Source organism: Exiguobacterium sp. EA-TM-5 (assembly GCF_053878415.1).
On the sequence record NZ_CM132670.1, the window covers coordinates 1538526 to 1596196 of the forward strand.

Sequence of the window (57671 nt, forward strand, 5' to 3'; positions counted from 1 at the left end):
CAGCCGCTCGTGTCAGCGCAGAAGTTTGAACAGATCTCGGATTATTGGCAAGATGTACGTCATCTCTACCAAGCATTTGAACTCGATATGATTGCACCGAATCCAACGGTCTACGACCACGAGATGCCAGGTGGACAATACTCGAACTTACAGCAACAAGCAAAAGCTGTCGGTCTTGCGGATCGTTGGTCTGAAGTCAAGGAGATGTATGCGCGTGTCAACATGCTGTTTGGCGATATCGTCAAAGTTACACCATCATCGAAAGTCGTCGGAGATATGGCGCTCTTCATGGTCCAACATCATTTGACGGAAGAAGATGTCTTGCATCGAGCAAGCGGACTTGATTTCCCAGATTCAGTCGTCGAACTGATGAAAGGAGAACTTGGAACACCACCGGATGGTTTCCCGCAAGACGTTCAACGGGCAATTCTCAAAGGAGCTGCTCCGCTGACGGAACGTCCTGGTAAGATGATGGAGCCACTCAACTTTGATGCGATCAAACACGAGTTATTTGAAAAACTCGAACGACCGGTTACAGAGTTTGACGCACTCGCTTACGCGCTCTATCCAAAAGTCTTCATGGACTATAGTTCATACGTCGCGCGATATGGTGACATTTCCGTTCTTGATACGAATACATTCTTCCATGGAATGCGTCTAGGTGAAACGATCGAGGTCGAAATCGAACGAGGCAAGACACTTTACCTCAAGTTGATTCAGATTGGTCAGCCAGACGATCATGGCATGCGGACAATCTATTACGAGATGAACGGTGTCCCACGTGAAGTCGAAGTAAAAGACATCAGCATCAAAGAAAGTTCATCGAGTCGCCCGAAAGCGGACCGGAGTAACGCAAAACAAATCGGTGCATCCATGCCGGGTAGCGTTCTGAAGGTACTCGTTGAGACGGGTACACGCGTCCGTAAAGGAGAACAACTTCTCGTTACGGAAGCGATGAAGATGGAAACGACGATCCAAGCACCAGAAGATGGTGAGATTAAAGCAGTCCACGTCAAGGAAGGCGAAGCAATCGCTAGCCAAGACTTGTTGATTGAATTCGTATAAGGTCACAATGAAAAACAGGCGCACGCTCGGCGGGCTGCCTGTTTTTCATTCAATATGTAGTAGGAGAGGATACGATTGAACATTATTTGTTGGGTTCGAAGTGATTTTCGATTACAGGATAACCACATGTTGGCACGTGCCATTGAATTACTAGAAGAAAATCCGAAGGCGACTGTAGAATTCGTCTTTTGGCTCAATCCAGATTACATCGGGGAATATGAAGCACGCCAACAATATTTCTTTCAAGCGCTCGAAGTTTTTTCGAATGCTTGTAAAGAAAAAGAGCTACCGATTCGCTTTATCGAAGGCGATGAACAGGCTTTCTTAGATGCGACCGATGACGCAGATATTCTCTTGTTTAATGCTGAATACGTAGAACCGTTCAAGACTCGAGATGAAGGCATCATCAAGAAGCGAGGAAATCGTCAAACAGAGCGTTTACTAGATCGTCATCTGCTTCACCCACATGACATTAAAAAGCAGGATGGAACGTTTTATAAAGTCTTCACACCGTATAAGAATGCGTTCGTAAAAAAAGACGTTCCTGCGGCATACGAAGTCAAATGGCAAAAATTACGAGATCATTATCAAAAACGTCAGCACGATAATAGCTTCATCGAAGGCTATTTCAAGAAGGCACAGTCAGACGCAGTCTTTCATCCGGGCGAAAAACAGGCGCAACAACGTTTGAAAACGTTCGTCGAACAATCACTTGAAGCGTATGACGAGAATCGTGATCTTCCGGCTGTTGACGGCACGAGTTTGCTTTCTCGTTATTTACGAACTGGAGAAATCGGTATTCGAACCGTCTATGCAACTGTTCAAGATGCGAAGGAATCAAAAGGAAAGCAGACATTCATCACCGAACTCATTTGGCGAGAATTCTACTACATGATTTTGATGCACTTCCCAGAATCAAAACGACAAGCCATTAACACACAATACCGGGAAATCGAGTGGGAGAAGGATGAAGAGGGCTTCAAAGCGTGGTGTGAAGGCAAGACGGGTTATCCAATCGTCGACGCAGCGATGCGACAACTGAATCAAACAGGCTGGATGCATAATCGTCTCCGAATGATTGTTGCTTCTTTCCTAACGAAGGATTTATTGATTGACTGGCAGAAGGGTGAACAGTACTTCCAACAAAAACTCGTCGATTATGAAGCGGCATCGAATATCGGAGGATGGCAATGGGCAGCATCTGTCGGAACGGATGCCGTCCCGTACTTCCGTGTCTTCAATCCAACGACACAATCAAAGAAATTTGATAAAGACGGAGAATTCATTCGAAAGTACGTCACGGAGATCAAGGATTTATCAAAGAAGTATATTCATGAACCTACGCAACAACAACGAGAAGACTATAGATACCCAGAACCGGTCGTTGCGCACGATGAAGCACGAAAGCGTGCGATTGCTCGGTTTAAATAAAGAAAGGATGTTCCTCGGCGGAGGAACATCCTTTCTTTATGATCTTATTGAAGACGACTATGTGCCTTACGCGTTCGGAATGCATGATACGTCAGGTAAGATAAGATACCGAAGTAACATGTAATCAAGAAAGCATGGAGTAACGGGACATACGTCGCGTGTCCACCAAGGACGATCCAAGCGCCTGTAGCAACTTGGCATGTGATGAAGAATGTCGCGAACGCCATTCCAATCGTTGTCGTCCGGTGTTTTAAACGAATCGCGACGACATGGACAAATAAAGTGAATAGGAACAATAATCCTGCCATGATCCGGTGAATCATCTGTACCCACGCCTCAAACGTCATGGACGGTTGAGAACAGACCGGCCAACCAACGCAAGCATATGTAGCGCCGACGTGACGTACGTAAGCACCGGTATAAACGACGATTAGCGTGTAGATGAGTAGACCGTATAAAAGCTTCCGCAAGAATGCTGGGACCGATTCCCTGAATTCCTGACCAGGACGCTCCATGATCAACAACGTCAAAATCAACAGCGAAGCAAAAGAAATCAAGGAGATACCGAAATGTAACGCCATGACGAGGTCCGATTGTTGCCAAACGACAGCACCAGCTCCGACGATCGATTGAATCAACATGAAGATGAAGGCGAGAAACGCGAAGATCTTCGTATCGAGCCGATCCTTGAAAGCAACGAGCGTCCAGAGACATAAGGCGATGATTAAGAGTCCAACGACTCCAGTTACAGCACGGTGACTATATTCAATCATCGTTTCAACACTTGGGTTCGTCGGAATGAGTTCCCCATGACAGAGTGGCCAATCCGTTCCGCAACCATCGCCTGAATCCGTTTTTGTGACTGTCCCACCCATCAGCAAGACGATCATCATGGTAAACGTGACGAAGGCTGAAAACATCGAAAGTTTTCGATTCAAGATTTGGACACCACCTTTCTAAAAAAATACGAAATACATGGATTTCCATAGGACTAGTATCGCATAAAAAGCCCTGAAAGGGTTGCAATCTTTTAGAACAACGCTATTCTAGTATTAGGTAAATATGGTGAACTGTGATGAAAATCACATAGATTTCACATTTTGTTCATTATGTCGAAAGTATTTTCATACGTCACGGTCCTGATTATGTGGTATCTTTTATAGAGAAAAGGGCGTTTCGTGGCATGTCTGTGTTATTTCTGTGAAGAAATTACGTGAAGCCTAGGTGCTAAACAGAAGCAGACGGTGAAAAGGAGGGAACAGCATGGCGAAAGTTACTGGAGAGGCACTGGATATGGCAATCGAGCAAACAGATCAGCCAACATTCAAGGACTATATTACCCTAGCAAAAATGGGGATTGTCCGTGCCAATCTAATTACGGTCTTCGCAGGGTATGTCGTAGCGGCATCGTACATAACGGATGATGTCCTGTTGTATTTATGGCAAACCAAGTGGATGTTACTGTGGACGCTTCTCGGGAGTGGATTGGTCATTGCCGGAAGTTGCTACCTCAATAACTACATTGACCGGGACATCGATTACAAGATGGAGCGGACGATGGGAAGACCAAGCGTTACTGGGAAGATGGATGGACAACGGATACTCGCACTAGGACTCGGTATTCTTGCGACCGGTACGGTATTGTTGTTGATCGTCAACCATGTGGCGGCAGTGTTCGGATTGATTGGATCATTCGTTTACGTCGTGATTTATACGATGTGGTTAAAACGGACACATACGATCAATACAGTCGTAGGTGGTATTTCAGGAGCTGTGCCACCAATCATTGGATTTGCGGCAGTCACTCCGACGCTTCACATTGATGCGTGGATTTTATTCCTCATCATGTTCGTGTGGCAACCACCACATTTCCTTGCACTCGCGATGCGACGGACAGAGGAGTATCGGGCAGCAGGTATCCCGATGTTACCTGTCGTAAACGGATTCGCGATCACGAAACGACAAATTGTATGGTGGATTGCAGTACTCATTCCATCATCACTCCTCTTAGCACACTATGGCATCATTTACATGATCGTTATGGCACTGCTCGGTGGATATTGGCTCTATATGGGACTGAAAGGTCTGAAGATCCAAGATGAACAAGCCGAAATCAAATGGGCGTCGAAGATGTTCTTCTTCTCACTCTTTTATTTCACGGCTTGGATCGTGACGGTCGTACTCGTTTCTCTCTAAAACGATTTGACATAATTCACGTACACCATTACGAAAGACAAAATTGGGGACAAAGAAAGTGGGGATGGTTGTGAAAAAATCAGTAAAAATGCTCTTCCGGCTTCTTCCAATCGGCTTGATGGCACTTATGTTATCAGGTTGTGGAATTCCGGAATTGTCTGCGCTACAGCCTCGCGGAGAAGGCGCTGAAATGCAACTTGAAATCATCAAGCTTAGCTTGTGGGTCATGTTGTTCGTCCTTGCGATCGTAGCCGTCATTTATATTTACGTACTTATGAAATTCCGTCGTAAATCAGGTGATAACACGGTTCCAAAGCAAGTCGAAGGGAACCATACGCTTGAAATCATCTGGACAGTCATTCCGATCCTTCTCTTGATCGTTCTTGCAATTCCGACGATCAAAACAACGGTTGAACTTGCAGATGCAAAAGAAGCAAAGAAAAACGAACAAATCAACGTTACAGCAAACCTTTACTGGTGGGAATTCGAATATCCAGACAAGGGTGTTTCGACAGGACAAGAACTTGTCATCCCAGTCGGTAAACGTGTTGCGGTTAACTTGACGTCTAAAGACGTCATCCACTCATTCTGGGTACCAGCTCTTTCTGGTAAGACAGATACAAACCCAGGTCTTGACAACGAAATGTGGTTACAAGCAAAAGAAGCAGGCACGTACTACGGTAAATGTGCCGAGTTGTGTGGTCCTTCTCACGCATTGATGGACTTTAAAGTCGTTGCGATGGAGCAGGATGACTACGACAAGTGGTTGAAAGACATGAAATCTGCAAAAGAAGCAGAAACAAAACAGCTCGATAAAAAGAATGAAAAGAACTGGACGACTGGTGAGCAAGTCTACGCCCAGAACTGTCTCAGCTGTCATGGCGGCGGGAAAGTCGCACCTAGCTTGACGAACTTCGGTGATCGTCAGCGTATTGCGGGTTACCTCAAGCATGATAAAGAAAACCTCGAAAAATGGATTCGCGATCCTCAAAAAGAGAAACAAGGTACAAAAATGCCTGGATTCTCTGAAGATAAGATTAGCGATGAAGAATTGAGCGAATTGGCAGATTATCTATTGGACAAAAAGCTCCAATAATTTTTTAAGGGGGAATCATAGTGGGGACACATACTATGGGTATGCCGCAGAAGAAAAGCGGCATCATGGACTGGCTAACGACAGTCGACCATAAGAAAATCGGGATTCTCTACATCATCTCTGGATTGTTCTTCCTTCTAGTTGGTGGCGTAGAAGCCCTAATGATTCGTTTTCAATTGATTAAACCGATGAACGATTTCGTCAGCGGTGAACTCTTTAACCAATTGATTACGATGCACGGTACGACAATGATCTTCTTGGCAGCGATGCCAATGTTGATTGGGTATATGAACGCCGCAGTACCACTTCAAATCGGAGCACGCGACGTTGCGTTCCCGTTCTTGAATGCACTCGGTTTCTGGTTGTTCTTCTTCGGTGGAGTCTTACTGAACCTTTCTTGGTTCTTTGGCGCTGCACCAAACGCTGGATGGACAGCATACGCGCCACTCTCGACAGTACCAGAGTCACTCGGTGTTGACTTCTACTCACTCGGGTTACAGATTTCTGGTTTTGGTACACTTATGGGGGGGATTAACTTCCTCGTTACGATTTTGAACATGCGTGCACCAGGTATGAAACTAATGCGGATGCCACTCTTCACATGGACAGCATTCGTTGCTTCTGCCTTGATCGTTTTCGCATTCCCACCACTTACGGTTGGATTATTCCTCTTGACGTTCGAGCGACTCTTCGGTGCTCACTTCTTTGACCCGGCAGCGGGCGGGAACATCGTCATTTGGGAACATCTCTTCTGGATCTTTGGTCACCCGGAAGTTTATATCTTGATCTTGCCAGCATTCGGTATTTTCTCTGAAATCATTCCTACGTTTGCTCGTAAACGTCTTTTCGGTTACACGACGATGGTCTTTGCGACAATGTTGATTGGTTTCCTCGGATTCATGGTTTGGGTCCACCACATGTTCACAGTTGGACTTGGTCCAGTTGCAAACGCAATCTTCGCAGTAGCGACGATGGCAATCGCTGTACCGACAGGGGTCAAAATCTTCAACTGGCTCTTTACACTATGGGGCGGTAAGTTGACGTTCCCAGTTGCAATGCTTTACTCGGTCGCATTCATTCCATCATTCCTTGTTGGTGGTATGACAGGGGTCATGCTTTCAGTAGCACCTGCCGATTATCAGTACCATGACAGTTACTTCGTAGTAGCTCACTTCCACTACGTTATCGTTGGTGGGGTTGTCTTCGGTCTCTTCGCAGGTCTGTACTACTGGTTCCCACTCATGTTTGGGAAACAGCTTAACGAGTTCTGGGGTAAAATTCAATTCTGGTTGTTCTTCATTGGCTTCCATTTGACGTTCTTCCCACAACACATTCTCGGTCTTACAGGTATGCCACGTCGTGTCTTCACGTACTTGCCAAACCAAGGTTGGGAAACAATGAACTTACTTTCTTCTATCGGTGCAGCCTTCATGGGTGTATCGACGATCATTCTCGTCATCTCGATCGTTGCTGCATTGATGTCAAAAGAATATGTAAAACGCGACGTTTGGGGTGATGGACGTACGCTTGAGTGGACACTTCCGGTTCCAACTCCTGAGTACAACTTCGCACAAATTCCACTCGTCAAAGGTTTAGATACGTATTGGCTCGAAAAAATGGCGGGGAACAAAACAGTTTCTGTTTCTGAAGAAGTCGGCGATATCCATATGCCGAACAACTCGATCTTGCCATTCGTCATGTCAGTCGGTCTGTTCCTTGCAGGTCTTGGATTCATTCTTCGCCTAGATTACGGAACTGTCGGTCTTGTCATTGCCTTGATCGGTCTTGCGATGACATTCATCGCGATGTTCTTCCGTTCTTGGATCGACGATGAAGGATATTACATCCCGAAATCAGTCGTCGAAGAAGATCTACGCCTTGAAGCAGAAAAGGAGGCGAAGTAAGATGGGTCATCATTCATTACCGAACAACCCGATCACGGGTATTCCGGATCATGTTGAAAAAGCAACACTTGAGGGTAAGAATAAATATGTAGCCTTCTGGTTCTTCCTTGGAGGAGAGACGACATTGTTCGCCTCTCTCTTCGGGACATACATCGGACTTCATAACTCTGGTGCAAAAGAAGGATTACGCAGTTATGACATCTTTGAGATGGGTCTCGTCTTCATCATGACGATGCTTCTTCTTACAAGTTCACTCACAAGTGTTCTTGCGATGATGGCAATGAAACGTAATGATGTTAAGAAAATGAAAATGTGGTTGATCATCACGCTCGTTCTTGGATTAGCATTCTTGGCGGGTGAGATTTACGAGTTCAATCACTACTACCACATCGGTCACACATTCACTTCGAGTGCTTTTGGTTCTGCCTTCTATACACTCGTTGGATTCCACGGTGGACACGTCTTGTTCGGTCTTCTCTGGATTTCGACATTGCTCATCCGGAACTGGAACCGTGGCATTACAGTCGTGAATGCGCCGAAGTACTATGTTTCAAGTCTTTACTGGCACTTCATTGACGTCGTCTGGGTCTTTATCTTCTCAGTCGTCTACCTCATGGGGATGGTGAAATAAGATGGAAAAACACGAACCGCAACTTACGCGCAATCAAATCGAGCTTGAGATGAAAGCAGAGCGTGGTCGTGAGACACAACTGCAACTCATCAGTTTCGCACTCATGATTTTCTTGACACTCATCGCCTTTGGTGCTGTTATGGCTGATCTCATGCCACACTGGGCAGCTGGTGGGTTCTTGATCATCATGGCAATCGTTCAAGTTTATCTTCAGCTTTACATGTTCATGCATATGAACAACAAAGGCAACACATGGATCAAAGTCATGATGGGTCTTGGCATCTTCGTCGCTTTGACGATCGTTGCAACACTTCGTCTTTTGATCTGGTAAGAATTGTGACCATTCTGCTAACGTTTAGCAGGATGGTCTTTTATTTTGGAATCGTTTTATGAGAAACCTTTACAATGAAATAGGGGAACGGTAATCTTAGTTTGTAAGAGAAAGGAACGGGGTGAAGAAATATGTTAGGCAATTTAAGGGGAGCACTTTCGCAATTCGAATGGACTGTCTTATGGAGTCCGTATTATGCGTTGATACTCGTTGGATTGTATGTCCTATATGCTGTCGTGACAGAAAAGTTGCGTCGTCCGGATGAGCCGGAAACAACGCTTGGGCAAAAGTTTTCGATGCTCGCGGCATTGATCGTTTTTTACATCGGTTTTGGAAGTCCGTTAGACCTGCTAGCGCATATCACCTTCTCTGCACATATGTTGCAGATGGTATTCGTCTATATGGTCGCACCGCCGCTCTTGTTGATTGCGATACCAGAGTGGCTTTATAAGCGCTTGTTCGATACACCGTACCTTGGGAAGATCCTAAAATTCTTCATCAAGCCGTTGATTGCACTTGTCGTCTTTAATGCCTTATTTACGTTCTATCACATGCCATTTATTTTTGACTATGTCTTGACGAACTATACCGTTCACCGTCTGTTCCACGGAACACTGATTTTCTTGAGCATGACGATGTGGTATCCAATCATTGCACCTGTCAATGAGGCGGATAGCCTTTCTGATTTGAAGAAGATGGTATATATCGTTGCGAACGGTGTCCTGCTGACACCTGCCTGTGCTTTTATGATCTTCAGTCAAAGTTTCCAGTATCAAGCTTATCAAGATCCGGCAACATTTGCGAAAGTACTCGCTTACTGTATGCCAAACAATGATTTAAGTGGCTTGAATCTGGAACGACTGCTTGGAACGACTGATGATTTACTAGAGGATCAACGTTTCGGTGGTGTCCTCATGAAGCTCGGTCAAGAACTCGTATACGGTCTATTCTTCGGATTGACCTTCTTTACATGGGTACGTCGTTCGAAAAGTACTGCCGTGGATGAAGGCATGTCCTTCACGCCAAAAGCGGATTAAATTGGAGGAAGTTGGAACATGAGTTATTTGCCGTTGATTTGTGTATCGCTGATTGTCATCAGCGCGATTTTCGTAGCGATTGGCTGGTTCTTGATTGCCCAGACGCGTCGTAACATGAAAGCTCACCAAACCGTGATGACGATTGCTGCTGCACTTGCCTTATTGTTTTTCATCATGTATGCCTTGCGGACGATTTTGCTTGGTAATACAGCCTTTGGTGGTCCTGAATCCGTCAAGCCTTACTATACAGGATTCTTGATCTTCCACATCCTACTTGCGACGTCAGGTGGGGTGCTCGGACTGATGGCACTTTATCACGCGTATAAGAAGAACTTTGCGCGTCACCGCAAAATCGGACCAGTTGCCTCGATCATTTGGTTTTTGACAGCCATCACTGGGGTCATCGTGTACTGCTTATTATATGTCGTCTACGATCCGGGTGAGACGACGAACGTATTCCGGGCGATCTGGAGTCATTAAGGGGGAGCCAACTTGAAAAAGAATAGTTACTTGACGGTCGCTGCCGTCGTCCTTGTCTTAGTTGCGGCAGCCGGGGGGTATTATTATTTCTTCATGAAAGAAAAGTTACCTGTCATTGCTGAACCTACACAATTTGAATTAACGAATGCCGTAGACGGAAAATCATTCAATTCGGAAGATGGAAAGGTCAAAGTATTGACGTTCTTCTACTCGAACTGTCCTGATATTTGTCCGTTGACGCTAAATGATTACCGAAAGCTTGAGAAAAAGCTACGGAGTGAAGAGTTATACGGAAGCGACGTAGAACTTGTGGCTGTGACGGTTGACCCAAAAGTCGACACACCAAAAGTCTTGAAATCGTATGCTTCGAACTTTGAAGCAGATGCTAAAGGGTGGAAGGTATTGACGGGAGACCCGGTCGTCATCGACCGGTTGACACGTCAGTTGAACTTCTATTATTCGAAGGCGGAGAGTGGCTTAGTTACTCACGGAACACAAATGTTCATTTTAGACCGTGAGAATAAAGTACGGGCGATCTCTTCAATGGCGAAGACGCCAGATGAACCGGTCGACTTAGAAGAGGTCATGTCTTCGGTCACACAATTAGCGAAGGAGTGAAGGAAGATGACTTATGAAGAGTACTTGCAAGGAGATATTACCGTCTCTGTTCAAGCCATCGAGGAATTACTTGCTTGTGCGATCGAAGATTATGGCGTAAACCATTCCCGAATCAAGCGGATGGACCGAGAAGAGATTGCTTTCAGTGTAAAGGTAGATGCACCGGCAACGTCACTTCACGCACTCTATCTTCATGTGCGCGAGCAGCTTGGGATTCAGCTCGGAGACGATGTCGTATCCTATGTACAATTCGTTGCGCGTTAAGATGTAAAGAACTACGTTACGTGACAACAATCCGATAGATGAATCAGCCAATGACTTCGCAAGTGATCCGAGTTCATTGGCTTTTTTGTACAAAATGAAGAATAAAAAAATAGAGGTTCCTAATTGGAACCTCTACGTGTAGAACTTATTTTTCGAGTGTTTCGAGCAATGCTGCTAAACGACGTTCGCAATCCTTGACGATTTCCGGAGGGAACGTCTCATCATACTCGACACCGTGCGGATAGTAGTGTTTACCGAGAAGTGGTGTCATCATTCGAACGACAGCGTGACGATCTTCAATCTCACCTTGAATCGCATAGACTGGAACACGCAGGTAGAATACTTCACCCGTTGATTGTTTTTCGTACTTCATGTCATACATCGCACGTTCGTAATCCCATTGTCCTTCACGAACGAAACGGTGATGATCCATGATTGTTTCGAGAAGACCGAACTTCAGTTCCTTGCCTTCGATACCATATTGTTCAAACTTCATGTTTGAATCCCCCTATACCCCAGTTTGCTAGTAGATACTAGTCTTTCCAAACTATCATACCATAATGAATGAAATGGTGACGCAAAAGATGTGAAGTCATTTTGAAGAATTCATGAACTTCCATATTTTCGTTCGATATATTCAAGAATCGTATCTGGTGCATGGATGCCAAGATGATTGAGTCCTTCACCACCGAAGAAGACGTTGAACTCAAGAACGTACCAGTGTCCGTCACGAATGATGAGATCGAAACCAGCATGATCGATATCGAGCCGTTTCGCCAGCTCGAGCACGAAATCAATCGCATCTTGTGGCACATCATCAAAGTCAAGGACGCCACCTTGAGCGACGTTATTCAAGAACTGAGCACCACCGACGCGCCAGTACGCAGCGAGAACTTGATCGCCAACGACGACGATACGCAAATCTTTCTCATTCGGGATATACTCCTGAATATAAAATGTCTCATGCGTATCCGTGTATTTTTTCCAGTCCGCTTCATTTTTGATGAGGTGAACACCTTGTCCCATTGAACTACGAACCGTCTTAGCGACGAACGGAAAAGAAAATTCACGTAAGACACGATCGACGGTGAATTCATTTTTTCCGTAGATGCCTGTTCGCGGGATGTGATCTGGAATGACGGTTTGAAAAATCCGTGTCATTTCAATTTTATCATGTCCTAAATGGAATGTAGCAGCCGATGGAAAAATCGGCTTTTTCATGCCATAGATGATCGAGTGGATTTGCCAATATTCCGGGAACAAGACAACATCCGCTTGTTCGATTTTTTTTAAGGAATCAAAGTGATAATCTGATTTGGCATGTTCCGTCTTGATTCCAATCGTCCGGAACATATTAAAAGAGAGCAGTTGCATAGAGTTCATTCCTTCCTTCTGAACAAATTATACACAATTCAACAGGCTAGGAGGGAGAGAAATGTTATGATAAGATGGTAAAGTTAAGGAGGAGATTCGTTGTGATATATACCGATAAGACGATTGACCTCATCAACGCAGCGGAAGACCTCATTCGATCTCTCGCTCAAAGTGAAACGGGGCAAGCATATAGATGTGCAAAACAAGCACAGCAAGAGTCAGTAGAGGCACAGTCCGTCATCCGTGACTTTCATCAAGTCAAGGAGGACTACGAACTCGTGCAACGATTTGGACGTTATCATCCTGACTATCAGACGATCACGAAAAAGGTCCACGAAGTCAAACGGCGACTGGATTTACAAGAAGAAGTTGCACAGTTCAAAAAAGCGGAAAAACAACTCGAGACGTTACTTGGACAAATCAGTCTGAAACTTGCTGGAGAAGTATCACCGCAAATCAAAGTACCAACGGGAAATCCGTTCTTTGACCAAGGATGCGCCGGAGGTTGTTCGACCGGTGGCAGCTGTAGCTGTAGCGGATAACGAAGTGAAGGGGGTAGGCTGGCGTGATCAAGGAACGAGTGGGACTCATCGTCTATGTCAATGCGATGAAAGCATCCCGTCAATTACGCCGTTACGGGAACGTCTACTTTACGTCTAAGCGTGAACGATACGTTCATCTGTATGTCGATTTAGATCAGCATGAACAGGTGATGGAAGTCATTTCGACTCTCCCGTTCGTCGAATCGATCAAACGTTCAGAACGACCGTTCATCACGGAGACGTTCGCGAACAAAAAAGGCAAAATGCCTGAAGAAGCATAATCCATGGAGCGATGAGGACATCCTCGTCGCTTCTTTGTTGAAAGGAATGAAGGAAATGCGAGTCATTTCAGGGGAACGTAAAGGAACACGACTAAAAGCAGTACCGGGGGATCAGACACGACCAACGACGGATAAGGTCAAGGAATCATTATTCAATGTCATCGGTCCGTATTTCAACGGAGGACGAGCGCTTGATCTATTTGCGGGGAGTGGTGGTCTTGGTATCGAGTCTCTTTCAAGAGGATGCGAGGAAGCAGTTTTCGTCGACCAACATCATAAGGCCGTCCAAACGATCCAAGATAACTTACGAACGACGCATTATACGGATCAAGCACGTGTTTTGAAAAAGGATGTAGCCGTCGCTTTAGCTGAACTAGCATCTGAGGAACCATTTAAATTGATTTATTTAGATCCTCCTTATGCTAAAGAACGATTGACAGAACATGTCACGTACATAGAACAGCACGATATGCTGACGGACAATGGTGTCATCGTGTGTGAACATGACTCTGCTGTTGAATTACCGGACCAGATCGGACGGCTTGAAGTCGTGCGTCGACTTCGTTATTCCGCTGTCATCTCGATCACGTTGTACGAATTCATGGAAGCGGAGGAAGACCAGGTATGAAACGAATCGCCATTTGCCCAGGTAGCTTTGATCCAATCACGAACGGACATTTAGACATCATCGAGCGTGCTGTTCCGATTTTTGATGAGATCATCGTTGCCGTATTGAACAATTCTTCGAAGCAACCATTGTTTTCGGTCCAAGAACGGATGGAATTGATCGCCGATGTGACGTCTCATTTACCGCAAATCAAGGTTGACTCCTTTAATGGTCTACTTGTCGATTATGCGGCGGAAGTCGGCGCGACTGCTATCGTCCGCGGACTGCGAGCTGTCTCGGACTTTGAATATGAAATGCAAGTCGCATCCATCAACAAGAAGATGAACGATCAAATCGAAACACTGTTCATGATGACGAATAATCAGTACTCTTTTTTAAGTTCTTCAATCGTCAAGGAAGCTGCTAAATATGGTGCCTCGGTTGCTGACCTCGTACCGCCTTCTGTCGAAGAAGCGTTACGTCAGAAATATACGAAGGGAGAATTGTGATGAAAGCATGGAAACCCGCCCTAGCAGCGATCATCGCTGCCTTGATCGTATTTTTCGTACCACTTCCTTATTTCATTTCGTATCCAGGTGATGCAACGTCGACTGAAGACTTAATCGATGTGTCTGGAGGCGATAAGGAACCAGGAGACTTAATGATGCTGACGATCGCACAGCGTCGAGCAACGCCTTATTTCCTTGTAGAAAGCCTGTTCCTGCCGTTTTCAGAAACATCGAGTGTAAGTGATTATCTGTATGACGGCGAGTCAGACGCACAGTATGAAACGCGTCAGAAGCTATACATGGAAGAAGCACAACATAACGCGACGATTGAAGCGTATGAATTGGCGGATCAAAAGGTCGATGTCGATTTCAATGGGGTCTACGTATCCGGTGTCATTCCAGGTGGTCCAGCTGAAGGGAAGTTAAAGGCAGGCGACCGCATTACCGACGTTGACGGGAAACCGATAGCCTCGTTTGACGGATTCATGAAGACGATTCAAGCAAAAAAAGCGAAAACGCCAGTTGCGATTCAGTTCACGCGTAAATCGGAAGTGAAGAAGACGACAATTCGCGTAGACCAGTTATCAAAAGAGGTCAAACGAGTCGGGCTCGGTATTTACGAACCGCTCCCAATTTCAAACGTGACGACGGATCCTGAGATTGAGTTTCGCGTCGAAGACGTCGGTGGACCTTCTGCTGGGATGATGTTCACGCTTGAAATCTATGATCAATTGACACCAGGGGACTTGGCGAAAGGACATAAAATCGCCGGCACTGGAACGATTGAAGAAGGTGGAAAGGTTGGACCAATTGGTGGAGCATGGCAAAAGGTTGTCGCTGCTGACGAGGCAGAAGCAGAAATCATGTTCGTACCGGCAGGGGAAAACTATAAAGAAGCAAAACCGTCCATAAAAAAACTCGGAACGAACATGAAGCTCGTTCCGATTAAGACAGTTGAAGACGCGATTGATTATTTAGAAGACCTTCCAGCGAAATAAGGAAAACGACGGTGTTCGAGCAACGCGTCGTAACGAGCCAAGGGCAGTGCGTATGCAGCTGTCACTTGGCTTTCTTTCGTTAGCCAAGGATGACTCGTGAACGTACTGAATATAGGAGTCCGCGTTTTAATGGTTTTGAGTGCCTGTCGTCCGTGTTCTGAAAAGGCGAGAGGGCGAACAAAATCGACATGGTCGTAATCGATCCGTGCGATCTCCTCTGCTGTCGTTGTCGTTAAAAGATAGATCAGGGCACGTTGCAGGCTTGTTCGCGTATAACGGCGTGTTTTAACGTAATTCAGGAAAGTATCGAACGTTACTGCATGTTTCGCTCCTTCCACGAGTCGTGGAGCTAACGAAGTATCGATCCCAGCAATCCGTACCAACTCTGAAAGTGGCGTCGTTAATAGACGTTGTCGAATCCACGGGTAATAGTGTGAGAAATTGGCGAAAGAGGCGTTCGTCAAGACATCCTCCGTCTGTGCGGGAAGCGCGAGCAACTGACCATGTGTTTGATGATGGGCACGTATTGCGGTGGCGCTCATGATATCTCCAGTTGATAGGTCATGGTAGCCGCTTCCGATTCGCTGCGTCGTGTGAAGCGCGAGCGTTTTTGCGGCGCGAGCGTAATAATAACCAAGCGTATTATTCGGTTGCGTCAAATCAAGCGTTTGAGAGACGCTCTTGAATGCTTGGCTAGCGGCGAGGGCAGAAGAGAGACCAGATGCTAATCCGTCGCGTAATGCTTGCTTGTATGCAGGTGTCTCTTCGATCTGTTCCGATGCGGCGTGTAGAAACGGTTCGATCTCGCCACACTCACTTCCAAACGAAAGTGACTGGCAACCGATCGTCTCGGCAATCGTCACACCGCCACGCGCAAAGCGATCTGCACGCTGGACGGCGAAATAAAAGGGAAGTTCAAGGACAAGGTCAACGGCACCGCTAGCAACTGCTGCTTGAGCGCGTGTCCATTTATCCGTAAATGCGGGTTCACCCCGCTGCATGAACGTCCCGCTCATGATGGCGACGATGACATCAGCACCTGTTTCCCGTCGTGCTGTCGTCGCTTGATAGTAGTGTCCATTGTGAAACGGATTGTACTCTGAAATGATAGCTGTCATCCTCATGAAAACTTTCTCCTTTGCAAACCGAATTAAGTGCGGTAATATGGATGAAGACGTCCAAAAGTGTTCGTTCTCTAGCGATTTCAGTGTAAAGAAAAAACATTGACAAAACAAGATGTCCTCTCTATAATTCATATTGTTGCAATTGAGGTGATTCGGATGAAATGGTCCCTGATGCAATTGAATAAATTGCGTAATCTGGGTCAACTTCAGGTTAACGAGACGATCGAGCTCAATGAGCTAGTCGCCCTCCATCCGGATATCCGGGCGGTGCAACCTGTGCACGTTCGTGCAAATGCATCGTTTACATCGAATCAATTAATATTCAATCTTCGGATTACCGGCGAAATGACGCTTCCGGATGCCCGGACGCTAAGTGACGTTGCTTATCCATTCGAGATTGAATCCATCGAGCCATTCCTGCTTGAAGTTGATGCTGTTTCGAATGAAGCAGATGACATCAACGTACCAATCGGGAATACGGTCGATCTTCGACCGCTCGTGCAAGAATTGATTTTACTTCATGTGCCAGTGCAAGTGCATGGGGATGATGAAGAGAATCAGTTGGTTGAGGGGGAAGGCTGGACGATTCTTTCTGAAGAAGATCCAGAGGAAACCGAACCAAAAATTGATCCGCGACTCGCGGGTCTCGCTCAGTTCTTTAAAAAAGATCAGGATTCCTGATTTCTGAAGTAAAGGCGAGTGTATTTTTTCAAGGAGGTGGACAACGATGGCAGTACCATTCCGCAGAACGTCGAAAACACGCAAACGTCTTCGCCGTACTCATTTCAAACTCCGTGTACCAGGTATGGTCGAGTGCCCAAACTGTGGTGAAATGAAACTTTCACACCGTGTTTGTAAAGCATGTGGCTCGTACAAAGGTAAAGAAATCGTCAGCAAGTAAGCTGATTGATCGGTATAAAAGCGACCTTCGAATCGAGAAATCGGTTTTAAGGTCGCTTTTTTCATGAAAGGGGAAAAGATTGAGATGAATATTGGAATCATTGGCGCGGGAGCCATCGGTTTATTGCTTGCCTCTTATTTATCGGAAGAACATTCAGTCACGCTCTATACACGACAAGAACAAGAAGAAGAACGACCGGTCATTCTAGACGGACAAGCGAGCCGCCTCGTACGGGTTCGGAAGATTGATCGACTCGAGTCAGAAGACTTGGTATTTGTTGCGACAAAGTCGTATGATATAAAAAGTGTGATTCCAATACTAGAACGACTAACGTGTCCTGTCATGTTCCTGCAAAACGGGATGGACCATCTACAGTGGAAAGAGCGATTGCCACATGTCTTATTCGGTGTCGTCGAGCATGGTGCCATGCGCACTGCACCGTTTGAGGTCAAGCATACTGGGAAAGGACGCATCCGTTACGGTAACGAAGCGATTTCGAACTTATCCTCAAAACAGCTATGTTTTGAATTCGAATCAGAGATGGAAGCTGTCTTATTGACGAAACTGTTCATTAACGTCGTCATCAATCCAGTGACTGCCTTTTACGGCGTCGAGAATGGATGCTTACTTGATATGCCTTATCGACAAGAAGCCCGTCAATTGTTTGACGAGATGCGGACGATCTTCCCACACCACGACATTACTTATTCCGAAATCGAGCGAATCATGAAGAATACGAGCAAAAATCGTTCTTCCATGTTACGGGATCTTGAGCACGGGCGACAAACAGAAGTAGAACCGATACTCGGATATGCGTTACGTCAAGCGACGACTGTGACACCGCGCTTATCTTTTTATTATGAACAGATCAAACAGAGGGAGGGTCCGCAGTGACGGTCTTCATCATTTTTCCTTTATTCAGCCTGATTGCGTTGTATCTCATCTTTCTACTTCTGTTTCGAAAGCATGGGAAGGCAGTTCGATTTGCACTCGATTTCGGAACGTTTATCGTTCTTTATGCGATTCATGTTGCATTAATCGCCTTGACCGGAACGAACTATCTGGGATGGATCATCATCGCTGTGCTGTTGGTTTTTGCATTAAATGCGCTCTGGCAACGGATTCGACAACTCGATGTCGATTTGAGACAAATGATTCGACATAGTTGGCGGATCATTATCTTGCTGGCATTACCTGTTCATTTCGTATTGTTTGTGCTTGGTATACGTCAACTGTTCATCAGCTGACCAGTTAGGTAAGAAAGAAGGGATTTTGTTTGAAGGTACAACCATTTGAAGCCTTATATGATGATAACTCGTTGATGCATCGTGCTTCACGAGAAGAATTCTTAACATATGTCGACCACATTGGGGAGAACGGTTTACAGTCGAGAAGTCGCTTGTTAGAAGAGCGTCACTATCCTCACCTCGCGAAGCTAACGGACGAACTCGAACGTCAAAATCCGAACATGACGGAGCGGTTGCGGGAACGCGTCGCACAACTACGTACAGGTGAAGCCCAAGCTGTCGTTACAGGACAACAAACCGGCATCTTTGGCGGACCATTATATGCGATCTATAAATTGTTGACCTGTCTTAAGGTCGCGCAGCAGGCGGAATCGACGCTCGAACGTCCTGTCGTTCCGATTTTTTGGCTCGCGACCGAAGATCATGATTTTGATGAAATTAACCATGTCTATGTTCCGACAGCAGATTTTCAAACGCGAAAGATTGCGATCGCACCAGCAGAATCGATTGCCCGCTCAGTCAGTCGACTCTCTTTTGATCAGTCAGCACTTCTTGGAATGATCGAAGAGACGTTCCGAGCAATGCCAGAGACGGTGCATACGAAACAATTAGTCTTGCGTCTAAAGCAACTCGTTGAGGAATGTACGTCATACGGTATGTTCTTTTCACAATTAATCGGTGAACTGATCGATTTTGATGTCGTCTTCTTTGATGCTGATACACAAGTGGTCCGTGAACTTGAAATTCCGTTCTTTGAACGATTGATTCAAGACAATGCGGAGTTTAGACGTGCTCTTTCGGATGGAATTGCGCAAACGACAGAATTACCTGATACATTTTTGAACGAAGAAGCAGCACACCTCTTCATTGATGATCACGGTCGTCAGTTGCTTTATCCGACGGCAGACGGGTTTGAAACAAAACAAGGGAAGCAGTATACAGAGCTTGAGTTGATTGCGTTACTGTATGCCAGTCCAGAGCGGTTCTCAAACAGTGTCGTCACGCGTCCATTGATGCAGGATTACTTATTCCCGACGCTTGCTTATATCGGCGGTCCAGGGGAATTAGCCTACTGGACGCGATTACGACCGCTCTTCCATCATCTGAATTGGACGATGCCACTTTTGATTCCCCGCATGGGCGGATTACTTGTGCGCCGTAGCGATGAAAAACGTCTCGCCAAACTAGACGTATCGATTGAAAAAATCATTCAGTCAGGCGTTCCGATTCCGGTCTATTCAGAAGAGAAAATGACAGAACGTTTGCATACGGCGGCGATGCTAAAAGATAGTTTTGTCTCCGAGTTCCTTTCACTCGAACACTATCTCCTGCGGACTTCGAGCAAGAGTGAGAAGATCAAGAAACAACTCGAGCAATCGATTGCCGGTCTGTTAGCAGAGGATCGACGTCAGTTCGACCGACAGACGCGGCAATATAAAGAGACTGCCTATCATCTGCTTCCTGATGGAGCGCCACAAGAACGGGTTCATTCTGTCCTACCGTGGTTGAATCATCATGGTCTTAATTTTGTTCGGGACTTAAGGAAAGCCTATGAAGCGAACACGAGTGACCAACTGAAGATTTTCCTCTAAACCTGCTGAAACAAGCAGGTTTTTTCGTTTTTTTAGCGAAAATTACACAAAAGTTAAATAAATCTAGAAAACTGTCTCATTTTCGTAACGTTTTCACGAGAGAATATGATACATTGAAAAAGAGTAACGTCCTTCAAGGACAGTGAAAGGTGAGGCAGGACATGTTTGAGCATGAAACAGTTTTGAAATGGGAGTCAATCGAAGGACTCGCGATTAAACCCGACGGTATTTACGTCGATTGTACATTGGGCGGAGCAGGACACAGCGAAGAGATTGTCAAGCAATTGACGACCGGTCATCTGTATGCATTTGATCAAGATGATGTCGCACTCGCTCATGCAGCAGAACGTCTCGCGGCGTATGAAGGTCGCTTTACTTTAATAAAAAGTAATTTTGCTTATTTAAAAGATCAACTAGCAGCACATGGCGTCGAGAAAGTGGACGGCATCTTATTCGATCTCGGTGTCTCTTCACCACAATTAGACGAAGGGGAACGAGGATTTAGTTATAATCACGACGCACGTCTCGACATGCGCATGGATCAATCTTCTCCACTTTCTGCCTACGAAGTCGTCAATGAGTGGCCGTATAATGATCTCGTACGTATCTTCTTTACATACGGGGAAGAGAAATTCTCAAAACAAATTGCGCGTAAAATCGAAAAAGCACGGGAAGAGCGCCCGATTGAGACGACATTCGAACTCGTCGAATTGATTAAGGATGCGATTCCTGCACCAGCACGTCGCAAAGGCGGACATCCTGCGAAACGGACATTCCAAGCAATCCGGATTGCCGTCAATGACGAACTGAATGTGTTTGACCGTGCGGTACACCAAGCAATTGATGTATTACGAGTCGGTGGACGTCTATGTGTCATCACGTTCCATTCACTTGAAGATCGCATGTGTAAGCAAGCAATTAAAGAAAAATCATCACTACCCGAGCTACCGCCGGGCTTACCGATGATTCCCGTCGAAATGGAGCCGGAACTTCGACTCGTTACACGCAAGCCAATTACGGCTGGCGTCGAGGAACTCGATGACAACCGTCGTGCCCGATCGGCAAAATTACGAATTGCTGAAAAAATGAAAGAATCTTGAGAGGAGCATTCCAATGGCAGAACCACTTCGTAAATCGGTCCAAACGGTTCAACCCGTTCGTCAACAACCTGTTCAGGAACCACGGAAGACGGAAGATATTGCGCGTCGCGTCGCCGTCCGTCCGAAGTATCGCTTGTATCCTTTTGAAAAATTCTTATACAGTGCGATGATTGGTGGTCTTGTGTTATTTGGGAGTTTGACGATCAGTACACACAATGAGGCATATAATGTTAGCCGTGACTTAGCAAAAGAAAATCAAGTCACACAGACCCTCAACAAGGAAAACGAACGTTTACAACTAGAGGTCACGAACTTAAGCTCTCCAGAACGGATTTATAAGATTGCGAAAGAACAGGGTCTTGATATGCGTAAAGGGAACATCAAGGTGATTCCTAAATGAATCCACTGAAAAAATCCCGTTGGAGAGTAGCCTGTATCATGATGATATTTGCTACTCTCTTTTTTGTGTTCATTGGCCGATTTTTGTACTTAGCAACGACCAAACAGTTTCATGGTGAAGATATGATTGCGTATGCGGAGAAGAAACGATGGGAATCACAAGAAACACTTGGTGCTGAACGAGGCGAGATATTCGACCGTCTCGGATCTCCGATTGCCATCAACGTTCCATCCTATCATCTAATTGGGATTTATCGACTTGGTGGCGTCAAAGATCCAGATGAGACGATCGTCGACTTCAAGAAGACGGCTGAAGGTCTTGCGCCGATTCTTGGAATGACAACGAAGGAACTAGAGACCTATTTGATTGAAAACAAAGAGCGATCTCAAATTGAATTCGGGAAAAAAGGGAATGATCTGACGCTTGATCAAAAAGAAAAAATCGATAAGCTCAAGCTCCCTGGAATTCGAATGATCGAAGAGCCAAAACGTTACTATCCGAATGGCATTTTCTTGTCGGATACGCTTGGGTTCGTTCAAAAGATTACGGAGGAAAATGGTCGTGTCGCATTACAAGGACAAATGGGAATCGAGAAACAATATGATGACGCTTTAAGCGAATCTTACGGAGCGCGTGTCTTTGAGAAAGACCGTAGTGGAAATCCCTTGATTCAAGGGTCGTCTCGTGTTTCGAACGAGCCCAAGGATGGATCGAATCTCTATTTGACGATTGATCATCGTATTCAACAGTCGCTTGAAAAAGAGATGCAAAAAATGTACAACACGTATAAGCCCAAAAATGCGACAGGCATCGTCATGGATGCGAAGACCGGTGAAATCCTCGCCATGGCGGATCGACCATCATTCAACCCAAATCTACGTGACATGAAGGACTTTACGAACTTCGCCGTGTCATCACGATTCGAACCTGGTTCGACGATGAAAATCTTTACGCTTGCAGCAGCAATCGATGCCGGAGTCTTCCGCCCGAATGAGATGTATAAATCGGGTAGTTATAACTATAAAGGAACCGTTATCAAAGATTACAATGATGTCGGTTGGGGCACGATCCCGATGATCGAGGGCGTCTATCACTCCTCAAACGTCATGTTCTCAAAGTTGACTGCAGAAAAACTTGGAATCGAACGGTATAAAGATTACTTTAAGAAGTTTCATTTTGACCAACGAACGGGTATAGACATCTCGGGAGAAGTAAATAGTCAATCTGATTTGTCAAAACCATTGAATGCACTCATTACCTCATGGGGGCAATCAACAGCGGTTACGCCGATGCAACTGCTTCAAGGGGCAACAGCAATCGCTGGTGACGGTGAGATGGTCAAACCGCACATTATTCAAAAAGCGGATCATACGGATAAAGCACCATATCGAGCAAAAACAGAGGTCGTAGGTAAACCGATTTCTGCTGAAGCTGCAAAGGCGACCCGCGAAGCACTTGACGGTGTCGTCAACAGTAAAATCGGAACCGGTCAAATGTATAAGCTGAAAGATTACCGTGTCATCGGTAAGACGGGTACAGCTCAAATTTCTGAGAATGGGAAATACATTCAAGGACAATTTATTCACTCATTCATCGGTATGGCTCCGAAAGATGATCCGGAATTGATCATGTATATTGCAGTCGATCGTCCGTCGAAAAATGAATCGTCAGTTTCTGGACCACTCATCATGAGTCCTGTGTTCAAAGGTGTCATGAATACGGCACTACAGTATCGAAGCATTCAACCAGAAACGCAGAAAGATTCGGTTGACGTTAAGGCAAAGATAACACCTAGCTATATCCAGAAGAGTGTGCGGCAAGCAACGGATTTGGCAAAAGAGCAAGAAGCGGTTCCAATCATCCTCGGTGAGGGTGCAGAAGTCGTTTCACAAATACCTTCTCGCGGTCAAGAGTTCGTCAGTGGAGAGCGTGTCTTACTGAAGACATCAAATACGTTCAAGATGCCGGATATTACTGGTTGGTCGCAGCGAGACGTCAAAAAGCTCGTCAGCTTATATGACTTGAAGCTCGACGTCATCGGTAAAGGTTTTGTAACCAAACAATCGGCTCGAACTGGTACACTAGTGAAGGAAAATGGAAAGTTGACGGTCGAACTAGCTGAACCTAAAGATTAACGGTAGAGCAAGTTTCCTGATTTCTACAGGAAGACGAGGACGAACAGGAGTCATTCGTTGACTTTTGCATTCGTCCTCTTTTGCTGTCATCGAATGGAGGAATATATCATGTTAACAATTACGCAAATCGCTGAGTGGTTGCATCTCGATGTAAAAGACGACCGTGTCGTCCGTCATTTTGCGACGGATTCACGTGCGCTACTCGAAGATGGTCTCTACATTCCGATTCAAGGAGCGCGCGTCGATGGTCATCGATTCCTTGAGGGGGCTAAAGGACAAGGAGCCATCGTTACATTATGGAAGAAAGGGTTTACTCGTCCTGCTATCGATATCGTTTTCTTAGAAGTGGATGAGCCGCTCGTAGCATTACAACAAATCGCTAAACAATACTTAATACAGATTGCACCAAAGATTGTCGCCATCACTGGATCGAACGGAAAGACGTCGACGAAGGATATGGTCGAAAGTGTACTCAAGACGACGTTCAAGACACATAAGACACAAGGAAACTTCAATTCGGATATTGGCATGCCCTTAACCATTTTGATGATGCCTGCTGATACGGAAGTCGCCGTGCTCGAGATGGGAATGAACGGTTTTGGAGATATCGAATTCTTATCGAATCTTGCTGAGCCAGATATCGCACTCGTCACGAACATCGGTGAATCGCATGCGGAGCAAGTCGGCGGACGTAGTGGAATCGCTAAAGCGAAACTTGAGATTCGTTCTGGACTCAAACCAGGGGGTCATTTATTCGTTGATGGTGATGAACCACTGCTTGCAGAAGTTGAAGCGGAAAAAATCGGTTATCAGATTGGAAATACGTACCGGATCGAGCCAACGGACGCGACGTTCTTCGGCACAGCTTTTGCTTACGATGGCACCGCGTTTCATCTACCCGTGCTCGGGAAACACCAAGTTCGAAATGCAGCGTACGCGATCGCAACAGCGCGTGCACTTGGAGTAACCGATACACGGATTCAAGAAGGGTTTGATGCTGTTGAATTGACACCGATGCGGATGGAGCGACTACTCTATGAAGAGACTGCGGTCATTAATGATGCGTATAATGCTAGTCCAACATCGATGAATGCAGCGATTGAAACGATTACTGCATTAGAAGGTTATACGACGCGCGTTCTCGTGCTTGGTGATATGTATGAATTAGGGGAACAGGAACGCTTGTTACATGCCTCGGTCGGAAAGCGGATTGCGTTACCTGTCTCGCATGCTATCCTAGTAGGGGAGAAGGGCGCGTGGATTGCTGAAGGAATCAGCGATCCATCCGTCCAAGTCCAATTTGCGGCAACAGTCGAGGATGCTGCTAAACAGTTGTATCCGCTACTTGGAGAACGAACGATTGTCTTATTGAAAGCGTCACGTGGGATGGCGCTCGAACGGATATTGACCTATCTGAACGAAAACTAATTTTTGAAAAAGGGTGTCTGCTATGATCACATTATTTATCAGTCTTATTCTTGCATTTCTTGTTGTACTGCTCGTCATGCCTAAAGCGATTCCGTTTCTACACCGACTGAAGTTCGGTCAGGAAATTCGGGAAGAGGGACCACAATGGCACCAAGTCAAATCAGGAACACCGACGATGGGTGGAATCGTCATTCTTGTGGCGATGATCATCAGTGTTCTCGGTGCACTCGTCATGGGCGATTTATCGACGACACAGTTATCGTTACTCTTTTTAACATTAGCCTACGGCGTCATCGGATTCATCGATGATTACATCAAAGTCGTCAAGAAGCGTAACCTCGGTCTGAATTCGAAACAAAAATTAATAGGACAAATCGTCGTCGGAGTGTTGTTCGTCTGGTTGAGCGGTGGTTTTACGAGTGATGCGACCTATCTGTCGATTCCGTTTACAGACTTCGAGCTTGATTTTGGAATCATCTACCCGTTTGTTGCCTTGTTCTGGTTAGTCGGCTTCTCGAATGCGGTCAATTTGACAGACGGTCTAGATGGTCTTGTCTCGTTTACAGCGATTCCAACATTCCTGTTTTTCGGATTATACAGTTGGTTCATCGCAGATGAAGTGGGAGCAGCTTGTTTTGCTTTCTCAGCAGTTGGTGCATTGATTGGATTCCTTATATTCAATGCTCATCCAGCAAAAATCTTTATGGGTGATACCGGTTCACTTGCACTTGGTGCTGCGCTAGCCGGGCTATCGATCGTGTTAAAACTGGAATTACTACTTGTCTTAATCGGTATCGTCTTCGTTGTTGAGACATTATCAGTCATTTTACAAGTCATCTCCTTTAAAACGACAGGGAAACGAATCTTTAAAATGAGTCCAATTCACCACCACTTCGAAATGGTCGGTTGGAGTGAATGGCGGATCGTCGGTACATTCGCAGGAATCAGCTGTTTGATGGCATTCATCGCCTACCTATTCATCCAATAAAAAAACGAAGAGAGAAAGTGAGCGATTCAACAATGGAACAACGACAATGGAATGATCAAAAAGTGCTCGTTCTCGGAACGGCGAAAAGTGGAATCGCAGCCGCTCGTTATTTAGTGAGTGTCGGTGCAGAGGTAACAGTGAATGACGGGAAAACTCCGTCCGAGAGTGATCAAGCAGCGCTTGCATCACTCGACGTCAAAACGGTCTACGGTGAGCACCCGTTAGCACTACTCGATGGCATCGATCTAATCGTCAAGAATCCAGGAATTCCGTATCAAATCGATTTATTACAAGAAGCGCTACGACGCAATATTCCGATTTGGACAGAAGTAGAACTGGCGTATCAAGCAACAGATGCGACGTGGATTGCCATTACAGGATCAAACGGGAAAACGACGACGACGACACTTGTTCACGAATTGTTAAAAACGGGGTCTCGGCGTGTTCATTTGGCAGGAAACATTGGATTCCCGGCAATTGAAATCGCAAGTCAGGCGAAACAAGATGACATCATCGTCATTGAATTATCAAGTTTTCAATTGATGGGGATTGAGCAATTCCGACCGTACACGGCAGCCTTTTTGAATTTATCACCGGCACATCTGGATTATCATGGTGATTTTGAATCATATGGTGAAGCAAAAGCTCGGATTTTCAAGAACATGAAAGAAGCAGATCGTCTTGTCTTGAACGCAGATGACGTATCCGTTCGTGTGCTCGGTACGTCTGCTAAAGTAACGCCGCTCTTGTTCTCGCGTCGTCAATCGGCGTATGCAGAAGTCATGAATGATACGTTGACGATCAATGGGACGAGTATCTTACCTGTCGATGAACTCGCTCTCGGCGGTGGACATAATGTCGAGAACGTTCTTGCAGCCTTAACACTCGTTGAACCATTTAACCTCGCAGTATCTGACATCCAGCATGTGCTACGGACATTCGGTGGTGTAGAGCACCGGACACAGTTCGTCGGTGAAATTGCTGGTCGAAAAGTATACAACGACTCGAAAGCGACGAATAATGTCGCGACAGAAGCAGCCTTATCTGGATTTACAGCACCAATCATTTGGTTATGTGGTGGACTCGAGCGTGGAGCGGATTTAACACCGTTACTTGGTGCAATGAAGCATGTTAAACATGTCATTGGACTTGGTGAGACGGGTCACCGTTTTGGGACGCTTGCATCAGAAAACGGTTATCCTTCGACAGTCGTTGAGACAATGGATGAAGCAGTGAAGGTGGCGTTTGAAACATCACAACCTGGTGATATCATTCTCTTGTCTCCGGCATCTGCAAGTTGGGATCAATATAAGACATATGAGGAGCGCGGCGAGCATTTCGTTCGTGCCGTACATCAGGTAGGAGGAACAACAGTATGAAAATCGTCGTCTCTGGAGGCGGTACAGGGGGGCATATCTATCCTGCGCTTGCCATGATTCGGGAACTTGAACAACGCACGTCATGTGAGGTCCTTTATATTGGAACGGAGAATGGTTTAGAAGCAGATATCGTTCGCCGAGCGGGAATTTCATTTGAATCAATCGAAATTTCGGGTATTCGTCGTTCGTTATCTTTTGAGAACGTCAAGACCGGAATCCGATTCATCAAGAGTGTTCGTCGTGTTCGCAAACTTCTGCGCCAGTTCCAACCGGATATCGTCGTCGGTACAGGTGGATTCGTCTGTGGACCGGTATTATATACGGCTGCAAAAATGGGATTCAAGACACTCGTCCATGAACAGAACAGTTTACCAGGTATCACGAATAAATTTTTAGCACGGTATGTCGATCGTGTTGCGCTCTCTTTTAAAGGTTCAGGACACCACTTCGGCAAAAATGAATCAAAGACTGTTTTGATTGGTAATCCGCGTGCTTCTGAAGTGGCAGAGCTTAAAATCAATCCACTCGAAGAGCGGCAACGTTTCGGTTTTGAGGAAGGTCGTCCACTCGTCGTTATCTACGGTGGTAGTCGTGGTGCGCCTGCCATCAATGAAGCAGTCGTTGACATGATGCCAAAAGTTGAACAAGCAGGATGGTCACTACTCTTCGTAACCGGTCAAATTCATTACGATACGATTGCTTCACGTGTTGGCTCCGTTCCAGAACGGATTCAACTTCGTCCATTCGTGTATGATTTACCAAACATCCTAAAAGCCAGTCAACTTGTCATTTCGCGTTCAGGGGCAAGTACGCTTGCCGAGCTGACGACACTCGGATTACCGAGTATCCTCATCCCAAGTCCTTACGTGACGGAAAATCATCAAGAAGTCAATGCCTCATCGCTCGTCGAGACAGGTGCAAGTCTATTGATTCGTGAACAAGAGCTGTCAGGTGATCGGTTATTTGAGGCGTGTGAAAAAGCATTAGCACAACAACAAGAGATGTCTCAAGCAGCATTAGCTCTTGGTATGCCGAATGCTTCACGTGACTTAGTCGATGAATTGTTACGGCTGACGGAACAAAAATACTAAACTATTGCAGGAAAAGACCGATAGGGAAATGAACTGTTACGTTATAGAGGGGGAATAAGACGTGAGGGAACGGAGGACAGGACGACCACAAGAGGACGAGAACGTCCGCAGTCTCGAGGATAAGATACCTTATATCCGTGAACAACGTCGCAAAAAAGCTAACCGAAGACTTATCTATGTCTTAATCTTGATTGGACTACTAGTCGGTGTTGTTTTTTATCTACAGTCGAGCTATTCTCGGGTCGCTCGATTTGATATCGATGGTAACCTTAATGTCAAAACATCAGATATCTTGAAGGCATCAGGAATTAAGGTGAACGAGACACATGCCTTTAATATATCGGAAGAAGACGTTCTTGAACGAATTGAAAAGGTTCCAGGCATTCAGGAAGCGACGATGCAAAAGCAATTTTTACATCAATATCGTGTCACGGTGACGGAAGAGAAAGAAATTGCTTATGCGAAGGATAAACCGGGGGATCGAATCGTACTTGCGGACGGGACAATCATTCCTGGAAAATCGAAGGAAGAATTGTTCGACGCACCAATCTTGACTGGGTTCACAGATCAGTCCTTAAATCGATTAACGAAGGAACTCGTTAAAATCGAACCGAAAGTACGCAGCCGGATCTCAGAAATCGTCGCAAATGATAAGACTGACAAAGGCGGTCTGAAATTATTCATGACGGATGGGAATACGGTATTACTTAGTACGTCTGCTTTTTCAAATTCCTTGAATGAATACGTTAAAGTCATTTCTGCCTTACCGAAAGGAAAGACAGGAACGATTACGATTGATGGTGGCATCTATTTCAAACCATATAAAGGGAAAAAATAGAAGATTCACACTAGGGTGATGAATAAAAAACAAACGTGTGTTTTCATTCGTCGACCTTTGTTCGAATCGTCATCAAATCGTAATCTATTAGGACGCTAAGACGGGCAATAACTTCTTTTCGTAAGTATTTATATAGTGTAGACTTAAACGAGAAGAAGCCTGTCCCATTCCTAGAATATAATTAGGAATAAAAAGGATTAGTATTATGAAAGTGGAGGTGTCACTCCCATGGAAACGAAAGGTACGATTGCCGCGCTCGACATTGGGACATCGGAGGTGAAACTCATCGTCGGTGAACTACTTGGTGGAACGCTGAACGTTCTTGCTGAAGGTTCTGCACCATCCGCGGGTGTTAAACGAGGTGTCATCGTTGACATCGATCAAACAGTACATGCCATTAAACAAGCGGTCACAGAAGTGGAACGTACACTTGGTGAACCAATTGGTGAAGTATATGTCGCTATTTCTGGCGAACACATTCAAGTGAAGGATTGCCAAGGCATGACGTCGATCAAAGGTGAGGATAATGAAATCACGGATGATGATGTGAAGGATGTGCTACATTCTGCAATGGTCATGCGAATTCCAAACGAACTAAGTGTCGTGGATGTCTTGCCGAAGACGTTTACAGTCGATCAGCAGACAGAAATCACTGATCCGAGAGGAATGATCGGTTATCGTCTCGAAGTAACAGGGAAGCTCATTATTGGTGCGAAGACGATCCTACATAGCATTAAACGTTCCATTGAACGGGCTGGTTTAGAGCTTGCTGGATATGTGCTGGAGAGTTTAGCGGTATCTAGAATCGCAGCATCGATTGATGAACTCGAACTTGGTGTTGGGATCATTGACATCGGACACGAGACGACGACACTTTCAATCTATGAAAAGAACGATCTTGTCTACTCGACGACGTTACCATATGGTGGCGATCATCTGACACGTGATTTGACGTATAAGATGAATTGTAAGTACCAAGATGCAAAACTGGCAAAAGAAGAGTACGGTGTGGCGCTTGAAGCACTCGGTGATCCGGAAGAGAAAGTTTCTTACGTCACGATCAACGGAGAACATCGTTTTGAACCACAGTCAGAAATCGGCTTTGTCCTTGAAGCACGACTCGAGGAAATTTTCGAGATGATTCAAAAACGAATGACTCAAGCTGGGTACTCTCACATGAATAGTGGTTTGATCTTATGTGGAGGAAGTTCTTCACTACCTGGCATCGACCAGTTAGGAAAACGAATCTTTAAGCAGAGCGTCAACGTCTATCAACCTGCCAGTCTCGGTATTCGTCATCCAAAATATGCGGTTGCAGCCGGTATGCTACGTTATGTCCTTTCAAGAAGCGCCGTATCGAAATCAGGTTTTGATCGGGCGGAAGAGAAGGAAGTCGTAGCGCACGGACATGAACAGGATGCACTGCTCATGAACGAACAGACGTCACCTACTCGAGAAGAACGGTCGACACGTGAACAGCCTCCAAAAGAGAAAAAGTCATTCAGCAGTTTCTTTGAGAAATTCTTTGGTTAATGCCTACAAAAAATCCAATGAGTAAAAAATATTAGGGGGCCCTTTTTATGTTGCATTTTGATGAAATGATGGACCAAGTAGCAAAAATCAAGGTCATCGGTGTAGGTGGTGGCGGTTCGAACGCCGTCAACCGAATGATTGAACACGGTGTCCAAGGCGTAGAATTCATCGCCGTAAACACGGATGCGCAGGCATTGAACATGTCACAAGCTGATGTGAAGCTTCAACTTGGTGCAAAATTAACACGCGGTCTTGGTGCTGGTGCCAATCCGGAAATCGGTAAAAAAGCGGCAGAAGAGAGTCGTGAACAATTAACAGAAATCCTTTCAGGTGCGGACATGGTCTTCGTCACAGCAGGAATGGGTGGCGGAACAGGAACGGGAGCTGCTCCTGTCATCGCTGAGATTTCAAAAGAAATCGGTGCATTGACAGTCGGTGTCGTAACAAAACCATTTATGTTTGAAGGACGCAAACGCATGCAACATGCCGTCTCAGGTGTCCAGAACTTCAAAGAAAAAGTTGATACGTTAATCGTCATCCCGAATGATAAATTGCTTGAAATCGTTGATCGTAACACACCAATGCTTGAAGCGTTCAAAGAAGCGGATAACGTCTTGCGTCAAGGTGTACAAGGTATTACCGACTTGATCGCTGTACCTGGTCTCATCAACCTCGACTTTGCTGATGTGAAGACGATCATGACTGAAAAAGGTTCTGCATTGATGGGTGTAGGTGTTGCAACAGGTGAACACCGTGCGACAGAAGCAGCGAAAAAGGCGATTTCGAGCCCATTGCTTGAGACATCGATCGAAGGAGCAAAAGGTGTTCTGATGAACATTACCGGTAGTGCGAACCTCAGCTTGTACGAGGTAACGGAAGCAGCACAAATCGTCCAGAGTGCAGCAGATGAGGAAGTCAACTTGATTTTCGGTTCTGTCATCAACGACAACCTAGAAGATGAGATCATCGTCACGGTTATCGCGACAGAATTCGAAAATGAACCACTCGATTTCGAAATTCCGTCAGCACAAGAGATGATGAAGAATCTCTTGAAGAAAAAACAAGCGACTCCACCACCAACTGAGGAGTCAAAACCACAAGTCGAAGAGACACCTGTCAGCTCGAATCCTGAACCGGCTAAAGCGCCAGATGTCGAAGAAACGATGGACATCCCATCTTTCCTTCGCCGGAATAATCGTTAATCGATGTTCCAGTGACACGACTGCTAAACCAAGAGGTGTCGCGAAAGCGGCGCCTCTTTTTTTAAAACTGAGGGAGGCATGAACATGTTTGGACAATGGATCAAATGGGATACACCAACTGGTACCGTACGTGCCGCCTTTACGACGAAATTTGCAGCACCACATGAGAATGGAAATCTAGGACTGCATGTCAACGATGATCGGGATGGCGTCATTCAGAACCGACAAGTCATCGCACGCCAGCTTGATTTATCACTTGAGAACTCGATTTGGGCACAGCAAATTCACGGTAATCATGTCGAACAAGTGACGACACTTGAGTCTGGGCGCGGTGCTTTGGATTACGAAACGGCGATTCCGGGTACAGATGGATTGGTGACGACCGATTCGAATGTCTTACTAATGATGTTGTTTGCTGACTGTGTTCCATTAATTTTCTGTGATCCGACGACAGGAATCATCGCGAATACGCACGCTGGGTGGCGTGGAACCGTTAGTAATATCGTCGAAGAAACAGTAAAACAAATGGAACGTGCGGGTGCTAGTCGATCTTCTATTCAGATGGTCATCGGTCCATCGATTCGTGATTGTTGTTACGAAGTCGATCAACCTGTCATCGATGCCATTGATGCGCTCGAACTAGACGAGTCTCCTTACATACGCAAGGAAGATGGAAAAGCGATGTTATCGCTACAAAAAACGAATGCTGCGCTAGCTGAACGATGTGGAGTGGGCGATGTCCTTGACTCAGGTCTATGTACACACTGTCAGGCGGAAGATTACTTCTCTTATCGCCACGGCGACCACGGTGGTCGGTTTGCAAGTTTGATCGTAAAGGAGTCATTGGATGTCAATTCTTGAAAATGTACAAGATGTTACACAACGAATGGAACAAGCAACTGAAAAGAGTTCTTTCAAAAAGCAGGTACAGCTGATTGGTGTGACGAAATCAGTCTCAAGTCAAGTTGCTTCTGAATTATTAGCAGCGGGCGTGACACATCTCGGAGAAAATCGACCGGATGGGTTGCTTGAAAAGCAGGCAGAACTTGGACGATCAGCTTGTACGTGGCATTTCATCGGCACACTACAGACACGTAAAGTTCGTCAAATCATCGATGCCATTGACGTGCTACATTCCCTCGATCGCCTTCATCTGGCGGAAGAGATCAATAAACGGACAGACCGGACGATTGATTGCTTTATTCAAGTCAATGTTTCTAGGGAAGAATCGAAGCAAGGGATCGCACCGGAGGATCTACCATCGTTTTTACATGAAATCGGTCAGTATCCAGCGATTCGTGTCATCGGATTGATGACGATGGCACCATTAACAGAAGATGAGGCACGTATACGTGAGGTATTCCGGTCGTTAAAAACATTGCAAGAAGAGGTCAAGGCGAAAAAATTGTCGTATGCTCCATGTACAGAGTTATCCATGGGGATGTCATCTGATTTTGAGATTGCCATCGAAGAAGGGGCGACGTTCGTCCGAATTGGAACAACGCTCGTTCACACCTAAACGAGAAGAAGGGAGAATGGATATGGGCTTTAAATCAAAAATGCAAAATCTATTTCTCGGCAACAGCGACGATTTAGATGAACTTGAATATGAAAATGATGCTACAATAAATAAAGGTAGAGGTACGTCGCAACAAGAGTACGAAGAGTATTACGAGGAATCTACCCCGAGTGTTACTCAAAAGGAGGACAGTGTGAGACAATCGAATATCGTGCCGCTTCACGGGACGAAAAAAGCGAAATCGCAAGTCATCTTGAGTGAACCACGTGTCTTTAACGAAGCCCAAGAAATTGGGGAACATCTTCGTCAGAATCGTGCGGTCATCGTCAATATGCAGCGTATGTCAAAAGATCAATCACGACAGATGATTAACTTCTTATCTGGTGTTGTGTTCGCTCTTGATGGAACGATCACGACGATCAGTCAGAATACCCTCCTCTGTGTCCCGAACAATGTCGAGTTAGCAGGAAGCATCTCGAATTTACTTGGAGAAGATGATATTAATCATAAGGGGTGGTAAGTATGGATTCACAAGTAATGTACGCGATTGGTCGTACATTAAGCACATTGCTGCAATATTATAGCTATGTCATGATTGTTTATATTTTACTATCGTGGTTCCCGAATGCCCGTGACTCGAAATTCGGACAAGTGCTCGCAATGTTAGTCGAGCCATTCCTAGCGCCCTTCCGTCGAATCATCCCGCCTATCGGGGGCATGCTAGATATCTCACCGATTGTAGCCTTCCTCGTCTTGAACTTGGCTCAATCTGGTATCCGAGCTATCTTTTTAGTATGAGTGTCTATGATCATTATCGCGGAAGCGAGCGGGAATTCGTCGATTCAGTCTTGAACTGGATTGATCATGTGGAAGCGACCTATACGTTCAAATTAACAGATTTTCTAGATCCTCGTGAACAACAAATCACACAAGAACTCGTCGGTTCGAAATGCGCCCTCTTTTTTGAGGGCGGTTTTGAAGGCTCTGAACGTAAACGGGCAATCCTCGCACCAGATTATTATGAATACAACGCGGATGACTTTGACATTTCCATTTATCGCATTCATTATCCTACTAAATTCGTTGAACTTTCTCATCGTCAAGTCACTGGTACATTATTGAACGTCGGATTGAAACGAGCCAAATTTGGTGACGTCATCATCCAGGAGCAAGTACAGTTTGCCGTCGCAGACGAAGTCGCGACATATATCGAAGCAAACGTTGAACGAGCTGGAAAGACGAAGATTCGTCTTTCGCGTGTAGAAGCAGAAGATCGTTTGAAAGTGAAGGAACAAGAGTGGGAAGAGACACTCGGATTCGTAAGTTCACTTCGATTCGATACAGTCGTGAGTGAAATTCTCGGCTTCTCGCGTCAAAAAGCACAGGCGCTCATTAAACAGGGTGAAAGTAAGGTCAATTATAAAGTAGTGGATGATTCGAGTTTCATGCTTCAAGAAGGCGACTTACTCTCACTACGTGGAACAGGACGCGTCAAGTTGATTGCAATTCTTGGATCGACGAAGCGGGACCGGATCAAACTACAATACGGTATTTTAAAAGGATAAGATAAATGCGAAGGAGGAATCCATCATGCCATTAACGCCACTCGATATTCATAATAAGGAGTTCACACGAAAGTTTCGCGGCTATGACGAAGATGAAGTTAACGAATTTTTGGATCAAGTCATCAAGGATTTCGAATTGTTGTTACGTGAGAATCGTCAACAACAGGAAGTCATTCAAAATATGCAAGCACGCGTCGATTACTTCAGTTCGATGGAAGAAACATTAAATAAATCGATCATCGTTGCACAAGAAGCAGCTGAGGAAGTGAAAGCGAATGCTTCAAAAGAAGCTAGCTTAATCCTAAAACAAGCAGAACGCGAAGCAGAGCAGTTGCAAGACGCAGCACAGCGTCGGGCGCAACGGACGGACTTCGAAGTCGAGCAGATGCGCAAGAAAATCGAGCTTTACCGCAATCGGTTCAAAGTGTTGATCGATGCGCAGATGGAATTATTAACGAGCCACGACTGGGATGCGTTTGATTTCTCTTCTCGTGGAGCGCTTGACGATGTTCCAGCAGTTGCGTATAATGACGACGATGTCGTATAAATAAAATCAATGATAAGGACACGTCGCATCTTTGACGGTTGACAGCGAATCGGGGAATGGTGGAAGCCCGAGCAACGAAAAAGATGGGGTATCCCCTTGGAGTGCATGACTGAACGTTCGCTGAACAGTAAGCCATGCCGGTTCACTCCCGTTATCGAGTACTTAAGCGGTTCTGTGTCTTCGAATGGAAGAGCAGGATTAGTAGGGTGGTACCGCGAGTTCAGCCAAGCTCGTCCCTATCTCAGGGATGAGCTTGGCTTTTTTTGTACTTTTAAAGCGAAAGGTGAGAGATGGTCAGATGGATTACAAAGAAACCTTATTGATGATGAAAACGGAATTTTTAATGCGAGGCAACTTACCAAAACGTGAACCAGATATGCAAGCACGTTGGGAAGAGATGAACCTCTACGCTGCTGTACAGGAAAAGAATGCTGGGAAACCAACATTCATCCTCCACGATGGTCCTCCGTATGCGAACGGTGATATCCATATGGGTCACGGATTAAATAAAGTCTTAAAAGACATCATCGTCCGTTATAAATCAATGAATGGCTTCCAGTCGCCTTACGTACCAGGTTGGGATACACACGGATTACCGATTGAAACAGCACTTCAAAAAGCCGGTGTTGATCGTAAATCGATGACAGTCGCAGAATTCCGTGAGTTGTGTGCGAAGTATGCACTGGAGCAAGTGGATCACCAACGTGACCAATTCAAACGTCTTGGCGTTCTTGGGGATTATGACAATCCATATATCACGCTTCAGCCGGAATTTGAAGCAGCTCAAATTCGGTTATTCGGAGATATGGCAAACAAAGGCTATATTTACAAAGGGAAAAAACCTGTCTATTGGTCACCTTCTTCTGAATCGGCATTAGCTGAAGCAGAAATCGAATATCAGGATAAACGTTCAGCTGCAATCTATGTCGCATTCCAAGTCATGGATGGGAAAAACATCCTTGAGCCGACGGATCATTTCGTTATCTGGACGACGACACCATGGACGATTCCAGCGAACCTTGGAATCTCTGTCAGTGCTGAATTAACATATGCACGGATCGAGTACCAAGGAAAAGGCTATATCGTGGCAGAAACGCTCGTTCCTGAAGTCATCGAAGCACTCGGATGGGAAGATGCAACTGTCGGACGCGTCTTCAATGGTGCGGACTTCGAGTACATGAAAGCGAAACATCCACTTTATGACCGTGAATCACTCGTCATGCTCGGCGATCATGTTACAGCCGAAGCGACAGGTGTCGTTCATACCGCTCCAGGTCACGGGGAAGATGACTTCCGCATCGGTCAAGCGTACGGTCTTGACGTCCTTTGCCCAGTCGATGATAAAGGGGTCATGACAGCGGAAGCGCCTGGATTCGAAGGCATGTTCTATGAAGATGCGAATAAAGAAATTGGTCTTGCGCTTGAAGAAGCAGGAGCACTTTTAAAACTGTCGTTCATCAAACACTCGTATCCACATGACTGGCGGACGAAAAAACCGGTCATCTTCCGTGCGACGCCACAATGGTTCGCTTCAATCAAAGACTTCCGTGCGGAAATCCTTGATGAAATCAAAGGTGTCCAGTGGGTACCAGAGTGGGGCGAAACACGACTTCACAACATGTTCAAAGACCGTGGCGACTGGGTCATCTCGCGTCAACGTGCATGGGGTGTACCACTTCCAATCTTCTACGCTGAAGATGGTACGGAAATCGTCACACCGGAAACGATTGATCATATCGCGAATCTGTTCGCAGCTCACGGATCAAACGTCTGGTATGAGCGTGACGCAGTCGACTTGCTTCCTGAAGGGTTCACACATCCAGCAAGCCCGAACGGTATCTTCAAAAAAGAAACGGACATCATGGATGTCTGGTTCGATTCTGGTTCATCACATGCGGGTGTCCTCGCGACACGTCCTGAATTGACACGTCCAGCGGATCTCTATCTAGAAGGATCTGACCAATACCGTGGTTGGTTCAACTCGTCGTTATCGACAGCCGTCGCAACGACAGGAAAAGCACCATACAAAGCAGTCGTCAGTCACGGATTCGTCCTCGATGGTCAAGGGCGCAAGATGTCGAAATCGATTGGAAATACAATCGCGCCGATTCAAGTCATGCAACAATTCGGAGCTGAGATTCTTCGCTTGTGGGTGGCATCTGTCGATTATCAAGCCGATGTTCGCGCATCGATGGATAACTTCAAACAAGTCTCAGAGTCATACCGGAAAATCCGGAATACGGTTCGTTTCCTCCTCGGAAACTTGGATCAATTTGATCCTGCAACGCACCGTGTCGCATTCGAAGACTTACCAGAGTCAGACCGTTTCATGCGGACGAAACTTGACCAACTGGTTGGTAAAGTAAAAGCTGCCTATGATGCGTACGACTTCATGTCGGTCTATCAATTGCTTCACAACTTCTGTGTCCTTGATTTGTCATCGTTCTATCTCGATTACACGAAAGATATCCTGTACATCGAAAAAGCGGACGCCACATCACGTCGTGCGGTTCAGACGGTCATGTATGATACAGTTGTCGCTTTGTTACAATTGATGGCACCTGTCTTGCCACACACGGCAGACGAAGCTTGGGAGTTCGTACCAGCTGTAGAGACGAAGAGTATCTTCTTGACGGACCTTCCGGAAACGGTCGAAGTCTCAGAAGAAGGACTTGCCCTCATCGAGAAATGGAATGCGTTCTTGACGTTCCGCAATGATGTCTTGAAAGCACTCGAGGAAGCACGTGTTGAGAAACTCGTCGGTAAGACACTTGAAGCGAAGCTTCTGCTTGCGCCGAAAGAAGAAACGAAAGCCTTGCTCGAAACGATTGATCATCTCGAACAGTTACTCCAAGTCTCACAACTCGAATTCGTTGAAACAGCGGATAAGATGTATGAGACGACAGGCATCACGGTTCAAAAAGCTGACGGTGAAAAATGTGAACGTTGTTGGACATATTCGACGGAACTCGGACAAGATCCGGCTCATCCGACGCTTTGCCCACGTTGTACTGAGGTCGTCAATTCTTTATAATGATACAAAGGGAGGGGCGGCTGCGACTTCGCAGGACGTCCCTCATTATTTTTGGATGCGGAGGACAATAGGATGTGGCTTTACTTAGGGATTGCTGCTTTACTCGTTGGAGTCGACCAGTTGACAAAATGGATCGTCGTTCAAAATATGACGATTGGTCAAGCGATCACGGTCATTCCGGATTTCTTTTATCTCAACTCGTATCGAAATCGAGGCGCGGCGTGGGGGATGCTTGAAGGCAAATTCGGGTTCTTCTTCATCGTCACGGTCGTCGTCGTCATTGGATTGATTTACTTCCTCTACAAGGAAGGCACGAAAAATAAGGTATTTGCTTGGAGCATCGCGTTACTACTCAGTGGTGCGATTGGGAACTTCATCGATCGAATGGCACGAGGAGAAGTCGTTGATTTCTTCCACTTCTTCCCGTTCGGCTATAATTTCCCAATCTTCAATGTCGCAGACGTCTGTTTGACGTTTGGTGTCATTACGATGCTGATCAGCGTCATGTTCGAAGAACGGTTGACTAAGAAAGGAACGATGGATAAATGAATGAAGTAGAAACATGGTCCGTACAAGCGGATGGAGCGACAGGGCGCATTGATAAATGGCTCGCAGAACAAAACGAATGGTCGCGTTCGCAAGTACAGGAATGGTTGAAAGCGGGACGCGTCGAAGTCGACGGTCGTGTCGTTAAACCGAACTATAAATTATCGGGAACGGAATCGATTGCCGTTCACATCCCGGAAGCGGTAGAACTCGAGATTTTACCAGAAGATATCCCGCTTGAAGTCGTCTATGAGGACTCGGATGTCATCGTCGTCAACAAACCAAAAGGAATGGTCGTCCACCCAGCGGCAGGCCATGTCTCAGGGACGCTCGTCAACGCCTTATTACATCATTGTCAGGATCTCTCAGGCATCAATGGTGTCAAACGCCCAGGAATCGTTCACCGGATCGATAAGGACACCTCTGGTCTGTTGATGGTTGCTAAGAACGACTTAGCGCATGAATCACTCGCGCATCAGCTGAAAGAGAAAACGACGGAACGCCTCTACATCGCGCTCGTACACGGTGAGATTCCACACGAACTCGGAACGATTGAAGCACCAATCGGACGCGACAAGAACGATCGTCAACGGATGACGGTGACGGATAAGAATTCGAAGTCTGCCGTAACTCATTTCCGTGTTCTCGACCGGTACGAAGGATTCACAGTCGTTGAATGTAAACTCGAAACAGGTCGGACACACCAGATTCGTGTGCACATGCGCTATATCGGTTTCCCGCTTGCCGGTGATCCGAAATACGGTCCACGTAAGACGATGAAAATGAATGGTCAAGCCTTGCACGCTGCGGTTCTTGGCTTCGAACATCCACGGACAGGCGAATGGATGCGTTTTGAAGCACCACTCCCAGAAGAGATGACATTCGAGATTGGTCAACTGAAAAAACTTGAATTAGAGTCTTGACGTTTTTCTAATAAAACGGTAGAGTATCACCTAGAGAGCGATGCGAGACATCCTCTACTGACACTTCGGTCGTCCGAGCGACGATCCTACCAAACTAGTATCACCTTTAATCGAGTCCGGAGAGGCTGCGAAAGGGAGAACCTACCACAAACGTGCGTAGGCATGCATACAATACGTATGCCATGATTCTGTCTTCGATGACCTTCTGCGGATTTCCGCAGAAGGTCTTTTGTATGAAAGGAGAAACTATGAAACCAGCCGTCATCTTAGATGAAGCCGCGATTGGACGTGCATTGACACGGATCGCTCATGAAATCATCGAACGTAACAAAGGCATTGCTGATTTAATGATCGTTGGAATCAAGACGCGTGGCGAGACACTCGCGCGCCGCCTTGCGAAGCGGATCGAACAGATCGAAGGCAAACCGGTTTTACTCGGTGTTGTCGACATCTCAATGTACCGGGATGACTTGTCAAAGCGCAGTTTAGAGCCGGAAATCAAAGGTTCTGATCTACCGGAAAACATCACCGGAAAAATCGTCGTCCTCGTTGACGACGTGCTTTACACAGGTCGAACGGTTCGCGCCGCGATGGACGCACTCGTCGACCACGGAAGACCGAGTATGATTCAACTCGCTGTCCTCGTCGACCGCGGACATCGGGAGTTACCGATCCGTCCGGACTTCATCGGCAAAAATGTTCCGACGTCACGCGATGAGCAAGTCGTCGTCGCGCTCGCTGAAGTCGATGAAGCCGATCAAGTATTCATTAAACGCTAAAATTCAAAACCTTTAAGGTGGTCCAGAGAGACCAGAAAGGGAGTCATCCATATGGCAAAACATGCCGCAGTACTTGATGTACAAGAAGTACCTACCCATCCTCTAAACTGGCTGATGCTCAGCCTACAACACGTCTTCGCGATGTTTGGTGCGACCGTGCTCGTCCCGCTTTTAACGGGACTCAACACATCGGTCGCGCTCGTCGCAAGCGGAGTCGGCACACTGATTTTCCTCGCCGTCACCCGCTTTAAAGTACCCACATACCTTGGTTCAAGTTTTGCCTACATCGCCCCGATCATCGCCGTCAGTGAACGGTGGGGTGTCGAGGATGCTTTACTCGGTGGGATGGTCGCTGGATTCGTCTACGGACTCGTCTCACTCCTCATCCGCTACACGGGAGCTGCTTGGTTGCTCCGCTTACTCCCACCGGTCGTCATCGGACCGGTCATCATGGTCATCGGGTTATCGCTTGCGCCGACCGCTGTCAACATGGCGATGAATGGAGCAGACGGTAAGTACAACGGACTGTATTTCCTCGTCGCGATGGTGACACTCGGTGTCACACTTCTCGCGATGACATATTTAAAAGGGATGTGGAGTACGATACCGATCCTGTTCGGGATCACGGTTGGTTATCTCGTCGCGGCATCTGTCGGAATCATTGATTTCACACCACTGCAACAAGCCACGTTCTTCCACGTGCCGGACTTCACGATTCCGTTCCTGAATTACACACCATCGTGGAATACAGCCGCCTTGCTTCTGATCGTTCCCGTGACGCTCGTCACACTGACGGAACACATCGGCGAACAAAAAGTGACATCACGCATCATCGGGCGCGAGACGCTCCTTGATCCAGGGATGCACCGGACCGTACTGGGCGACGGGATTGCGAAGACAGTCGCGTCGATGCTTGGCGGACCACCGGTGACGACGTATGGTGAGAACAACGGAGTCATGTCGATCACACGCGTCTACAGTGTTTATGTCCTCGGTGGTGCAGCAGTGCTTGCGATCAGCTTCGGATTCCTTGGATACGTCGAAGGATTCATCAAGACGATTCCGACACCGGTCATGGGCGGGATTAGTATCCTCTTATTCGGAGTCATCGCTTCGAACGGTCTCCGGACGCTGACGGAAAGTAAGATTGACCTTGCCGATAAACGGAACTTGACGATCACAGCCGTCATTCTCGTCACAGGCATCGGAGGCGCGGCGCTCAAAATCGGCAACTTCTCTCTCGAAGGGATGGCACTGGCGACGATTCTTGGAATCATCCTGAATCTAGTCCTTCCGAAAACGACAGAGCAGGTCGAAGAAACAACGGAAACCTCTACAACTCAATCCGTAGCTAACAACTTTTAAGACGTTCCGAGAGAACGATAAAGTGAAGGCCATGAAAAGATGCAGGGAATCACTCTGCCTTCTTTCGGCGCACCTTCACTTAGAAGGTGCGCCTTTTTCATGACCTGAAAAGGAGTGAATGATATGAAGACGATTCTAAAAAACCGGCATTTCGTCAATTTAGAAAGCTTATCCACGACAGAGATCAATTCGTTGATTGAACGCAGTCTCGCTTTTAAACGGGGCGAGCCAGCACCAGATTTTTCCGATAAGACACTCGTCAATCTGTTCTTTGAAAACTCGACCCGGACACGCTCTTCCTTTGAAATGGCAGAGCATCGCTTGAATATGCATCTACTGCCGTTTGAAACAGCGACGTCATCCGTGCAAAAAGGGGAGACGTTACGCGATACGTGCAAGACGCTTGAGGCAATCGGCGCCGATGGGTTGGTCATTCGTCACGGGGCGACCGGTTATTACGAAGAACTACTAGCAACGCTCGATATTCCGATCATCAATGCGGGAGACGGGAGCGGTCAACATCCGTCCCAGTCCTTACTCGATCTGATGACGATCGTCGAGACGTACGGAACGGTCGAAGGAAAAGTCGTCGTCATCTGTGGGGACTTACAACATAGTCGCGTCGCCCGGTCGAATGCGGATATCTTAAAGCGACTCGGTGCCATCGTCTATGGATCAGGACCAGTTGAGTGGTACGATCCGGCGATGGGGATACCGTGTCTTTCGATGGATGAAGCAGTCGAACAGTGCGACATCTTGATGTTGCTTCGAGTCCAGCACGAACGGCATGACGGGACGACTCGATTTGATCCAGCAGTCTATCACGCGACGTATGGATTGACGCATGAGCGGATGAACCGCCTGAAGCATTCCGCGATCGTGCTTCATCCGGCACCGGTCAATCGGGGAGTCGAGATTGCTGACGAACTGGTCGAACACCCGCGATCGCGAATCTTTGAACAGATGAAAAACGGTGTCTTTGCCCGCATGGCGATTCTCGAATGGTGCTTTTCAACGAAATCAATCAAAGGAGACGATAAAGATGACAACACGAATTGAGAATGCAAGATGGTACGAGGCGGGACAAGTTCGGACGGGGGATATTCGAATCGAAGCCGGGAAAATTACGGATTTAGCAGCAACACCGCAAGCTGGGGAAATGGTCATCGATGCGTCCGGATTATTCGTCTCACCAGGATTCGTCGATATCCATGTCCATCTCCGGGAACCAGGCGGCGAACATAAGGAAACGATAGCAACCGGCACGGCAGCGGCTGCAGCAGGAGGATTCACGACGATTTGCCCGATGCCGAATACGCGTCCCGTACCGGACGATCGGCAAACACTTGATGCCTTGTTCCAAAAGATTGAAGAGACGGCATCTGTCCGGGTTTTGCCTTACGCGGCGATTTCAAAAAATCAACTCGGACAAGAACTCGTCGCGTTCGATCAATTAACGGATGCTGTGGCATTCACGGATGACGGTGTCGGGGTCCAGACGGCAGCTGTCATGCGAACGGCGATGCAACAAGCAGCCCACCTTGGAAAAACAATCGTTGCGCATTGCGAAGATGATTCGTTGAAAGCGGGATGTGTCCATGAAGGAAGTTACAGTCGACGGGAAGGTTTGCAAGGCATTCCATCACTTGCAGAAAGCATCCATATCGCCCGGGATGTCCTGATTGCCGAAGAGACCGGTTGTCATTATCACGTCTGTCATGTCTCGACGAAAGAATCCGTTCGTGTCATTCGTGACGCCAAACGAGCAGGCATCCGTGTGACGGCAGAAGTCACACCGCACCATCTCGTATTGATCGATGAGGACATTAAAGACCAGGATCCGAACTTTAAAATGAACCCTCCCCTGCGAAGTGAAGCGGATCGTCAAGCATTGCTCGAAGGACTAGCAGACGGAACGATTGATTGTATCGCGACCGATCACGCGCCCCATGCGGCAGAAGAAAAGGCACTCGGTATCGAACGCGCACCGTTTGGCATCACAGGATTCGAGACAGCATTCCCGCTCCTTTATACGAAGCTCGTCGCTGAAGGCAAGATGACACTTGAGACACTGATCCGGAATTTGACGGACAAGGCAGCAGCGATTTTTGAACTACCTTACGGCAAACTTGAAGTGGGGGCGGAAGCAGACTTAGTCCTGCTTGATCTAGAGACGGAGCGAACGGTTTCACCGGAACGATTCCGTTCAAAAGGTAAGAACACACCGTTCGCAGGAGAACGGTTAAAAGGATTCCCAGTCATGACGCTCGTCAAGGGAGAAATCGTATTCAAGGAGGACACAGCACATGCGTAAACGGACACTGGTGTTAGAGGATGGTATGACGTTTGAAGGAACGGCGTTTGGATCGGACACGACAACAACAGGAGAGGTCGTCTTCCAAACCGGAATGACTGGTTATCAAGAGATGCTATCGGATCCATCTTACTGTGATCAGATGATCGTGCTGACGAATCCGTTGATCGGCAATTACGGAATCAATCGAGAAGACTATGAAACGACGCGTCCACTCGCTAAAGCATTGATTGTTCGCGAACATTGTCAAACACCGTCGAACTTCCGCAGTGAGATGTCGCTCGATGAAGCTCTTCGAGATCTTGATATTCCAGGATTAAGTGGAGTCGATACGCGTCAATTAACACGACATATTCGCTCTAAAGGCGTCATGCGCGGTCGACTCGTTGACGGAGAGTTCAACCTAGAAGAGGAATTAAACCACCTGCAAGATGCACCAATCGAGACAGATCAAGTCAAACGTGCTTCAACGGAACGAGCGTATATCATCCCAGGAGCTGGACCACGAATCGTCCTCGTTGACTTCGGAGCGAAGCTCGGAATCGTCCGCGAACTTGTCAAACGGGGCTGTGAAGTCGTCGTTGTGCCATACGACGTGAGCGCAACGGAAGTCTTACGCTATCGTCCAGACGGTGTGATGCTGTCGAACGGACCAGGGAATCCAAAGGATGTCCCGACAGCGATTCCGCTGATTCAAGAATTGACAGGGAAAGTCGTCATCTTCGGAATTTGTCTTGGGCACCAGTTGATCGCACTAGCACATGGCGCGGATACGTTCAAACTGCCATTCGGTCACCGGGGTGCGAATCATCCCGTGCAAGATATCCGGACAGGTCGTGTCGACATCACGTCGCAAAACCATGGATATGCCGTCGACGAACACTCATTGCGCGATACCGTGCTTGAAGTGACGCATCTCGCAATCAACGATGGAACGGTCGAAGGCATCCGTCATACGTCAGCATCCGTCTTCTCAGTTCAGTATCATCCGGAAGCATCACCCGGTCCAATGGATGCGAACGGTCTATTCCAACAGTTTTTAGAAGAAATCACGAAACAACAGGAGGTCTCTCATGCCTAAACGTCAAGATATCCAGAAGATTCTCGTTATCGGGTCCGGTCCAATCGTCATCGGACAAGCAGCTGAATTCGACTACGCAGGAACACAAGCGTGTCAAGCCTTGAAGGAAGAAGGATATGAAGTCATCCTCGTCAACTCGAATCCGGCAACAATCATGACGGATCCAACAGTTGCGGATCGTGTCTACATCGAGCCTCTTCAAGCAGAGTTCGTCTCGCGAATCATCCGGAAGGAACGACCAGATGCCTTACTTGCGACACTTGGCGGTCAGACGGGTTTGAACTTGGCTGTTGAACTAGATCGTCTTGGTATCCTTGCTGAATACAATGTCGAGTTGCTCGGAACGAAATTATCAGCCATCGAAGAGGCAGAAGATCGTGATTTGTTCCGTCAACTGATGTTTAGACGCGGACATGGCGTACCGGATAGTGAAATCGTGCATACGCTCGAAGAAGCACAACAATTCCGACAACAGATCGGTCTACCAATCATCATCCGTCCGGCATATACACTCGGAGGAACGGGTGGTGGAATCGCCAATACACCAGAAGAGTTCACGCGAATCGTCGAAGGGGGACTCAAGGCAAGTCCAGCAACACAAGTACTACTTGAAAAATCGATTGCCGGGATGAAAGAGGTCGAATTCGAAGTCATGCGTGATGCAACGAACCAAGCCATCATCGTCTGTGCGATGGAAAACTTTGACCCGGTCGGTGTTCATACCGGAGACTCAATCGTCTTCGCTCCGACGCAAACACTATCGGACCGTGATTATCAATTGCTACGTAACGTCTCGCTCGATATCATTCGCGCACTTGGAATCGAAGGTGGATGTAACATCCAGTTCGCGCTAGATCCAACGAGTTTCGACTACTATGTCATCGAAGTCAATCCACGTGTTTCCCGCTCGTCAGCACTTGCTTCAAAAGCGACCGGTTATCCGATCGCAAAGCTTGCTGCGAAGATTGCCGTCGGGTATGCCTTATCTGAATTAAAGAACCCGATCACCGAGACGAGCTTTGCTTCGTTTGAACCGGCACTCGATTATGTCGTCGCTAAAATTCCGCGCTGGCCATTCGATAAATTCGAAACGGCAGACCGGACGCTCGGAACTCAGATGAAGGCGACCGGTGAGGTCATGGCAATGGGACGGACGATGGAAGAGGCATTACTGAAAGCCGTTCGTTCGCTTGAAATCGGTACAGCGGATTTGTACATGCCACGCTTCATCGAAATGGCAGATGATGCGTTGCAACAAGCGATTCGCCAGGCGACGGACGATCGACTGTTCGCCTTGTACGCGGGCTTCGTCCGCGGCTACAGCGTCGAACAGATTCATGACTGGACGGCGATTGATCGCCTGTTCCTTGAAAAATTGCACCATATTTGGCAGCTCGAGCAATTAGTCGCAGCTGGTTTGACGCCTGAACTACTCCTGCATGTGAAGCGGTATGGATTCAGTGACCCAATGCTTGCTCGGATTACAGGACAAACGGAAACAGAGATTCGCCGGATGCGTGAAGCGCAAACGATTCATCCAGTCTACAAAATGGTCGATACGTGTGCGGCAGAGTTCGCCTCTGATACGCCGTACTACTATGGAACATACGAACGCGAAAATGAGGCAATCGCGACGAACCGTTCTTCGATCCTCGTCTTAGGATCGGGTCCGATCCGGATTGGTCAAGGAGTCGAGTTCGACTATGCGACAGTCCATTCGATTCAAGCGATTCGTCAAGCTGGCTATGAAGCGATCATCGTCAACAACAATCCGGAAACCGTGTCGACCGACTTCTCGATTTCCGATCGGCTCTACTTTGAACCATTGACGACGGAGGATGTCCTCGAAGTCATCCGAAACGAACGTCCACTCGGTGTCATCGTCCAGTTCGGTGGACAGACGGCGATCAACTTAGCCGAATCATTAGCGGCAGAAGGTGTGAAAATTCTTGGAACGTCGCTTGAAGATCTAGACCGGGCAGAGGATCGAAAACAGTTCGAATCGGCATTAACAGCACTCGACATTCCACAACCACCAGGAAAAACAGCGGTGACGGTTGAAGAAGCAGTCACAGCAGCGGCGTCACTCGGGTACCCGGTACTCGTTCGCCCATCATATGTCCTTGGTGGACGAGCAATGGAAATCGTCTATGCGCAAGAAGAACTCGAACATTACATGAAACATGCAGTCATTGCCTCACCGGAGCGACCAGTCCTCGTCGATCGGTATCTGACAGGAATCGAGCTTGAAGTCGATGCGATCTGCGATGGAACGGACGTCGTCATCCCCGGCATTATGGAGCATATCGAACGGGCCGGGGTTCACTCGGGTGACTCGATCGGAGTCTATCCACCACAACGCGTATCACAAGTCATCAAGGACCGGATCGTCGATTATACGACGCGGATCGCCAAAGCCTTCGGTATCAAGGGATTGCTCAACATCCAGTTCGTCTACGCGGACGGCGCTCTCTATGTCCTTGAAGTCAACCCGCGTGCCAGCCGAACGGTGCCGTTTATCTCGAAAGTTACAGGTCTTCCGGTCGCGCGTCTCGCAACAGACATCATTCTCGGTGAAACGCTCGCTTCTTACGGGTTAACAAGTGGTGTCTTACCAGAAGAACCACTCGTCTCAGTCAAAGTACCGGTCTTCTCGTTTGCGAAGCTTAAAGAAGTCGATCCAACGCTCGGACCAGAAATGAAATCGACTGGAGAAGTCATCGGAACGGACCGTACGCTCGAAAAAGCACTCTACAAAGGATTACTTGCTTCCGGGATGGCAATTCCAGAACACGGTCGTGTCCTCTTGACGGTCGCAGACCCGGACAAAGCAGAAATGACGGATCTTGCACGACGCTTTGCATCACTTGGATTCACGTTGCTTGCAACGGAAGGGACGGCAGCGTACTTGACGGAGCAAGGGTTACCGGTTCAGACGGTCGGTAAAATCGACTCGTCTTCCGAATCGATGCTCGACGTGATTGAAAAAGGTGAGATCGAGTATGTCATCAATACGATGAGTCGCGACTCACAAGTCACAAAAGACGGCTTCATCATTCGACGGGCAGCAGCGGAGAATCAAGTCGTTTGTCTAACATCACTCGATACGGCGGAAGCGATTCTACGCGTCATCGAGAGTCGCTCGTTCGAAGCGAGTGCGATTCAAGCCTTCACACACGAAAAGAAAGTGGTGATCCAATGAAGCAACTCTTGACGGTCGTCTCTCGACGAACGGTAGCTCAAGGCGCGACGGAACTCGTTTGTCGCCTCGAGCAACCGCAAGACATTGCGCCGGGGCGATTCATGCATCTACGCGTCGGTCCACTCTTACGCCGACCGATCTCGATTGCTCGGGTCGATCATGACCTGATTACGTTTCTCTTTAAAGAAATCGGACAAGGGACAGCAGAACTAGCTTCCTTGCGTCCCGACGACAAAATCGATGCCCTCGGACCACTCGGAAACGGTTTTCCGATCAACGCCATCAACCGAGATCAACGGGTCGTTCTCGTTGGTGGAGGGATTGGGGTGCCGCCGCTGTATGAGACGATGCGTCAACTCGTCGTGCGTGGTGTGACATGTGAAGCGATTCTAGGATTTGATACGGCAACGAGCGTCTTTTACGAAGCGGAATTCCAAGCGCTCGGTAAGACGACGGTCACGACGGTCGATGGGACGCATGGAACGAAAGGGTTCGTTACGGTTGCCTTACGTCCGGAAAGCTATGATGTGTTGCTCGCTTGCGGGCCAGAGCCGATGTTGCGGTCGCTCCAGCAACAACCGATTGAGCATAAGTATCTCTCCATCGAAAATCGAATGGGATGCGGCATCGGTGCTTGTTTTGCCTGTGTCTGTAAAACACCAACAGGCGGGTACGTCAAGACTTGTTCCGATGGTCCAGTCTTTCGGGCAGAGGAGGTCGTATTATGACGGAACGATTACGTGTCGAGTTGCCGGGACTTTCCTTGAAAAACCCGATCATGCCGGCATCTGGATGTTTTGGATTCGGTGAGGAATACGCGAAGTTATATGATTTATCAGAGCTTGGGGCAATCATGATCAAAGCAGCGACGGGCGAAGAACGTTACGGAAATCCGACGCCGCGTGTCGCGGAGAGTGGAATGGGGATGTTGAATGCAATCGGTCTCCAAAATCCGGGTGTTGATGGCATCTTAACGAAAAAACTACCGTTCCTCGAGACGTTTGATACAGCAATCATCGCGAATGTCGCCGGTTCGACACCGGAAGAGTATGAGCTTGTTGCAGAAAAAATGAGTCGTCATTCTGGCATTCATGCACTGGAATTAAATATCTCCTGTCCGAACGTCAAATCAGGTGGAATCCAGTTCGGAACGGATCCGTTGCTTGCCGCTGAATTAACGCGTCGCGTCAAACAGGTCTCGAGCAAACCGGTTTACGTTAAGCTTTCACCGAATGTCACTTCAATCGTCGAGATGGCGCGTGCCGTCGAAGCAGCAGGTGCGGACGGACTGACGATGATCAACACACTCGTTGGGATGCGAATCGATGTCCGAACGGGACAGCCAATCCTTGCCAACCGGATTGGTGGATTATCTGGTCCATCGATCAAACCAGTCGCGATTCGGATGATTCATGATGTCGCTCAAGCCGTCTCGATTCCAATCATCGGGATGGGGGGCGTGATGGAAGTCGATGACGTCTTAGAAATGATTTACGCCGGGGCTTCCGCTGTCGCCGTCGGTACTGCAAACTTCGTCAATCCATACATCTGTCAAGAATTGATCCAGCAGTTACCGGGTCGCATGGATGAACTTGGCATCGATCATATTCTAGACATCAGGGGGAAAGCATATGAATCAACTTTACATCGCGCTTGATTTTCCGACCGAAGCAGAAGTGTTTTCGTTCCTCGAACGGTTCGAAGAGACACGACCAGCCGTAAAAGTTGGGATGGAATTGTTTTATGCAGCGGGAAGACCGTTCGTCCGCAAACTCGTCGAACGTGGGCACGCGGTATTCCTCGATGTCAAAGTCCATGACATTCCAGAGACGGCGCGCCGGACGATGCGCATCATCGGACAATTAGGCGTCGAATTAACGAACGTCCATGTTGCCGGTGGGAAAGAGATGATGATTGCTGCGCGAGAAGGACTTCGTGAAACGAACGCCGCGACACAGCTGATCGGCGTGACACAGTTGACATCGACGGATGAAGCGATGTTACGCGACTTAAAGATTGAAGGAGCGATGCCAGTAGTCGTTCGTGAGTATGCGCAACTGGCAGATGCAGCAGGACTAGATGGTATTGTCTGTTCGGCGCTCGATCTTCCTGAACTAATCAAAGGTTGCCGAACGGACTTCCGTTTTGTCACACCAGGTATTCGTCCTTCTAGCAGTGAAGCAGATGATCAAAAGCGAGTCGCGACCGTTCTTGATGCGCGTCGAAATGGAGCGACGGATTTAGTAATTGGTCGCCCGATTACACGTGCCAAACAGCCCGAACAGATCTATCAAACGTTACTCGAAGAATGGAAGGGGCAATTATCATGGTAAATCCAATTGCAAATGCATTACTCCGTATCAAAGCTGTCACGTTATCTCCAAACAATCCGTATACGTGGGCAAGTGGGCTCCGTTCGCCGATCTATTGCGATAATCGGTTGACCCTTTCGTACCCAGAAGTCCGCTCCTTGATTGCCGATGCCCTAGCTGAGAAAGTGAAGGGTTTAGGAATCGAAGTCGTTGCCGGAACAGCGACAGCAGGTATTCCTCACGCGGCATTCGTCGCGGAACGATTAGGGTTACCGATGGTATACGTGCGTAGTGGCAGTAAGAAACATGGGAAAGGTAACCAAATCGAAGGTGTCATTCAACCAGGCCAACGCGTCGTCGTCATTGAAGACTTATTATCAACGGGGATGTCTGCAATTGAGGCAGCAGAAGCACTCCAAGCAAAGGGAGCGAACGTCATTCGGATCCAAGCGATCTTCTCTTACGGGATGGAACCCTTGAAGAACAATCTCCGAGACGCGAAGGTTGACGCGGATGCATTACTGACGTTCGAAGCGTTACTCGAAACGGCACAACAACAAGGTGATATTACAGTAGAAGAACAGGAACAATTGGCAGATTGGTCGAAGGACCCAGTTGCTTGGAGCGAACGTTTTACCGCAAACGTGTAAAAACCGATAGATTCCGTCGGACGACCTACGATTTCTAGTATATGATTTGGTACACTATAGAAATAAAGGAGGTCGTCGACTATGGTGACACATTATCGTGATTATGAACAATTCAAAATGGTCGTCCTTCCGTTTCTACTTGAACGTCCAGATACGCATCAGTTGATTCTAGGTATATTGGAACGGGGGGATGAGCCGCTCCTGATGGCAACGGCACAAGAAGGCGATCGACGACTCGTCATTTTGCAAACGATACCGGAGCAAGCGATCGTTGCAGGTGATGTGTTTTCAAAAGAGGGTATCCGAAAGCTAGCGCGTATTTTGGATAGTCCAGGGTTCGTTGGAGAACAGTCGATCTTAGAACCGCTGTTATTACCGCATTCGATCTATGATGTGCATATGGAGCAGGGAGTGTATGCCTTGACGAAGGTAGTGATGCCGCGCATACCTGAAGGTGTCATTTTTAAAGCGATCCCGAAACAAGAATCACGGCATGCAATCCAGTTTGCGACGGGTTTTTTGAATGAAGTCGAATCGCGTCCGTCCGATCGACAACTCACGCAACTCCATCAGTCGATGACGCGACACATCGAACAAGGAAGTTTGTTCGGATTGTTCAGTGGATCAATGCTCGTTGCAATGGCAGCAGCTACGCGTCCGACACAAACCGGTATTACGATCTCTTACGTCTATACTCCAAAGGAGCTACGCGGAAATGGATATGCTTCTTATCTCGTAGCTAAACTCTCTGAACACTTGCTGCAATCTTACCCAGTCGTGACGCTATATACCGATTGGGCAAATCAAACAGCGAATAAAATTTATCAGCACGTTGGCTTCGAGTTAGTCGGACGATCCTTACATATTAAGAAACAAGAGAGGTATCGTTAACCAGAGTGCACGTCTAAGCAATCATAAAGTAAAACAACAGCCGACCGTCCTATTATCTAAGGACAGTCGGCTGTTTTGTGCCACAGCAAATATTAGTTAAATTTAGCGATGATTTTACCACGGACGTGACGTTCGGATAAACGTTGTAATCCTTTTACGATGTCCGCTGCTGGAATCTCTTCCGTGACGAGTGGATCGAGTTCTTTTGCTGCGACGAGTTTCAGTAATTCACTTGCCATAAGCCCAAGGTTACGGAGTGCTCGGTCATCTTCGCTTGCGTAAGCAGCAGCAAGTGCCACTTCGTGAATCGAAGGGGAGAGTGTGAATGGCTTAATGACGGATTGATCAGGACCGCCAGCAATAAAGGCAAGTTGACCTGAGAATGCAAGACGCCCAAGATCCGCTGTAGCTTCCTCTCGACCAACCGTATTGAAAATTAAGTCCGCACCACGACCTTTCGTCCAGTCTCGAATGACCTCTGTGACGTTTTCTTTTTTGTAATCAATGGCGAGGTCTGCACCAAGTTGCTTCACCCATTCATGATTTTCCGTCGAAGCAGTCGTCGCGACGGAAAGACCAAGCCGTTTTGCGAGTTGGATGCCGATGCCGCCGACACCACCTGCACCAGCATGAATGAGAATCGTCTCTTTACCTGTCGTGTTCATCTTTTGAACGATCGCTTCATAAGCAGTCATCCCAGCGCACAGAATCGCAGCGGCTTCAGCGAATGAGACGTCTTCCGGAATCAGAGCGAGGGCACGTGTATCGACGAGCGCGAACTCAGCAAATGCACCATTGCGTTGTAGATTGGTATGAATCGCTACACGGTCGCCAATTTTCACTTCTGCGCCAGGTCCGATTTGTTCGACGACGCCAGCTAAATCAACACCTGGAATATGGGGAAACGTCCATGCTGGATTATTCGTTGCTTTATAGTCGACGGGGTTTAACGCGACCGTCTTGACACGAATTAAAGCTTGCCCTTCTCCAGGCGTTGGTGTCTCGACTTCTTCGAACATCCATTGATCAATTGCTGTACCTGAATGGTTTAACCATGCTTTCATCTTAATACGCTCCTTCCGAATACGTCAGTTCATATGAATGAGAGTAAATTTCAACGAGGTTGCCGAATGGGTCCTCACAGTAGACCATTCGGTATGGTTTGTCTCCCGGGTAGTACTCACGGATCGGCATCCGTTGTTTGCCACCGTGAGCAACGATTTTTTCAACGAGTCCTTCGACGTCAGGATCTTGAATCGCATAATGGAAGATACCTGTTTTCCAGAATTCGAAGTTGTTTTCTGGTTGCTCATTGTTCGGGAATTCGAACAGTTCGATGCCAATCCGGTCACCTGTCGCCATGTGAGCAATCCGGAACTTGTTCCATCCTGCACCAAAGACGTCTGTGCACATGACTCCAATCGCGGAGTCATCCTCTAATACGTCGGATGGTTCCATGATGATATACCAGCCCATCACCTCTTGATAAAAATGGACGGCTTCGTCGAGATTTGGTACAGAAAGACCGATGTGCGAAAAATTACGTGGATACGTCATGTGTAACACTCCTTTTGCATAATGATTTACGCATACTCTAACTTACGCTACACTCGATTGCATAGTACGCACTTTGAAGTAACTACTGTGGAGGAGAGAACAATATGTCGACAGAACAATTTCCGGTCAATCGGGCGCTCGCCATCATCGGCGGAAAATGGCGTCCACAATTATATTGCACGTTAGAGAACGGTCCGAAACGTTTTTTAGAGTTACAACGTGCGATTCCTGGGATTTCTCGTAAAGTCTTGACCGATCAGTTAAAAGAACTCGAACGACTCGGAATGATTGAACGAATTGAATACGACGAGGCAGTTCTGCACGTCGAATATAAGTTGACGGACGTGGCATTCACACTGCAACCTGCCATGAAAGGTTTATGCGCATGGGGGGAAGGGAATCAATTATCCGAATCCTAATCGAGAGGCAGTGAAGTAAATGAAGCTAACTTATCACGGACAGTCAACAGTAACGATTGAAACAAATGGTCACCATCTTGTCATCGATCCATTCTTTAGTGGCAATGAAAAAGCGACGACGAATCCAGATGACGTCAAGGCAGACTTTATTTTATTAACACATGCGCATGCCGATCATATGCTTGATGCGGAGCGTATCGCAAAAGCAACGGGGGCGACGATCATCGCAACACATGAACTGGCGACGTATTTAAGCTTTAAAGGGCTTAACGTTCATCCGATGAATCTTGGCGGACAATTTGAATTTCCGTTTGGTAAAGTCAAGATGACACAGGCATTCCACTCATCAAGCATCATTGACGAAGAAAAACAAACCATTACCTATATGGGAATGCCAGCTGGATTCTTGCTGACGATTGAAGGCAAAGAAATCTATCATGCTGGTGATACAGCACTGTTCGGGGATTTAGCCCTTTACGGCGCTCATCACGAAATCGACTTAGCCTTTTTACCGATTGGTGATAACTTCACGATGGGACCGGATGACGCATTGATTGCGGCAGATATGTTGCAAGCAAAAGCTGTTGTCCCCATCCATTACGATACATTTGATTTGATTAAACAAGATGCAAAAGCGTTCTGCGAAAAGATTGAAGCTCAAGGTCAAACCGGTCATCCGCTTGCAATCGGTGAGTCACTCGAACTGTAATTCGTATCTTATGAAAGGAGAGGACACGTCATCGTTCCTCTCCTTTTTGTCGGCTTATTTTTGGAAATGTCAGTGGTTCATTGGGGGTAGTCTTCCTTCTTCCGCCCGATGGCGAAACGGTGAACTTCTTCTATGATAAGAAGGGGGCTGTTGACAGCCGATTCGGATATTCGGAATAATGGTAGACATGAGATGGAGGGACTGACATGGAAGAGCATAATAGTAGAAGTGTGCGTAAACGAAAACAATCATCGTTTACGCGCTTAAAAAATAAACAAAAACAAAAGATGGATGCCCGATTGAACCGAATAGGTGAAAGAGGACCAGTGAAACGGCCAATTTACTTGTACGGTGGTGTCATTCTCGGACTTATCATCATCTATACGATCACATTACTCGTCTCAACAGAATCATTATCACGTGGCGAGTCATTCAAGACGACGAATCGCTACAAATCACTCGCTATCGAGGCGCCGCACGCGACGGTACAATTCGTACGAAGCACAGATGGAAACGTCCAAATCAAGCTCGTTGATAGTGCATCGAGTGGAAAACGACTGAAAATCAGTACGTCGACGAATACAGTGACGGTGACAGGGCGAGATGGTTGGCTGTCCCGACTAGGCAATCGTCCGAGTGAAAAGACGGCAGATTATACGATTCAAGTTGGACTACCAAGCTATATGAACCGTGTTGATGTCGATGCTGGAACGTTGAAAGGAATGGGCATTTACGCGAAAACGATTGAGATGAGTGGTGAATCGATGAGTCTCGATAAGGTAAAAGGTGATGAGATTACACTGAATGCAACACAAGCGATTTCCGTCAAGGAAATGGATGCCGTCCATGCGCAAGTGACAGCCGAGAGTGTTTCGCTGGCAGAATATATGGCGAAGTTGAGCCTTGATGTTACAACGATTGATGGTGCAATAAAATTAAAACCGGATAAAGCAGCTGGTACGATTACGATCGATACGGGAGGCGACATTAAAGCCTCTGACCGATATACGAAACAAAAGAATAAGGACGAGACGATTTATGAACTGTCAAAACAAGAGAAGCCAGAAGTGACAGTCAATAGTGAAGTCGGGCAGGTGACGCTCGAGTGAAGTTAAAATTTAGGATTGGATTACGGACGGTCAAAACGGGGATTGCAGTTGCTCTTGCACTTAGCATCTCCTGGTATGTGTTCGGTATTTACTCAGGTATGGGCGCCGTAGCAGCAATCGTTGCGATGCAACCGACAATCCATCGTTCATTCAAAATCGTCTTCAATCGAATTTTCGGAACAGTGCTCGGATTGATGTGTGGACTTGCGATTGTCGCAACACTTGGTGCGAATCCATTAACGATCGGACTCGCTGTCGTCGTCTCACTCGTGCTCAATTCGATGATTGGGCGAACAGATATGTCGACGTTCGCTGCTTTCGCGATCGTATTGATGTTCGAGAGTCCGACTGCCGATTATGTGCACTACGCCTTATCACGGTCGTTATTGACCGTCGTCGGTGTATTATCTGCCGTCGTCGTCAATTATATCGTCTTCCCACCGCATTATGAGGATCGCTTACTGTTACTCGTTAAGAAGACGACGCAACAGTTGATGGAAGATTGGCGAAGCCTTGTGCAAGATGATGGTCGCTTGCTTGCTGTGCGTAAACAAATTCTCAAACATGAAGAGATGATGTTGATGCTCCAAGAAGATCAAAAGTATCCGTTGATGGCAAGTGGTCAAAGTGAAGCGTTCATTCGGTTGAAGGAACTCGTCGATCTCGAAGACAAATTGCTCGTCTTACTTGAAAGTATTGCGAGTCACCGAGATATCCCGATGACAGAAGAACAGGAAAAAACGCTCGGTCAGGAAATAGATTTCTTACTCAGCCATCATTATGATGTCATTTTCTCACATGAACGAAAACAAGCGATGTTCTCATTT

The 57671-nt window shown here is 47.0% G+C and carries 61 protein-coding genes and 1 other annotated feature (2 of these 62 cut by a window edge); of the genes, 55 read left to right on the top strand and 6 right to left on the bottom strand.

Annotated elements, in window-relative coordinates; all coding sequences use genetic code 11:
• Both ACV3PA_RS07860 and ACV3PA_RS07865 read left to right on the top strand, forming a co-directional pair.
• Nucleotides 1–1065, top strand: partial view of a pyruvate carboxylase gene (locus ACV3PA_RS07860; RefSeq protein WP_456125931.1) — the end only. Its footprint begins 2370 nt before the window's first position; 1065 of the gene's 3435 nt are visible here — the last part of the coding sequence; its start codon lies off the left edge, out of view; the stop codon is at nt 1063–1065.
• Between the two features lie 75 nt (nt 1066–1140).
• Entirely contained in the window at nt 1141–2496 is a 1356-nt protein-coding gene (locus ACV3PA_RS07865) for a cryptochrome/photolyase family protein (protein WP_456125932.1), read from the top strand.
• A gap of 44 nt (nt 2497–2540) precedes the next feature.
• On the opposite strand, the gene ACV3PA_RS07870 is transcribed toward ACV3PA_RS07865, so the two are convergent.
• On the bottom strand, nt 2541–3434 hold the full coding sequence (locus tag ACV3PA_RS07870; RefSeq protein ID WP_456125933.1) for a COX15/CtaA family protein: 894 nt from the start codon (nt 3432–3434) through the stop codon (nt 2541–2543).
• A gap of 325 nt (nt 3435–3759) precedes the next feature.
• Here ACV3PA_RS07870 and cyoE point away from each other — a divergent pair, with 325 nt between their 5' ends.
• The 9 genes from cyoE (at nt 3760) to ACV3PA_RS07915 (ending at nt 11053) form a co-directional block, all read left to right on the top strand.
• Nucleotides 3760–4692 carry a heme o synthase gene (gene cyoE / locus ACV3PA_RS07875; protein WP_053453867.1) on the top strand — a complete coding sequence of 311 codons (933 nt, stop codon included), beginning with the start codon at nt 3760–3762 and terminating at the stop codon, nt 4690–4692.
• A 64-nt stretch (nt 4693–4756) separates the two neighbouring features.
• Nucleotides 4757–5788 (top strand): cytochrome c oxidase subunit II, encoded by a 1032-nt coding sequence (coxB, locus tag ACV3PA_RS07880; protein WP_081780348.1) that lies wholly within the window; start codon nt 4757–4759, stop codon nt 5786–5788.
• Between the two features lie 35 nt (nt 5789–5823).
• Nucleotides 5824–7692 (top strand): cytochrome c oxidase subunit I, encoded by a 1869-nt coding sequence (gene ctaD, locus ACV3PA_RS07885; protein ID WP_052018991.1) that lies wholly within the window; start codon nt 5824–5826, stop codon nt 7690–7692.
• Between the two features lies 1 nt (nt 7693).
• Nucleotides 7694–8323, top strand: a complete 630-nt coding sequence (locus tag ACV3PA_RS07890; protein WP_053453866.1) for a cytochrome (ubi)quinol oxidase subunit III — start codon at nt 7694–7696, stop codon at nt 8321–8323.
• Nucleotide 8324: 1 nt separating this feature from the next.
• On the top strand, nt 8325–8654 hold the full coding sequence (locus tag ACV3PA_RS07895) for a cytochrome C oxidase subunit IV family protein (protein WP_029342160.1): 330 nt from the start codon (nt 8325–8327) through the stop codon (nt 8652–8654).
• Between the two features lie 131 nt (nt 8655–8785).
• On the top strand, nt 8786–9691 hold the full coding sequence (gene ctaG, locus ACV3PA_RS07900; protein WP_053453865.1) for a cytochrome c oxidase assembly factor CtaG: 906 nt from the start codon (nt 8786–8788) through the stop codon (nt 9689–9691).
• Between the two features lie 18 nt (nt 9692–9709).
• A complete protein-coding gene (locus ACV3PA_RS07905) occupies nt 9710–10171 on the top strand; it encodes a DUF420 domain-containing protein (protein ID WP_053453864.1) in 462 nt (153 codons plus the stop codon).
• Between the two features lie 12 nt (nt 10172–10183).
• Nucleotides 10184–10789, top strand: coding sequence for an SCO family protein (locus ACV3PA_RS07910; protein WP_053453863.1), 606 nt, complete (start codon nt 10184–10186; stop codon nt 10787–10789).
• Nucleotides 10790–10795: 6 nt separating this feature from the next.
• Nucleotides 10796–11053 carry a hypothetical protein gene (locus ACV3PA_RS07915; RefSeq protein WP_053453862.1) on the top strand — a complete coding sequence of 86 codons (258 nt, stop codon included), beginning with the start codon at nt 10796–10798 and terminating at the stop codon, nt 11051–11053.
• A gap of 145 nt (nt 11054–11198) precedes the next feature.
• Here the strand turns inward: ACV3PA_RS07915 and ACV3PA_RS07920 are convergent, their stop codons facing one another.
• Together ACV3PA_RS07920 and ACV3PA_RS07925 are read right to left on the bottom strand one after the other, a co-directional pair.
• Nucleotides 11199–11549, bottom strand: a complete 351-nt coding sequence (locus tag ACV3PA_RS07920) for a YugN family protein (RefSeq protein WP_035406760.1) — start codon at nt 11547–11549, stop codon at nt 11199–11201.
• Nucleotides 11550–11659: 110 nt separating this feature from the next.
• Nucleotides 11660–12427, bottom strand: coding sequence for an ATP-grasp domain-containing protein (locus ACV3PA_RS07925; RefSeq protein WP_235504896.1), 768 nt, complete (start codon nt 12425–12427; stop codon nt 11660–11662).
• A 101-nt stretch (nt 12428–12528) separates the two neighbouring features.
• Between ACV3PA_RS07925 and ACV3PA_RS07930 the strand changes: the two genes are divergently transcribed.
• From ACV3PA_RS07930 to ACV3PA_RS07950, 5 genes are read left to right on the top strand one after another with little or no spacing between them, the layout of a single operon-like run.
• Complete coding sequence (locus ACV3PA_RS07930) at nt 12529–12969, top strand: YlbF/YmcA family competence regulator (protein ID WP_035406766.1); 441 nt, start codon at nt 12529–12531, stop codon at nt 12967–12969.
• Between the two features lie 23 nt (nt 12970–12992).
• Nucleotides 12993–13250 carry a YlbG family protein gene (locus tag ACV3PA_RS07935; protein WP_023468818.1) on the top strand — a complete coding sequence of 86 codons (258 nt, stop codon included), beginning with the start codon at nt 12993–12995 and terminating at the stop codon, nt 13248–13250.
• Nucleotides 13251–13296: 46 nt separating this feature from the next.
• Nucleotides 13297–13878 (top strand): 16S rRNA (guanine(966)-N(2))-methyltransferase RsmD, encoded by a 582-nt coding sequence (rsmD, locus tag ACV3PA_RS07940; RefSeq protein ID WP_082318562.1) that lies wholly within the window; start codon nt 13297–13299, stop codon nt 13876–13878.
• Nucleotides 13875–14366, top strand: a complete 492-nt coding sequence (coaD, locus tag ACV3PA_RS07945) for a pantetheine-phosphate adenylyltransferase (protein ID WP_029342153.1) — start codon at nt 13875–13877, stop codon at nt 14364–14366. Before rsmD ends, coaD begins: the two co-directional genes overlap by 4 nt.
• Nucleotides 14366–15364 (top strand): SepM family pheromone-processing serine protease, encoded by a 999-nt coding sequence (locus ACV3PA_RS07950; protein ID WP_053453859.1) that lies wholly within the window; start codon nt 14366–14368, stop codon nt 15362–15364. The genes coaD and ACV3PA_RS07950 overlap by 1 nt, the downstream gene beginning before the upstream one ends.
• On the opposite strand, the gene ACV3PA_RS07955 is transcribed toward ACV3PA_RS07950, so the two are convergent.
• On the bottom strand, nt 15337–16488 hold the full coding sequence (locus ACV3PA_RS07955; protein WP_456125934.1) for a tRNA(Met) cytidine acetate ligase: 1152 nt from the start codon (nt 16486–16488) through the stop codon (nt 15337–15339). The two genes, ACV3PA_RS07950 and ACV3PA_RS07955, sit on opposite strands and share 28 nt — an antisense overlap.
• Nucleotides 16489–16644: 156 nt before the next feature.
• Between ACV3PA_RS07955 and ACV3PA_RS07960 the strand changes: the two genes are divergently transcribed.
• From ACV3PA_RS07960 to ACV3PA_RS08130, 35 genes are all read left to right on the top strand, one after another.
• Nucleotides 16645–17169, top strand: a complete 525-nt coding sequence (locus ACV3PA_RS07960) for a YceD family protein (protein ID WP_029342150.1) — start codon at nt 16645–16647, stop codon at nt 17167–17169.
• Nucleotides 17170–17215: 46 nt separating this feature from the next.
• Complete coding sequence (gene rpmF / locus ACV3PA_RS07965; protein WP_012370841.1) at nt 17216–17389, top strand: 50S ribosomal protein L32; 174 nt, start codon at nt 17216–17218, stop codon at nt 17387–17389.
• A gap of 84 nt (nt 17390–17473) precedes the next feature.
• Nucleotides 17474–18283 (top strand): ketopantoate reductase family protein, encoded by an 810-nt coding sequence (locus ACV3PA_RS07970; protein ID WP_456125935.1) that lies wholly within the window; start codon nt 17474–17476, stop codon nt 18281–18283.
• Nucleotides 18280–18636: a DUF3397 domain-containing protein gene (locus tag ACV3PA_RS07975; protein ID WP_053453857.1), complete on the top strand. Its 357-nt coding sequence runs from the start codon at nt 18280–18282 to the stop codon at nt 18634–18636. Before ACV3PA_RS07970 ends, ACV3PA_RS07975 begins: the two co-directional genes overlap by 4 nt.
• 29 nt (nt 18637–18665) lie before the next feature.
• A complete protein-coding gene (gene bshC / locus ACV3PA_RS07980; protein ID WP_456125936.1) occupies nt 18666–20228 on the top strand; it encodes a bacillithiol biosynthesis cysteine-adding enzyme BshC in 1563 nt (520 codons plus the stop codon).
• 161 nt (nt 20229–20389) lie between these two features.
• Nucleotides 20390–21328 carry a 16S rRNA (cytosine(1402)-N(4))-methyltransferase RsmH gene (rsmH, locus tag ACV3PA_RS07985; protein ID WP_053453855.1) on the top strand — a complete coding sequence of 313 codons (939 nt, stop codon included), beginning with the start codon at nt 20390–20392 and terminating at the stop codon, nt 21326–21328.
• Nucleotides 21329–21341: 13 nt separating this feature from the next.
• Nucleotides 21342–21728 carry a cell division protein FtsL gene (gene ftsL / locus ACV3PA_RS07990; protein WP_053453854.1) on the top strand — a complete coding sequence of 129 codons (387 nt, stop codon included), beginning with the start codon at nt 21342–21344 and terminating at the stop codon, nt 21726–21728.
• Nucleotides 21725–23863, top strand: a complete 2139-nt coding sequence (locus tag ACV3PA_RS07995) for a penicillin-binding protein (protein ID WP_456124421.1) — start codon at nt 21725–21727, stop codon at nt 23861–23863. The genes ftsL and ACV3PA_RS07995 overlap by 4 nt, the downstream gene beginning before the upstream one ends.
• A gap of 108 nt (nt 23864–23971) precedes the next feature.
• On the top strand, nt 23972–25291 hold the full coding sequence (locus ACV3PA_RS08000; protein ID WP_456124422.1) for a UDP-N-acetylmuramoyl-tripeptide--D-alanyl-D-alanine ligase: 1320 nt from the start codon (nt 23972–23974) through the stop codon (nt 25289–25291).
• Between the two features lie 22 nt (nt 25292–25313).
• Nucleotides 25314–26279 (top strand): phospho-N-acetylmuramoyl-pentapeptide-transferase, encoded by a 966-nt coding sequence (gene mraY, locus ACV3PA_RS08005; RefSeq protein WP_053453852.1) that lies wholly within the window; start codon nt 25314–25316, stop codon nt 26277–26279.
• A 32-nt stretch (nt 26280–26311) separates the two neighbouring features.
• Complete coding sequence (murD, locus tag ACV3PA_RS08010) at nt 26312–27658, top strand: UDP-N-acetylmuramoyl-L-alanine--D-glutamate ligase (protein ID WP_456124423.1); 1347 nt, start codon at nt 26312–26314, stop codon at nt 27656–27658.
• The gene (gene murG / locus ACV3PA_RS08015) at nt 27655–28749 is read left to right on the top strand and encodes an undecaprenyldiphospho-muramoylpentapeptide beta-N-acetylglucosaminyltransferase (RefSeq protein WP_053453850.1); all 1095 of its coding nucleotides are present in this window, start codon (nt 27655–27657) and stop codon (nt 28747–28749) included. The genes murD and murG overlap by 4 nt, the downstream gene beginning before the upstream one ends.
• A 61-nt stretch (nt 28750–28810) precedes the next feature.
• On the top strand, nt 28811–29587 hold the full coding sequence (locus tag ACV3PA_RS08020; protein ID WP_053453849.1) for a cell division protein FtsQ/DivIB: 777 nt from the start codon (nt 28811–28813) through the stop codon (nt 29585–29587).
• Nucleotides 29588–29815: 228 nt separating this feature from the next.
• Nucleotides 29816–31120 carry a cell division protein FtsA gene (gene ftsA / locus ACV3PA_RS08025; protein WP_053453848.1) on the top strand — a complete coding sequence of 435 codons (1305 nt, stop codon included), beginning with the start codon at nt 29816–29818 and terminating at the stop codon, nt 31118–31120.
• A gap of 47 nt (nt 31121–31167) precedes the next feature.
• Entirely contained in the window at nt 31168–32322 is a 1155-nt protein-coding gene (ftsZ, locus tag ACV3PA_RS08030) for a cell division protein FtsZ (RefSeq protein WP_029342137.1), read from the top strand.
• Nucleotides 32323–32406: 84 nt separating this feature from the next.
• Nucleotides 32407–33183: a peptidoglycan editing factor PgeF gene (gene pgeF, locus ACV3PA_RS08035; protein WP_053453847.1), complete on the top strand. Its 777-nt coding sequence runs from the start codon at nt 32407–32409 to the stop codon at nt 33181–33183.
• Nucleotides 33170–33841 (top strand): YggS family pyridoxal phosphate-dependent enzyme, encoded by a 672-nt coding sequence (locus ACV3PA_RS08040; RefSeq protein ID WP_053453846.1) that lies wholly within the window; start codon nt 33170–33172, stop codon nt 33839–33841. Before pgeF ends, ACV3PA_RS08040 begins: the two co-directional genes overlap by 14 nt.
• Before the next feature lie 22 nt (nt 33842–33863).
• Nucleotides 33864–34361, top strand: coding sequence for a cell division protein SepF (locus ACV3PA_RS08045; RefSeq protein ID WP_053453845.1), 498 nt, complete (start codon nt 33864–33866; stop codon nt 34359–34361).
• Nucleotides 34362–34363: 2 nt separating this feature from the next.
• The gene (locus tag ACV3PA_RS08050; RefSeq protein ID WP_023468796.1) at nt 34364–34639 is read left to right on the top strand and encodes a YggT family protein; all 276 of its coding nucleotides are present in this window, start codon (nt 34364–34366) and stop codon (nt 34637–34639) included.
• Nucleotides 34636–35406 (top strand): YlmH family RNA-binding protein, encoded by a 771-nt coding sequence (locus tag ACV3PA_RS08055; protein WP_456124424.1) that lies wholly within the window; start codon nt 34636–34638, stop codon nt 35404–35406. The genes ACV3PA_RS08050 and ACV3PA_RS08055 overlap by 4 nt, the downstream gene beginning before the upstream one ends.
• Nucleotides 35407–35431: 25 nt before the next feature.
• Nucleotides 35432–35953: a DivIVA domain-containing protein gene (locus ACV3PA_RS08060; RefSeq protein ID WP_023468794.1), complete on the top strand. Its 522-nt coding sequence runs from the start codon at nt 35432–35434 to the stop codon at nt 35951–35953.
• Nucleotides 35954–36194 (top strand) — a binding site (T-box leader).
• 57 nt (nt 36195–36251) lie between these two features.
• Nucleotides 36252–38987, top strand: a complete 2736-nt coding sequence (gene ileS / locus ACV3PA_RS08065) for an isoleucine--tRNA ligase (RefSeq protein ID WP_053453843.1) — start codon at nt 36252–36254, stop codon at nt 38985–38987.
• 72 nt (nt 38988–39059) lie between these two features.
• Entirely contained in the window at nt 39060–39536 is a 477-nt protein-coding gene (lspA, locus tag ACV3PA_RS08070) for a signal peptidase II (RefSeq protein ID WP_053453842.1), read from the top strand.
• A complete protein-coding gene (locus tag ACV3PA_RS08075; RefSeq protein WP_053453841.1) occupies nt 39533–40456 on the top strand; it encodes an RluA family pseudouridine synthase in 924 nt (307 codons plus the stop codon). Before lspA ends, ACV3PA_RS08075 begins: the two co-directional genes overlap by 4 nt.
• 248 nt (nt 40457–40704) lie before the next feature.
• Nucleotides 40705–41235, top strand: coding sequence for a bifunctional pyr operon transcriptional regulator/uracil phosphoribosyltransferase PyrR (pyrR, locus tag ACV3PA_RS08080; RefSeq protein ID WP_053454554.1), 531 nt, complete (start codon nt 40705–40707; stop codon nt 41233–41235).
• A gap of 51 nt (nt 41236–41286) precedes the next feature.
• Nucleotides 41287–42600, top strand: coding sequence for a uracil-xanthine permease family protein (locus tag ACV3PA_RS08085; RefSeq protein WP_456124425.1), 1314 nt, complete (start codon nt 41287–41289; stop codon nt 42598–42600).
• Nucleotides 42601–42723: 123 nt separating this feature from the next.
• Nucleotides 42724–43659, top strand: coding sequence for an aspartate carbamoyltransferase catalytic subunit (locus ACV3PA_RS08090; protein ID WP_456124426.1), 936 nt, complete (start codon nt 42724–42726; stop codon nt 43657–43659).
• On the top strand, nt 43643–44914 hold the full coding sequence (locus ACV3PA_RS08095; protein ID WP_456124427.1) for a dihydroorotase: 1272 nt from the start codon (nt 43643–43645) through the stop codon (nt 44912–44914). The genes ACV3PA_RS08090 and ACV3PA_RS08095 overlap by 17 nt, the downstream gene beginning before the upstream one ends.
• Nucleotides 44907–45995: a carbamoyl phosphate synthase small subunit gene (locus tag ACV3PA_RS08100; protein WP_053453837.1), complete on the top strand. Its 1089-nt coding sequence runs from the start codon at nt 44907–44909 to the stop codon at nt 45993–45995. Before ACV3PA_RS08095 ends, ACV3PA_RS08100 begins: the two co-directional genes overlap by 8 nt.
• Nucleotides 45988–49197, top strand: a complete 3210-nt coding sequence (gene carB / locus ACV3PA_RS08105; protein WP_456124428.1) for a carbamoyl-phosphate synthase large subunit — start codon at nt 45988–45990, stop codon at nt 49195–49197. Before ACV3PA_RS08100 ends, carB begins: the two co-directional genes overlap by 8 nt.
• Nucleotides 49194–49925, top strand: a complete 732-nt coding sequence (locus ACV3PA_RS08110; RefSeq protein WP_053453835.1) for an iron-sulfur cluster-binding protein — start codon at nt 49194–49196, stop codon at nt 49923–49925. The genes carB and ACV3PA_RS08110 overlap by 4 nt, the downstream gene beginning before the upstream one ends.
• Nucleotides 49922–50854 (top strand): dihydroorotate dehydrogenase, encoded by a 933-nt coding sequence (locus ACV3PA_RS08115; protein ID WP_053453834.1) that lies wholly within the window; start codon nt 49922–49924, stop codon nt 50852–50854. The genes ACV3PA_RS08110 and ACV3PA_RS08115 overlap by 4 nt, the downstream gene beginning before the upstream one ends.
• Nucleotides 50829–51530: an orotidine-5'-phosphate decarboxylase gene (gene pyrF, locus ACV3PA_RS08120; protein ID WP_053453833.1), complete on the top strand. Its 702-nt coding sequence runs from the start codon at nt 50829–50831 to the stop codon at nt 51528–51530. The genes ACV3PA_RS08115 and pyrF overlap by 26 nt, the downstream gene beginning before the upstream one ends.
• The gene (gene pyrE / locus ACV3PA_RS08125) at nt 51518–52159 is read left to right on the top strand and encodes an orotate phosphoribosyltransferase (protein ID WP_442855423.1); all 642 of its coding nucleotides are present in this window, start codon (nt 51518–51520) and stop codon (nt 52157–52159) included. The genes pyrF and pyrE overlap by 13 nt, the downstream gene beginning before the upstream one ends.
• An 81-nt stretch (nt 52160–52240) precedes the next feature.
• Nucleotides 52241–53050, top strand: a complete 810-nt coding sequence (locus ACV3PA_RS08130) for a GNAT family N-acetyltransferase (RefSeq protein ID WP_456124429.1) — start codon at nt 52241–52243, stop codon at nt 53048–53050.
• Between the two features lie 92 nt (nt 53051–53142).
• On the opposite strand, the gene ACV3PA_RS08135 is transcribed toward ACV3PA_RS08130, so the two are convergent.
• Nucleotides 53143–54114, bottom strand: coding sequence for a zinc-binding dehydrogenase (locus ACV3PA_RS08135; protein ID WP_456124430.1), 972 nt, complete (start codon nt 54112–54114; stop codon nt 53143–53145).
• A 1-nt stretch (nt 54115) separates the two neighbouring features.
• Nucleotides 54116–54607, bottom strand: coding sequence for a lactoylglutathione lyase family protein (locus tag ACV3PA_RS08140; RefSeq protein WP_053453829.1), 492 nt, complete (start codon nt 54605–54607; stop codon nt 54116–54118).
• Nucleotides 54608–54711: 104 nt separating this feature from the next.
• On the opposite strand from ACV3PA_RS08140, the gene ACV3PA_RS08145 reads away from it, so the two are divergent.
• From ACV3PA_RS08145 to ACV3PA_RS08160, 4 genes are all read left to right on the top strand, one after another.
• Nucleotides 54712–55026, top strand: coding sequence for a winged helix-turn-helix transcriptional regulator (locus ACV3PA_RS08145; protein WP_053453828.1), 315 nt, complete (start codon nt 54712–54714; stop codon nt 55024–55026).
• Between the two features lie 19 nt (nt 55027–55045).
• A complete protein-coding gene (locus ACV3PA_RS08150) occupies nt 55046–55735 on the top strand; it encodes a metal-dependent hydrolase (RefSeq protein WP_053453827.1) in 690 nt (229 codons plus the stop codon).
• 206 nt (nt 55736–55941) lie between these two features.
• Entirely contained in the window at nt 55942–56844 is a 903-nt protein-coding gene (locus tag ACV3PA_RS08155; protein ID WP_053453826.1) for a DUF4097 family beta strand repeat-containing protein, read from the top strand.
• On the top strand, nt 56841–57671 hold the 5' portion of the coding sequence (locus ACV3PA_RS08160) for an FUSC family protein (protein WP_053453825.1). 81 nt of this gene lie beyond the right edge of the window; 831 of the gene's 912 nt are visible here — the first part of the coding sequence; it begins with the start codon at nt 56841–56843; its stop codon lies off the right edge, out of view. Before ACV3PA_RS08155 ends, ACV3PA_RS08160 begins: the two co-directional genes overlap by 4 nt.

Coding starts and splice junctions, on each gene's coding strand:
- cyoE (WP_053453867.1), top strand. CDS start 3,760: ATGGCGAAAGTTACTGGAGAGGCACTGGATATGGCAATCGAGCAAACA.
- coxB (WP_081780348.1), top strand. CDS start 4,757: ATGGTTGTGAAAAAATCAGTAAAAATGCTCTTCCGGCTTCTTCCAATC.
- ctaD (WP_052018991.1), top strand. CDS start 5,824: ATGGGTATGCCGCAGAAGAAAAGCGGCATCATGGACTGGCTAACGACA.
- ACV3PA_RS07890 (WP_053453866.1), top strand. CDS start 7,694: ATGGGTCATCATTCATTACCGAACAACCCGATCACGGGTATTCCGGAT.
- ACV3PA_RS07895 (WP_029342160.1), top strand. CDS start 8,325: ATGGAAAAACACGAACCGCAACTTACGCGCAATCAAATCGAGCTTGAG.
- ctaG (WP_053453865.1), top strand. CDS start 8,786: ATGTTAGGCAATTTAAGGGGAGCACTTTCGCAATTCGAATGGACTGTC.
- ACV3PA_RS07905 (WP_053453864.1), top strand. CDS start 9,710: ATGAGTTATTTGCCGTTGATTTGTGTATCGCTGATTGTCATCAGCGCG.
- ACV3PA_RS07915 (WP_053453862.1), top strand. CDS start 10,796: ATGACTTATGAAGAGTACTTGCAAGGAGATATTACCGTCTCTGTTCAA.
- ACV3PA_RS07920 (WP_035406760.1), bottom strand. CDS start 11,549: ATGAAGTTTGAACAATATGGTATCGAAGGCAAGGAACTGAAGTTCGGT.
- ACV3PA_RS07925 (WP_235504896.1), bottom strand. CDS start 12,427: ATGCAACTGCTCTCTTTTAATATGTTCCGGACGATTGGAATCAAGACG.
- rsmD (WP_082318562.1), top strand. CDS start 13,297: ATGAAGGAAATGCGAGTCATTTCAGGGGAACGTAAAGGAACACGACTA.
- coaD (WP_029342153.1), top strand. CDS start 13,875: ATGAAACGAATCGCCATTTGCCCAGGTAGCTTTGATCCAATCACGAAC.
- ACV3PA_RS07950 (WP_053453859.1), top strand. CDS start 14,366: ATGAAAGCATGGAAACCCGCCCTAGCAGCGATCATCGCTGCCTTGATC.
- ACV3PA_RS07955 (WP_456125934.1), bottom strand. CDS start 16,488: ATGAGGATGACAGCTATCATTTCAGAGTACAATCCGTTTCACAATGGA.
- ACV3PA_RS07960 (WP_029342150.1), top strand. CDS start 16,645: ATGAAATGGTCCCTGATGCAATTGAATAAATTGCGTAATCTGGGTCAA.
- rpmF (WP_012370841.1), top strand. CDS start 17,216: ATGGCAGTACCATTCCGCAGAACGTCGAAAACACGCAAACGTCTTCGC.
- ACV3PA_RS07970 (WP_456125935.1), top strand. CDS start 17,474: ATGAATATTGGAATCATTGGCGCGGGAGCCATCGGTTTATTGCTTGCC.
- rsmH (WP_053453855.1), top strand. CDS start 20,390: ATGTTTGAGCATGAAACAGTTTTGAAATGGGAGTCAATCGAAGGACTC.
- ftsL (WP_053453854.1), top strand. CDS start 21,342: ATGGCAGAACCACTTCGTAAATCGGTCCAAACGGTTCAACCCGTTCGT.
- ACV3PA_RS07995 (WP_456124421.1), top strand. CDS start 21,725: ATGAATCCACTGAAAAAATCCCGTTGGAGAGTAGCCTGTATCATGATG.
- ACV3PA_RS08000 (WP_456124422.1), top strand. CDS start 23,972: ATGTTAACAATTACGCAAATCGCTGAGTGGTTGCATCTCGATGTAAAA.
- mraY (WP_053453852.1), top strand. CDS start 25,314: ATGATCACATTATTTATCAGTCTTATTCTTGCATTTCTTGTTGTACTG.
- murD (WP_456124423.1), top strand. CDS start 26,312: ATGGAACAACGACAATGGAATGATCAAAAAGTGCTCGTTCTCGGAACG.
- murG (WP_053453850.1), top strand. CDS start 27,655: ATGAAAATCGTCGTCTCTGGAGGCGGTACAGGGGGGCATATCTATCCT.
- ftsA (WP_053453848.1), top strand. CDS start 29,816: ATGGAAACGAAAGGTACGATTGCCGCGCTCGACATTGGGACATCGGAG.
- ftsZ (WP_029342137.1), top strand. CDS start 31,168: ATGTTGCATTTTGATGAAATGATGGACCAAGTAGCAAAAATCAAGGTC.
- pgeF (WP_053453847.1), top strand. CDS start 32,407: ATGTTTGGACAATGGATCAAATGGGATACACCAACTGGTACCGTACGT.
- ACV3PA_RS08040 (WP_053453846.1), top strand. CDS start 33,170: ATGTCAATTCTTGAAAATGTACAAGATGTTACACAACGAATGGAACAA.
- ACV3PA_RS08045 (WP_053453845.1), top strand. CDS start 33,864: ATGGGCTTTAAATCAAAAATGCAAAATCTATTTCTCGGCAACAGCGAC.
- ACV3PA_RS08050 (WP_023468796.1), top strand. CDS start 34,364: ATGGATTCACAAGTAATGTACGCGATTGGTCGTACATTAAGCACATTG.
- ACV3PA_RS08055 (WP_456124424.1), top strand. CDS start 34,636: ATGAGTGTCTATGATCATTATCGCGGAAGCGAGCGGGAATTCGTCGAT.
- ACV3PA_RS08060 (WP_023468794.1), top strand. CDS start 35,432: ATGCCATTAACGCCACTCGATATTCATAATAAGGAGTTCACACGAAAG.
- ileS (WP_053453843.1), top strand. CDS start 36,252: ATGGATTACAAAGAAACCTTATTGATGATGAAAACGGAATTTTTAATG.
- lspA (WP_053453842.1), top strand. CDS start 39,060: ATGTGGCTTTACTTAGGGATTGCTGCTTTACTCGTTGGAGTCGACCAG.
- ACV3PA_RS08075 (WP_053453841.1), top strand. CDS start 39,533: ATGAATGAAGTAGAAACATGGTCCGTACAAGCGGATGGAGCGACAGGG.
- pyrR (WP_053454554.1), top strand. CDS start 40,705: ATGAAACCAGCCGTCATCTTAGATGAAGCCGCGATTGGACGTGCATTG.
- ACV3PA_RS08085 (WP_456124425.1), top strand. CDS start 41,287: ATGGCAAAACATGCCGCAGTACTTGATGTACAAGAAGTACCTACCCAT.
- ACV3PA_RS08090 (WP_456124426.1), top strand. CDS start 42,724: ATGAAGACGATTCTAAAAAACCGGCATTTCGTCAATTTAGAAAGCTTA.
- ACV3PA_RS08095 (WP_456124427.1), top strand. CDS start 43,643: ATGACAACACGAATTGAGAATGCAAGATGGTACGAGGCGGGACAAGTT.
- ACV3PA_RS08100 (WP_053453837.1), top strand. CDS start 44,907: ATGCGTAAACGGACACTGGTGTTAGAGGATGGTATGACGTTTGAAGGA.
- carB (WP_456124428.1), top strand. CDS start 45,988: ATGCCTAAACGTCAAGATATCCAGAAGATTCTCGTTATCGGGTCCGGT.
- ACV3PA_RS08110 (WP_053453835.1), top strand. CDS start 49,194: ATGAAGCAACTCTTGACGGTCGTCTCTCGACGAACGGTAGCTCAAGGC.
- ACV3PA_RS08115 (WP_053453834.1), top strand. CDS start 49,922: ATGACGGAACGATTACGTGTCGAGTTGCCGGGACTTTCCTTGAAAAAC.
- pyrF (WP_053453833.1), top strand. CDS start 50,829: ATGAATCAACTTTACATCGCGCTTGATTTTCCGACCGAAGCAGAAGTG.
- ACV3PA_RS08130 (WP_456124429.1), top strand. CDS start 52,241: ATGGTGACACATTATCGTGATTATGAACAATTCAAAATGGTCGTCCTT.
- ACV3PA_RS08135 (WP_456124430.1), bottom strand. CDS start 54,114: ATGAAAGCATGGTTAAACCATTCAGGTACAGCAATTGATCAATGGATG.
- ACV3PA_RS08140 (WP_053453829.1), bottom strand. CDS start 54,607: ATGACGTATCCACGTAATTTTTCGCACATCGGTCTTTCTGTACCAAAT.
- ACV3PA_RS08145 (WP_053453828.1), top strand. CDS start 54,712: ATGTCGACAGAACAATTTCCGGTCAATCGGGCGCTCGCCATCATCGGC.
- ACV3PA_RS08150 (WP_053453827.1), top strand. CDS start 55,046: ATGAAGCTAACTTATCACGGACAGTCAACAGTAACGATTGAAACAAAT.
- ACV3PA_RS08155 (WP_053453826.1), top strand. CDS start 55,942: ATGGAAGAGCATAATAGTAGAAGTGTGCGTAAACGAAAACAATCATCG.